Below are 57,671 nucleotides of genomic sequence, written 5' to 3' on the forward strand. Positions count from 1 at the left end.
ACCTCAAGGTATTCAAGGACCAGCGGGTGCTACCGGCGCTACTGGACCTCAAGGCGTTCAAGGTAACACAGGTGCTACCGGCGCTACTGGACCTCAAGGTATTCAAGGACCAGCGGGTGCTACCGGCGCTACTGGACCTCAAGGCGTTCAAGGTAACACAGGTGCTACCGGCGCTACTGGACCTCAAGGTATTCAAGGACCGGCGGGTGCTACTGGTGCTACTGGACCTCAAGGCGTTCAAGGTAACACAGGTGCTACCGGCGCTACTGGACCTCAAGGTACTCAAGGACCGGCGGGTGCTACCGGCGCTACTGGACCTCAGGGTGCTCAAGGGCCGGCGGGTGCTACCGGCGCTACTGGACCTCAAGGTATTCAAGGACCGGCGGGCGCTACTGGTGCCACTGGACCTCAAGGCGTTCAAGGTAACACAGGTGCTACCGGCGCTACTGGACCTCAAGGTATTCAAGGACCGGCGGGTGCTACTGGTGCCACTGGACCTCAAGGTATTCAAGGACCGGCGGGTGCTACTGGTGCCACTGGGCCTCAAGGCGTTCAAGGACCGGCAGGTGCTACTGGTGCCACTGGACCTCAAGGTGCTCAAGGACCGGCGGGCGCTACTGGTGCTACTGGACCTCAAGGCGTTCAAGGTAACACAGGTGCTACTGGTGCCACTGGACCTCAAGGCGTTCAAGGTAACACAGGTGCTACCGGCGCTACTGGACCTCAGGGCGTTCAAGGACCGGCGGGTGCTACTGGTGCCACTGGACCTCAAGGTGTTCAAGGGCCAACGGGTGCTACTGGTATAGGAGTTACCGGACCTACTGGACCTTCTGGTGGGCCTCCTGGACCTACTGGACCTCAGGGACCTCAAGGTAATACAGGTGCTACCGGACCTCAAGGTATTCAAGGACCGGCGGGTGCTACTGGTGCCACTGGGCCTCAAGGCGTTCAAGGACCGGCGGGTGCTACTGGTGCCACTGGGCCTCAAGGCGTTCAAGGACCGGCAGGTGCTACTGGTGCCACTGGTCCTCAAGGTATTCAAGGACCGGCGGGTGCTACTGGTGCCACTGGGCCTCAAGGCGTTCAAGGACCGGCAGGTGCTACTGGTGCCACTGGACCTCAAGGTGCTCAAGGACCGGTGGGTGCTACTGGTGCCACTGGACCTCAAGGCGTTCAAGGGCCAACGGGCGCTACTGGTATAGGAGTTACCGGACCTACTGGGCCTACTGGACCTAGCTTCCCTATAGCAACAATTGTTGTAACAAACAACATTCAACAAACAGTACTACAATTTAATAACTTTATCTTCAGTACTGCAATTAACGTAAATAATATTATCTTTAATGGCACAGACACAGTTACAGTTATCAACGGTGGTATTTATGTAATTAGCGTATCCATCTCTACAACTGCACCAGGATGTGCGCCACTCGGAGTAGGAATTTCAATAAATGGAGCAGTCGCAACTGACAACTTCTCTTCAAATTTAATAGGCGACTCACTTTCATTTACTACAATCGAAACATTAGCTGCCGGAGCAAACATTTCTGTCCAATCTACTCTTAACGAGATTACGATCCCTGCAACAGGAAATACTAACATTCGTCTAACTGTATTTAGAATCGCTTAAATTTCACTATTTATCGTTTATGGCAAATAAAAAAAGAGCGAGAAACTCGCTCTTTTTTTGTTATGTACAATAATTCATTACTATTCTAATTCAATTGAAACATTTTTTTGTGGTACAAATGTAGAAATTGCGTGTTTATAAATAAGCTGTTGCTTACCTTCTGTTTCCAGTAGGACTGTAAAATTATCAAATCCTTTAATTAATCCACGAAGCTGGAAACCATTTAATAAGTACAGCGTAACAAACGTATTCTCTTTACGGAGTTGATTTAAAAACTGATCTTGAATATTGATTGATTGCTTCATGTCGAATCCTCCTCTTTTTCTCTACTTACTATTATTCGACTTTAGTTGTAGCTTTCCTTCTATGTATCGTAAAATTTCTGACGTTTTTTCACCGTCTGTAACATCAAACCATGTGACATCCATCTTATTACGGAACCACGTTAATTGACGTTTTGCATAACGACGTGAATTCGTCTTTAATTGTGATACCGCTTCTTCTAAAGAGACACGATCCTCAAAATAATCATATATCTCTTTATACCCAATCGCTTGAATAGATTGACAATCTCGTATCCCTCGATTATACAACCCTTCTACTTCTTCTAATAAACCTTGGTCCATCATTATATCAACTCGTAAGTTAATGCGATCGTATAGCATTTCACGATCCATTGTCAAGCCAATTAAGGAAACATCGTATAATAACTCGTTTTCTTGTTTTTCAAGTTGATCACTCATTTTTTCACCCGTCGTGTGGAAAATTTCTAACGCCCTAATGACACGGCGTACATTATTTGCATGAATACGCTCAGCGCTTTCTGGGTCTACTTCCTGTAATTTCTTATGTACATATTCCACACCACGTTCTAATGCTAACTTTTCCATTTGTTCTCGGTATATAGCATCACCAGCATCATCCGTAAACTGATAATCGAATAAAACAGATTGTATATACAGACCAGTTCCACCAACGATAATCGGCAATTTACCACGCTCTGTAATCTCGCGAATATGCTTACGAACACGTTCTTGAAATTCGGCAACCGAAAATGATTCTTCTGGATTTTTTATATCAACCATATAATGTGGAATTCCGTCCATCTCTTCTTTCGTCACCTTTGCGGTTCCAATATCCATCGTACGATAAATCTGCATGGAATCTCCACTTATAATTTCACCATTTAACGCTTTGGCAAGATCAATACTTAACTTCGTCTTCCCAACAGCAGTTGGTCCAATGATGACAGCAACTTTTTCACGTTGCACTTCTCCCATATCATTCAACTCTCTTTATGTAATGTACTCCATCTATTGATTATATCCAATCTTACCAATTTTAACGGCATGATTGCAAGTTCTTTCATTACGGTACATGAAATTATAAATAAAAAAGAACATAGTTTGTCCAATTCCGCATATACATGATTAAAAATACCTTCGAGAGGATGAGTTAACTATGAAACAATCCACTATCAATTTTTCATCTTTGACAAAAGACCTCATTTTAGCTACTGCTACAAAAGAACACAATTGTTCACAAGAAGAATTATACTTCGCCTTAAATTGTTTACTACGTTCTTTTCATTCTGCTCTCCAAGAAACAACATTACATCTAGAAAATAAAGATACAGAGTATATACAAAACCAATTTTGCAGCGCATATAAAATTATTACAGGTAAAACTATTTATCCTTTTCAATAATCCATAAAAGGCGATTGCTTACATACTTTCAAGCAACCGCCTTTTATATTAATACACATATACTACTCTATAACTTTCACTTTTACAGATTTGCGCCCCCAGCTATTCGCACTACCATCTGAGCCAACTAAAACATCAATACGATTTCCTTTAATCGCACCACCAGTATCTCCAGCAATCGCTTCTCCATATCCTTCTACCCATACTTTTGATCCAAGTGGAATTACTTTAGGATCAACAGCAATTACTTTCATATTTGGATTCGCTGTTAAGTCATGCCCCATTGCAGTTAATACACGACCACCATACGAACCATTTTCACTCGGATCTGCTGTATATGCTGTCGCTTCTACCGTTATTTCACGTCCACTAGTCGGTGCACTTGTTTCATTAGATTTCGCAACTTGTTTCGTAGTTGACTGCTGTTTTGCCACAGGTTTACTTGATTCTACATTCTTAACAGATTCTTTACTCTTAACTACTTTATTACTTTTAACCGGCGTATTTACTCTTTCCGGCGCTTCTTCTTTCGTTGCAACTTCTTTCTTTTCAATCACTGGTGCCGTTCCTGTTAAAAATGGCACATGAACATATCCTGTTTTTCCATTATAGTCAAATTGCAACCATTCATTTTGAACTTGATTTGTCGTTTCAATTACATCATTTTTATTCAGTTTTCCAAGAATTTCTGAGTCAGTATTCGCTCCAGCGCGAACATTTAACACACCCGCCGTCACATAATATGTACTTTTTGTAAATTCAGCACTTACAAATGCTTCTTGACCATTTAATTTAATTTTTGTCCATCCGTTTTCTGTATTTACAACATCTAATTTATTTCCACTTAACATTTTACCTACAAGCTTAGACTCTACAGTTGGGTTTTCTCTAACATTTAATACGTCTGTTGTTACAATCGTTTCCGCTTTCGCAGAACCTGCAAAAATCCCAAGACCAAAAACTGCCGCCGTTGCTATACCTAATAATTTTTTCATGAATAGCCTCCATTTGCTTTGTTTTCGTATTTTTATTATAGCAACGGATTTTTAAGATTTTTAGAAAACACACAATTACAAACCATTCGTAATATACGATTAATGAGCTGTAACATAAATTTCCATATTAATGAATTACATTTCCAATAGAATTCCCAATAGTTTTCATATATTTTCCACATACAAGCACCAGAATTTTTTTCCAGAAAAAATTACAGTATTACTTTTTTGTTACAAAAAAATCATATTTCATTACATCTTTTACCAAAATTCATCATTCTCCAATTATCAACCTCCTTTTTTGTAATAAAAAGGAGCAGCTAATAAAAGCTACTCCCTTTACACGTATTATTTAACTTTCTTTTTCCAAATTCCCATCATAAGAGCAGAAACAACTGCCCCTATCAATATCGATAAAATATATAACACTGGTTTATTTACTAAAGCGATAACAAACAATCCACCATGCGGTGCTGGTAATGTAATTTGGAATAACATTGATAATGCACCTGCAATACTTGAACCGACAACACAACTGACAATTACCCGAACCGGATCTGCTGCTGCAAACGGAATCGCACCTTCTGTAATAAACGATGCCCCCATAATATAATTTGTTAAACCAGACTTACGTTCCGCTTCTGTAAACTTCGATTTAAAGAAGGTAGTTGCTAACGCAATTGCAAGCGGTGGCACCATACCACCAGCCATAACCGCTGAATGTACCCCAAAGTTCTTCGCTTCTATCGCAGCAATACCAAACGTAAATGCTGCTTTATTAATTGGACCACCCATATCAATTGCCATCATCGCACCTAAAATAAGACCTAGTAATATAGCATTTGTACCGTTCAAACCATTTAACCATCCTGTTAACATTTCATTCAATGCTACTACAGGCGGAATTACTACTTTTTGCATAACAACTCCTGTAATCAATAATCCAAAGACCGGATATAACAATACAGGTTTAATTCCTTCTAATTGTACTGGTAGGCCTGAAAATAATTTTTTCAATCCTAAAACAACATATCCGGCTAAGAAACCAGCAATTAATCCACCTAAAAATCCAGCATTCGCATGTGCCGCTAAAAATCCTCCGACAACACCGGGCATAAAACCAGGACGATCAGCAATAGAACTAGCAATAAACCCTGCTAAAATTGGTACAAGGAATAAAAATGCCCCTGTTCCCCCTCCTCCAATAGACATGAACAATTCAGCTAAAGGACCTTCTGCTTTTATACCACCAAACGAAAACGCTAGCGCAATTAAAATCCCGCCACCAACAACGAATGGAAGCATATTACTTACGCCGTTCATTAAATGCTTATAAATTCCTAATCCATTTTCTTTCTCCGTATTTTCTGCCTTTCCATCCTCTTTTACACCTTTAAAGATTGGTGCATCTTGTTTTACAGCCCGATTAAGAAGTTTTTCAGTTTTTCTAATCCCGTCAGCGACTGGCACTTGAATAACATGTTTACCAGCAAAACGATTCATTTCTACTTGTTTATCTGCCGCAACAATTATAGCTGTTGCGCGTTCAATATCCTCTTTCGTTAAACCGTTTTTTATACCTGTTGATCCATTCGTTTCAACTTTAATTGCAATTCCTAGCTCTGCTGCTTTTGCTTTCAAGCTATCTGCAGCCATATATGTGTGAGCGATTCCAGTCGGGCAAGCTGTAACAGCTAATACGTACGGTTCATTCCCTTCTGGTTTTGCAACTTCAACCTCTTCTTCTTCTTTTTCATTTTCTTTTTCATCAAATAAACGAAGAAGTTCTTCTTCATCCTTCGCTTCTAACAATTGCTTACGAAACCCTTCATCCATTAATAGTGTAGATAGGCGTGATAACGTTTCTAAATGCGTATTATTCGCCCCTTCACTTGCAGCAATCATAAAAAATAAATGCGCAGGTTGTCCGTCAAGCGATTCATAGTTGATACCGCTTACACTTCTACCAAAACAAATCGCTGGTTGCTTAACAGCTTTTGTTTTCGCATGAGGTATAGCAATCCCTTCACCAATGCCGGTTGTACTTTGTGACTCCCTTTTTAAAATAGCTTCTTTAAATTCAGCTTTGCTATTTAAACGATTTGCCCCGTTTAATTTCTCAACTAACTCATCTATGACAGCTTCTTTATTTGAAGCTGTCAAATTCATAATAACTGTATCCCTTTTTAATAGTTCTGTAATTTTCATATGTTGCTTCCCCCTATCGCTTAGTTACAATTACTTGCGACAATAATTCTTCTACTTTTTCCTTTTCACATAAATCGGCTGAAAATGCTGTTGCACTCCCTGTTGCAACGCCATATTGAAATGCCTTTTCAATATCTTTTGTCTGTTCATATCTTCCTACAAATCCCGCAACGAGAGAATCTCCAGCCCCAACCGAATTAATTACAACGCCTTTTGGAATAGTTGCTTCATATATACCTTCTGCCGTAAATAATAAAGCTCCATCTCCGGCCATTGATACGATAACGTGCTCTACACCTTGTTCAACTAATTTTCTTCCATATGGTAAAACATCTTCTACTGTGGAAATCTCTACTCCGAATAACTCACCAAGTTCATGATGATTAGGCTTTATTAAAAATGGTTTATTTTTAACTACATGCTGCAGCGCACTACCACTTGCATCTACTACTACACGAATGCCTTTTTCAGCTCCGAACGCTGCGATTGATTCATAAAAGGTAGTTGGGATAGACGCTGGTACACTTCCAGCTAGTACAACACAATCTCCCTTTTGCATACTTTCAATTTGTTTCATTAATTGTTCAAATTGTTCCTTAGTCACACTAGGTCCTTGCCCATTTAATTCTGTTTCTTCTTGCCCTTTTATTTTCACATTAATTCGAGAATCTCCATCTACTTGGACGAAGTTTGTTGTTACACCTTCCGCCTGTAATACATCTTTAATAAATCGACCGGTAAATCCACCAGTAAATCCTAGCGCTACATTTTCAACACCTAAACGATGAAGAACGCGAGAAACATTAATTCCTTTTCCTCCAGGAAACTTCATATCTTTTTCTGCTCGATTTACTGCGCCTAACTCTAAGGAATTAACTTGTACTATATAATCAATAGATGGGTTTAAAGTTACTGTATAGATCATTGTTTATCAGCCTCAATTACATTGGTTTGTCTTTTATATTTTTCTAAATCAATTTCTAAATGGTTTGTAATAATATTCGCCTCTTCAACATTGGCAATTTTCGCAAACGCAACTTCCGAAAACTTACTTTCATCAATTAAGAAATATCCTTCATTTGCTAATGTTAATGCCATTTGCTTTAAAAGTGCCTCTTCCGGATCTGGTGTTGTAAAACCAAGTTGTTCATGTACACCATTCGCTCCTAAAAAACATTTATCAAAACGATACTTCTGCATGCTTTCCTGTGCCATAGCACCGATTAAAGCTTTCGTCCTACTCTTCATCATTCCGCCTAGTAAATATGCACGAATATGATTTTCAACTAAAGCTTCAATATGCATAAGTCCATTCGTAACAACGGTAACATCCTTATTTATTAAAAATGGAATCATTTCAAATGTTGTACTTCCTGCATCTAAATAAATGCAATCACCTTGTTCCACAACGTTAGCCGCATACTTCGCAATTTGTTGTTTTATTTGAATGTTTTTGGATGATTTTTCAACCATCGTCGGCTCCTGTCCTTTTCCTGTTAAAACAGCTGCACCACCGTGAACTCTTTTTAATAACCGTTGTTTTTCCAATTGCGCTAAATCACGACGAATTGTTGATTCAGAGCTTTCTGTTCTTTCCACTAATTGTTGTAATTTAACAACCTTCTGCTCTTTTACAAGTTGCAATATCATTTGATGACGTTCAGGAGTTAACATTTTATTCACCTCTTCTTTGATTACAGTATAATGAAAACGATCACAAAAATCAACCATAAACATTCACAAATAACCAAAAACAATCACAAACAGTTATAAACAACAAAAAAGAAACCCATTGGATTGTTATATCAAATGGGTTCCTTTACTCGCTTCACTTATAAGGAAGCTTTATATATGCTTAAAACATCGTCTTTATTTAATTTTTTAAAGTTACCAAATTCGCCATAAGCCATCGCTTTATCCGCCATTACATCAATTTCATTTTCTCCAATAGCATAATCAGATAACGTTACTGGTGCTTCAATTGAAGTCCAAAATTGACGTAACGCCTCAATTCCTTCTAACGCAATTTCTCGATCAGTCTTTCCATCTGTTTCTACATCGAATACACGAATAGCGAACTGTTTAAAACGACTTACATTTTCATCTACAACATGCTTCATCCAGTTCGGGAATAAAATCGCAAGGCCACCTCCGTGTGGTATATCATGAACCGCTGAAACCGCGTGCTCAATATTGTGTGTTGCCCAGTCTCCTTTTACTCCCATCGCTAAAATACCGTTTAGCGCCATAGTACCGCAGTATAAAATCGTTTCTCTATGCTCATAATTTTCTAGATCATTTAAAAGCTTAGGAGCTGTCTCAATGACTGTTTTTAAAACAGATTCACAATAACGATCTTGTAATTCTGTATTTGTTCCATGATGGAAATATTGTTCTAATACGTGTGACATAATATCTACCATACCGTAAATTGTTTGATCCCTCGGTACAGACGCAGTATGAGCTGGATCTAAAATTGAAAACTGAGGGAAGGTAACTGGGCTACCCCAGCCATATTTTTCATTCGTTTCCCAGTTTGTAATGACAGAACCAGCATTCATTTCAGATCCTGTTGCCGCAAGAGTAAGCACAGTACCAAATGGTAATGCCTCACTGGCAAATGTTTTTTTCGTTACAATATCCCACACATCTCCATCGTACTTACTACCAGCTGCAATTGCCTTCGTACAGTCGATTACACTACCTCCACCAACTGCTAAAATAAATTCAACACCATTATCTTTACAAATTTGAATCCCTTTCTTTACAGTTGATACACGCGGATTCGGTTCAACACCTGTCAATTCAAATACTTCTGCATTTATTTCCTTTAAAATAGAAATTACATTATCATAAATACCGTTTCTTTTAATGCTGCCTCCCCCGTATACGAGAAGAACTTTTTTACCGAACTGTGGAATTTCAGTTTTCAATTGCTCTAATTGACCTTTACCGAAAATAAGTTTCGTTGGATTACGAAATACAAAATTTTGCATATCCCTTTACCATCCCTTCTATATGAAAAGCAACTATACTTTTGTATACCATATTTTTTTCATTTTACAAAAACATTTGCCTAACAAAAAAATCCCAGCCTATAGGCTGAGATTTTTTATTGATAATAAGGTGAGATCATTAAGTAAACAATAACACCAGATAAACTTACATATAACCAAATCGGCATCGTCCAACGTACAATTTTACGATGACGTGTTAATTGATTTGTAAAACCAAATACAAGTGCAAACAATGCAAGTGGTACGATAATTGCTGCAAGGATAATATGTGTAATTAAAATGATGAAATACACATATTTAATGAATCCTTCGCCACCAAAATGTGTTGCTGGCGCCAAGTAATGATACGATAAATAAGAAACACAAAATAGCAACGTCGTCGTAAATGCTGCTAGGATGAAGCCACGATGCATTTTCACATTCTTCTTAATAATAGAGAATAACGCTGCTAATAAAAATACGAACGTAAAGCTATTAAAAATTGCGTTTAACATTGGTAAAATCGTTACATCAAAATGTACTTCTCCTTCATAGCCAACAGGTCCAAAGAACAAAAATAAAATAATCGCATTTACAATTACAGAAAGCGTTATCACAATAGGAGCATAGCTTTTCTGATTTGTTGATTGATCCACCAAAATGGTCACTCCCTCTTCCTTCAAATATGTATACGTAACCTCACTATTTTAACATACTATTCACAGTGTAAATGTGACAATAGTTTGACACAGCAAGACAAAACAAAGAAAAAATCCTTCTTAATAAAACTTCTTAAGAAGGATTTTATCGCTTTATTATTCAAATAGCAATGCGATTAGTTTTTGTTAAAAAATGTATCGCTATATGCTTGAAAAATTTCAGACACTTGATATCCCATTAAAGAAATTGCTGTTAATGAAAAGAAACCAATCATAAGAAATCGAAACCACATATAAATCTCCTCCTTGTATTTAGCTTAAAGAACATTCGCTATATTACAAGTTGAGTGGCACTCTTCATCGTCACTTTCCTTTTTCTTTACAATTGCTGTAATAAATCGAATCATAAAGAAAAATACAAAAGGAAATTGTTCGTAATTTACCTTGGCATAGTTCAGCAACGGCTCGCGTTGCATATCGAACGGGGATGAGAAGGAATAGAACATACCTTGCTCTTCCATATATACAATTACAATTTTCATACAAAATACGATTCCTAGAAACGAAACAATATCTTGCCATTCTGTCGTATATAGCAGGTTATACAGCTCTAATACGTACTCTTCCATCGTCATCCCCCCTTCCTTTTTTATCATTTTGCTCGCCTTCGCATAAAAAGTCAAGAAAAAAGTTTATATTCACTATGACAATAGTAATTACTCATTTTTATGATTATATATGATTCTTTTATAGCAATGATTGGGTGTAACTCTCTTCGAAAACAAGAAATTAGAATCGCACAGATTCCTCATTCTTACTTGTAGTATTCGATACTGTACTATTTTTATTTCTATTAAAAATAAAATAAGAAAGTATTATAAGAACAGTAACAAGCATCGTCAAAAGTGCTTGTGAACGTAAAGATTCAATTGCAAGCATCGCAACTAAAACAGCTATAATAGCGGCAATTGTAACATACGTTACATACGGGAAAAACCACATTTTCACTTTCAAATTTTGTTGTTCTACTTTCCCCATTTTTTTACGGATCTTTAAATGCGAAACAGCTATAACGAGATAAACGAGTAACGCAATTCCGCCAGATGCATTGACTAAAAATAAAAAGACTTTATCTGGAGATATATAACTAAAAACAACTCCAATATAAGCGAAGAACGTTCCGAATAAAACGGCCCGAACTGGAACACCACTACTATTCAATTTCAAAAATGCCTTTGGAGCATCTCCTCTTTCTGCCATTGAAAAAAGCATTCTTGAGTTCGTATATAAACCAGAATTTAAACAAGAAAGTACAGCTGTTAAAACGATAAAATTCATAATTTGTGCTGCCGCTGGTATCCCTATATGTTCCAGTACCGCTACAAACGGACTTTTTAATATGTTCGCTGAATTCCATGGAAGAAGTGTAACAACTACAGCAATCGATCCAATGAAAAATACGAGAATACGCCAAATTACACTATTTGTTGCTGTTTTTACTGCTTTTACAGGTTCAGCAGATTCTCCAGCAGCTACTGCAACAATCTCAGATCCCATAAATGAAAATATAACGACAGTAATTCCAAGTAGCACCGAACTTATACCGTTTGGCATAAATCCTCCTTGTCCTACTAAATTCGAAGTGCCAGGTGCTTCCGTTCCTGGTACAAATCCTAAAATAACAGCTAGTCCAAGACAAAGGAACAAAATAATACTTATTACTTTAATAAAAGAAAACCAATATTCAAACTCTCCAAATGATTTCACCGAAAAAACATTCGTCAATGTTAATAAAATCGTTAATATTAGGCTTAATAACCAAAGTGGGATTTCTGGAATCCAGTATTGAATAATACCAGCACCTGCTGTGGCTTCTATCGCAATAACAATTACCCAGAAAAACCAATATAGCCACCCAATTGTATAACCGGCCCATGGACCAATTGCTTCTCTTGCATATGTTGCAAATGACCCACTTGTCGGGTTAATAGCTGCCATTTCCCCAAGCATTCTCATAACGAAAACGACTAGAAGTCCTGCTAATGCATATGAAACGATAGAACCTGGCCCTGCTGAATGCACAACTGCCCCACTTCCAACAAACAAACCAGCTCCTATTACGCCGCCAATTGAGATCATTGTAATGTGGCGTATTTTGAGGTCTTTCTTAAGATTTTTATCCAACTCTTATACATCCCCTTCCAAACGTAATTTTGAAATTTATGTAAGAGTATTATGTGAAAACCTTGCCTACACTTTAAAATATATCAAAATATTCTGAATTTAACAATTGTAATGCAAGCTCCTATAAAAATTATTACATTAGGTTTAATAATTTTCCATATACAATTGTTGAGAAAATTATAGCTACCTTACGAAAGAACGAATTTTCAGATATCATTAAATAAACAAGATTATACATCTAGACAACTTTTTGTATAGGAGTGTTGATATGTTAAACAAGTTCAAATTCATTTGTTGTACGTTATTCATTTTTTTACTGCTACCACTAGCCCCCTTTCAAGCACAAGCAGCAAACAATTTAGGATCAAAACTACTCGTTGGATACTGGCATAACTTTGATAACGGTACTGGCATTATTAAATTAAGAGACGTTTCACCAAAATGGGATGTAATTAATGTATCTTTCGGGGAAACTGGTGGTGATCGTTCTACTGTTGAATTTTCTCCTGTGTATGGTACAGATGCAGAATTCAAATCAGATATTTCTTATTTAAAGAGTAAAGGAAAAAAAGTAGTTCTTTCAATTGGTGGACAAAATGGAGTCGTTTTACTTCCTGACAATGCCGCTAAGCAACGCTTTATTAATTCCATACAATCTCTCATTGATAAATACGGTTTTGATGGAATAGATATTGACCTTGAATCAGGTATTTACTTAAACGGAAATGACACTAATTTCAAAAACCCAACTACTCCTCAAATCGTAAATCTTATTTCGGCTATTCGAACAATCTCAGATCATTACGGTCCCGACTTTCTATTAAGCATGGCTCCTGAAACAGCTTATGTTCAAGGCGGTTATAGTGCATACGGAAGCATCTGGGGTGCATATTTACCGATTATTTACGGAGTGAAAGACAAACTGACATACATTCACGTTCAACACTACAACGCTGGCAGCGGGGTTGGAATGGACGGTAATAACTACAATCAAGGTACTGCAGACTACGAGGTCGCTATGGCAGATATGCTCTTACATGGTTTTCCTGTAGGTGGTAATGCAAATAACATGTTCCCAGCTCTTCGTTCGGATCAAGTAATGATTGGACTTCCTGCAGCACCAGCGGCCGCTCCAAGTGGTGGGTATATTTCTCCAACTGAAATGAAAAAAGCTTTAGATTATATCATTAAGGGAATTCCTTTCGGAGGAAAGTATAAACTTTCAAATGAGAGTGGCTATCCTGCATTCCGCGGCCTAATGTCTTGGTCTATTAATTGGGATGCAAAAAACAACTTTGAATTCTCTAGTAACTATAGAACATATTTCGATGCGATTCCCTTGCAAAAATAATGAAAACAACAATAGGTTTTATATGACCTATTGTTGTTTTTTATTTACCACCAATTAACATCGCTCGTTCATCAAAATCAAATTGAGAATGATGATGTGGAATTGAATACATTAGTTACTCTTTTGCTTCAATATAAATACTGAAAGTTCAGGTACACTCCAAAATCTAACAGGCATTCGGGTTGTCCCAATACCACGATTTACATATAAATATAACGGCTTACTCTTCCCCTCTACTTCATACATACCTTCAACATGACTCTCAGCTAGTTTTGTCGTAATGAATGGACCGATAAAAGGAATTTGAACTTGTCCTCCGTGACTATGGCCTGACATTTGAAAATCAACTGGGTAACGTGCTACTTTGTCTACAACATCCGGCTCATGTACTAATAACATATTGAAATCTTGTTGCCTTACATGTTTTAAAGTTGAGTCTATTTGCGGCTTACCTAATAAAAAATCATCCAAACCTGATATTGTAATATATTTGCCGTTTTCCGCTTTAATTTTCTGCACTTCATTGACTAACACAGCGAAACCAGCTTCCTCCATATATTTTTTATAAAATAAACTACCTCCGCCGCCTCTATCATGATTCCCAAACACTGCATATTTCCCTAAGGGTGCATGTATTTTTTGTAAAATCCCTTTCGCTTCTTCTCTTTCGGCTTTATACGATCCAAACTTATCTATTAAATCCCCTGTGAAAACTACTACATCCGGACTTAATGCATTTATCTTCTCCACCAAATTTTCTAATTGTTTCAGTGTGAATTCTGGCCCTAAATGTACATCTGAGAACTGCAATATTTTTTTATTATGAAACTCTTTAGGAATTGTAGAAGATTCTATTTCATTCCACGTAACTGTTACTAGTTTTCGTTCTATTTCTGTCGCATAGAAATACAAACTTATAGAAATCATTACTACACTTACAAAACTGATTATAGATACCTTGACGATTGATTTTTTTTGTTCTTCTTTTACGTGATACGTATTCATGTTCTCACCTCTAGAAGTACTTTAAAACCTTATTGTTACATGAATGTGACAACACGAACAATGTTAGTTATATTTAATTCCAGCCCTGCTCACTTTGACAAATTTATACAGAAGTCATAACATATTTTTATAATACATAGATTCTTAAAAATGTTCCATTTATTCTTTTATCATTTTATTAAGGAGAGATTATTCATGTCTGTATTTACACCAGAAGAAATTACGGAACTTGCTGCTAATTCCGGAAGAAAAAAAGCTCATTTATCATTACTCCCTATGCTAATTCTCGGTTTTTTTGGCGGTGCTTTCATAGCATTAGGGTATTTACTCGATATTCATGTTATTGGAACAATGCCAAAGGCTTGGGGATCATTTACTAGTTTTCTAGGCGCTGCTGTATTCCCTATCGGTCTTATTCTCGTTATTCTTGCAGGCGGTGAACTAGTAACTGGTAACATGATGACAGTTTCCATGGCCTGGCTTCAAAAGAAAATTACTTTATTTTATTTCATACGAAATTTAATTATTGTTACATTGAGCAATTTCATAGGTGCTGTATTCGTTGCTTATTTTTTCGGTCATATCGTCGGATTAACAGAGGGAGCTTTTTTAGCAAAAACAGTTTCTATTGCGCAAGCTAAACTACAAGATCCACCACTACAAGCCTTCATTTCTGCAATCGGATGTAATTGGCTCGTTTGTTTAGCTGTTTGGCTTAGTATGGGAAGTAAAGAATTTATCGGAAAGATTATCGGCATTTGGTTCCCAGTTATGACTTTTGTTGCAATTGGATTTCAACACGTTGTAGCCAATATGTTTGTCATCCCAGCTATAATTTTTGCAGGTCATTTAACTTGGTTTGAATATTTTCCAAACTTCATTTTTGTTTTCTTCGGAAACTTAGTAGGAGGTATGTTATTTGTAGCGTTACCTTATTTCATATCTTATAATAAGAAACTACCTTCTACTAAAGAACAAACGGAATTAAAGAAAAAATCTGTATCCGCTTAAATGGAACGACTATACAGCAATCCTGAAAAATATTACAAATTCCATTTTTTTTATGAATATATGTGCGTACACTTGTTCTCGAATGTTTTATACGTTATAATAACAACTTAAATAGCATTATTTACATATGAGGTGAAAAACATGAACAAAACAGAATTAATCAAAAACGTAGCACAAAATGCTGAGATTTCTCAAAAAGAAGCTACTGTAGTTGTACAAACTGTAGTAGAATCAATCACTAACACTTTAGCTGCTGGTGAAAAAGTACAACTTATCGGATTCGGTACATTCGAAGTTCGCGAAAGAGCTGCTCGTACAGGCCGTAACCCACAAACTGGTGAAGAAATGCAAATCGCAGCTTCTAAAGTACCTGCTTTCAAAGCTGGTAAAGAACTAAAAGAAGCTGTAAAATAATGAAAAATAGCCTTCTCGTTTACGAGAGGGCTATTTTTTTCATTACATAATTAATAAAAATCTGACCATTATGCTCTTTCTTTTGTTCCTTTATGCAAATAAAGCCTTTACTTTCAAAAAAGGGTTTTGCTGTAATACTTGCTTCTGTATAAATCCCCCTATGCCCCAAGTTCACTGCTTCTTGTTCTAACTTTTGTAGTATGTATGAAGCTATCCTTTTCCCTTGATAATCTTTATGTGTAAATAAACGATCTACGTAATGATCCTCATTATAATCCCCAAATCCGACTATCATACCGTTATAATCCGCTACATAACTAATATTCTTTTCTAAAGACTTTAACCAGCTTTCCCTATCTAGTTGATCTGGTGCCCATGCCTGTAGCTGTAACACGTTATAATCTTTTGCATTAATTGTATGAACTGTTTCATAGAACAACTGTAATACTTGTTCTAAATCCTCTTTATGGAATGTTCTAATGATCATATCTTTTAACATATATGAACCTCCTTACTACACTATCATTTAACTTTTCTACCATCTAGTATTCAATATTTCTGCTTTATTATATCTTTTTTCTTTCTATATAAACAAAAAACAATACTTATTTCAAAGTATTGTTTTTTGTTTAAAAGCCTATGAAATTACTCTATAGATTTACATTTTTATTATTTTAACTTCACTCTTTGCAATCGTAATGCATTTAATACGACCGATACAGAACTAAATGCCATCGCTGCTCCTGCAACCCAAGGCGCTAAGAAACCAAGCGCTGCAATCGGGATTCCTAAGCCATTATAAGCTAGTGCCCAGAATAAATTTTGCTTAATATTTCTTATCGTCATCTTACTCATAAAGATTGCATCAGCAATACTATTTAAATCGCCACGAATTAACGTAATATCTGCCGCTTCCATCGCTACATCCGTTCCTGTTCCAATTGCCATACCGATATCCGCCGTAGCAAGTGCTGGAGCATCATTTATTCCATCTCCAACCATTGCTACTTTCTTACCTTGCGCTTGAAGTTTTTTCACTTCTTCTGCTTTTCCTTCTGGTAATACTTCTGCAATTACGTGTTCAATACCAACTTGCCCCGCAATCGCCTGAGCAGTTTGCGTATTATCTCCTGTAATCATAACAACGTCTAGACCCATTTTCTTAAGCCTTGTAATAGCTGCTTTTGAAGTATCTTTTACAGTATCTGCAACAGCCACTATACCAGCATATTCTTTATTAATTGCAATAAGCATTGCTGTTTTACCTTCTCGTTCTAACTCTTCCATCGATTTAGAAACTTCTTCAATATCAATATTGAATTTCTTCATTAATCGGCGTGTACCAATTAATAATTGTTTCCCTTCTACGACTGATTCAATACCGAATCCAGGAATCGCTTCAAACGTTTCTGAACTTGGAATATCAATTTTCTTTTCTTTAATTCCTTCTACAATCGCTTCTGCAAGTGGGTGTTCAGAATTTTTTTCTGCCGCACCTACTAAACGTAATATTTCTTCTTCATTGAATCCATCTGCGACAATTACATCCGTTAACACTGGCTTTCCATTTGTCACAGTACCTGTTTTATCTAGAATAACTGTATCCAATCGATGCGTTGCTTCTAAATGCTCTCCGCCTTTAAATAAAATACCATACTCAGCTGATCTTCCTGATCCAGCCATAATAGATGTAGGTGTCGCAAGACCTAATGCACATGGACAAGCGATAACAAGTACTGCTATCATTTTCTCAAGTGCTCCGCCAAAATCACCTGGTGTAACAAATATCATCCACACTGCAAATGTAATAATAGCAATCACAACTACAACCGGTACGAAAATACCTGAAATTTGATCTGCTACCCTTTGAATAGGAGCTTTTGAACCTTGAGCCTCTTCTACTACTTTAATAATTTGAGCTAATGCAGTATCTCTTCCTACCTTAGTTGCTTTCACTTTTAAAAATCCATTTTTATTCATTGTAGAACCGATTACTACATCCCCAATTGTTTTATCAACTGGAATACTTTCACCTGTTAACATCGATTCATCTATTGCTGACTTTCCTTCTACAATCTCACCATCTACCGGAATTTTTTCACCAGGCTTTACATAAACGATATCACCAGCTACTACTTCTTCGATTAAAATTTTCATTTCTGTTCCATCTCGCACAACTGTAGCTGTCTTTGCTTGTAAACCCATCAACTTTTTAATTGCTTCTGATGAACGTCCCTTTGCTTTTGCTTCAAATAATTTTCCTAAAATAATTAGTGTAATAAGTACCGCACTCGTTTCAAAATATAAGTCTGTCATATGTTCCGAAGAACCGATAGATTGAATGCTTAAATATACACTATAGAAATAGGCGGCCGACGTTCCAAGTGCCACAAGAACATCCATGTTAGCACTTTTATTACGTAACGCTTTATAAGCCCCAACATAAAACTGTCCACCAATGATAAATTGAACTGGCGTTGCAAGAGCTAGCTGCACCCAAGGGTTCATAAGCATATCAGGTAAATAAATAAACGATGTAAATGAGAAGTGACTTACCATTGCCCACAGTAACGGGAATGATAAAATAAACGAAATAATAAACTTCTTCTTTTGTCGCTCAATTTCTTGTAAGCGATGATCAGTTGATCCATCTTGCTCATCTGATTTCACTTCCAATTTATATCCTAATTTCGTAATTGCACTCTTCATTTCATTTACATTAATTTCATCAGGATTAAAATCTACTGTAGCTGATTCCAAAGCGAAATTTACTGTCGCCCCGTTCACACCTTCTAACTTATTTAAACGCTTTTCTACTCTATTGGCACATGCTGCGCATGTCATTCCTGAAACAGTAAATTCAGCTTTATCACTTACAATTCCATATCCTAACGATTCAACTTTTTCCTTAAATTGTTGCGGATTTGTTTTTTGGGGATCATATATTATTTTCGTTTTTTCAAGTGCAAAATTTACATTTGCATCATGAACACCTTCTACTTTTTTTAGGCCTTTTTCAATTCTATTTGCACATGCGGCACATGTCATTCCTGATATTTGAAGATTGGCCTCTTTTTGTTCATTCATGTCTCTCACCTCTATATACCCTTATGAGGTATAATTATTAGCAAAATAAATCGTACTTCCTATAAAGTACGATTTATTTCCATATCTAAAAATAATTATTGAACATCGTATCCTTGATCTTCGATTACAGCAACAATATCTTTTAATGTTACAGCAGACGAGTCGATAGTAACTTCAACAGTTCCTTCTGCTAATTGAACTTTCACTTGTTCAACACCGTTTAGCTCTTTCACACTGCTTTCGATAGCATTTACACAATGTCCACAAGACATACCTTCAACTTGTAATGTTAACTGTTCCATTTAAAATCCTCCTCTTGTTTATTCATTGTTTGTTAATCACAGTTACATCTTACCATACCCCCCTAAGGTAATCAATGGTTTTTTATCATGATTTTTCAATTATTTTCTAAAAGTTTATTTTACACACACTTTTTCACACCAATACAAGGATAAACAAAAAACAAGCTAGTTACACACTAGCTTGTTTTTACGCTTTTGAAAAACGTTCAAATACTGTCATTAATTCTTCGATTGCTTCGTCACCATTACCATTTTTAATTGCACCTGAAACACAATGACTCGTATGGTTTTTTAATACACCCATTCCTACTTTTTTCATCGCTGCATTAATCGCTGAAATTTGCACTAAAATATCCACGCAATACCGATCATTTTCAATCATATTTTGAATACCCCGAACTTGCCCTTCAATTCTCTTCAATCTATTTATAATTTGCTCTTTTTCTTTTTCTGATCTATGTGTTACTGCTTCATGCTCTTTATGCCCCATATTATCACCTTCTTAAAGTTTCTCTTCAGCCAATAAAACAATTACTTTTACGAGTATACCAATTATAGCATTAAATATCTATGCATGATACCCCATATGAGTATATTTCCACTTTATGATTATTCTTAACACATTGTTAGCTTCTCAGTCTTAATTTTCATTATACCCTTTCCTTTTTTCAAAAAACAATAATAAGCGAGGGTTGTCCATCCCCGCTTATTATTCATTCCCAAATATAAAAGCCTCAATCTTCACACATGTAAATTGAGACTTTTTCTTCCTATATATAATTATTGCTGATCACATACTTTTGTATCATTCACTACTGAAGTTCCTTCAACGGTTACCGTATGAAAACAGTCATTTACACGAACTGTCACAACATTATCTTGCCGATCAATGATATGATATTCATTAAAATTTTTATTTAGAGCACTGCGAATTTGTTCTCCTTCATAAATTGGGATACCATGCGATAAAACCCAAATAAGTCCAGCGATAGCGAGAATAGTTTTCATACGATCTACCTCCTTGAGAATATAGTGAACTTTTCATCCGTGCTTTTTCAGCTCTACGAATCATAATTGGAATGAACCAAGCCTTTTCGGAAATAAGTTCATTTCGTCTATTTTATGTTTATGCTAATTGTGAACGAATTGTGACAACTTTTTGTCTCTTTAGACGAAAAATTGAAACAAAACTTTCAAAAAGGACAATTCTACTTACGCAAACAAAAGGCTATGGAGAAATTCCCCATAGCCTTTTGCTTACATTTAATTAGACGATCATTTCATTATGTTTAATAGTAAGTGTTTCAATTTGAATGGTAGCATGTTCAATATGAAACTCTTGTTTTAACATATCAATAATATTTTGAAGTACTTCTTGATCATCCTGTTTTTTATCAATCATTACATGGACGCTTAATGCGTCTAATCCAGATGTAATTGTCCAAATATGAAGATCATGTAAATCACGTACACCTTCTACTCCTTTAATCGCTTGCTTCACTTTCTCTAGTTCAATTGCAACGGGTGTACCCTCCATAAGTATATGAATGGAATGTTTTGTTACTCCCCACGCGCTCTTTAAAATTAATAAAGCAACAACTACTGAAATAATTGGATCTGCTATATACCATGAGAATAACGACATAAGTACCCCAGCTACTAATGCTCCCACTGACCCTAAAGCATCTCCAAGAACATGTAAATACGCGCTACGTAAATTTACATTACTTTTCACATCACCTTGTCTCATCAGTGCCCATGCACTAATTAAATTTGCTAGTAAACCAATTGATGCGATTAACATCATTGGACCACTTGAAACAGTTGGTGGTTCAAAAAACCGACCAATTGCTTCCCATACGATAAGCCCTGCTACAACAAATAACGTAATTCCATTAATTAATGCCGCCAAAATCTCAAAACGATAATATCCATACGTTTTTTTAGAAGTAACCGTTCTAGCTGCTAATCCAATAGCAATTAAACTTAATAATAATGAACTTGTATCGCTTAACATATGTCCTGAATCAGATAATAAGGCCAAACTATTTGTAACTAGTCCCCCGAAAAATTCAAGGAACATGATAGTTGCTGTAATCACTAAGGCTGTAATTAATCCTTTTCTGTTACCTTTCCTACTTTCCTCAAAATGATGATGGCCATGGGAATGCCCGTGAGCATGCCCATGATGTTGGTGACCGTGATGATGTCCCATATAAATGCCTCCTTTTAATTTTGTTTGTCTTTCATAATTCCACTATTAAATTTTTATTTTATTTACAAATGGCTCTTTTCTTATTTGAATCGAACTTGTTGGACAGCCGTCACTTGCCGCCAACATTGCTTGCAAGAAAATTTTTGGAATACCCATTATTCCTTGGTTATTATCTAATACACCAAATGATTTTCCTCTTCCGTCTACCTGATATATATCAGGTGCTATAGAAATACATAGTCCACATGCCTCACAATTCTTTTTATTTACAACCGTAGAATATAACACTATAAACCACCTCCGATATAAATATACAATACGTAGGTAGGGTATATTTATACCAAACTTCCTTCTAAAGTTTCTATTTCTCTAGTTAAATAATAATAGCATATCGGTTTTAAATCGCTATCTAATTCATAAACCAATGGTGTTCCTGTTGGAATGTTCACATTTTCTATATCTTTATCTGAAATTTGATCTAAATGTTTTACTAAAGCACGTATTGTATTGCCGTGTGCTGCTATAATTACTTGTTTACCAGCTTTTACGTTAGGAGCTATCTCTTCATTCCAATAGGAAACAACTCGTTTTTCTGTATCTTCTAGATCTTCTGTAAGAGGAAACTCATAATCTTTTACATCTCTATATTTCGGATGTGCTGCTTCATATCTTTCGTCATCTTTTGTAAGTGCTAGTGGGCGTACATTTGTTGAACGTCTCCATAATGTTACTTGTTCATCGCCATATTTTCTCGCTGTTTCTTCCTTATTTAATCCTTGAAGCGCACCGTAATGTCGCTCATTTAATTTCCATGTTTTATGAACAGGTATCCACATCAAATCCATTTCTTCGAGAGTAATCCATAAAGTACGTATCGCTCTTCTCAAAACAGATGTATATGCGATATCAAACGAGAAACCATTAGCTTTCAGCATTATTCCAGCTTCTCTTGCTTCTTTCATACCTTTCATTGATAAATCAACATCTGTCCAACCTGTAAACCGATTTTCAACATTCCATTCACTTTGTCCATGTCTTATTAATACAAGTTTAACCATACTTATTATCTCCTCTCCTTTGAAAGTTGCATTTTCATAAAGAAGTATCTTTATGAAAATGCATTGTTACATATTTAGTTCTTTTTTGTTTATTTCACTACTATGACTAAACGCTAATTCAATTAATCCATTTACGTGAGAGTCATCTAATGAATAAAAAACAAGTTTCCCCTCTTTACGCTTTTTCGCCAATCCTATCGTTTGTAATAGTCTTAAGTGATGTGAAGCTGTTGCAATACTACTATGAATAATACTTGCGACATCACGTACGCAAAGTTCCTTTTCTGTATACAACGCATAAGCAATTTTTAAACGTGTTTCATCTGCAAGTGCCTTAAACATCTTCGCTACACTACTTATATTCTCTTTCTCTAGCATATCACTTGCATGTTTTACTTTTTGCTCATCATAATAACAAAGTTCACAATACTCTTCACTCATATGTAACACCTCTTATTCAAATATATATTTGATTATGTATGTAGTATACCTTATAAACGAGAAACATTCAAATGTTCATTTGAATGTTTCTCGTTTATATTAAATTACTCGCTTTCTCACTAGCTTTTTAATTGATGGATACGTTGCTTTTAAACAATAATGAAAAAAAAGGTAAGCAATCGCTCACCTTTTCCCTCTTCTATATGTGACTAACAAACCTCAATCCTTTACTTAAAGAAGTCGGTACAACAGATGCATGGTTCTCCCCTTCCGCCTCATAAAACGTAAATCGAAACTGATCGTGTTTTACTTTGAAAAGGCGCTCTGATAATTCGTTTGCCCCTACAACCATATGCTCTCGTTCAAGTGAACCAACTGTAAGAAATACTCCTGTTTTAACCTTTGCCTTGTTTAATTCATTTATAAGATTCCCTTCTTTTTCAAGCACAGATTGGTTATTCCACCAAATAGATGGACTACTAATAAAATAATTTTGAAAGGCATTTATGTTTGTAAATAATATATGTAAAGCAAATAGTCCACCTAAAGAATGCCCAAATAGTGTTTGCTTTCCTTTATCAATTTCAAAATTCTTTTCAATTTGCGGCTTTAATTCTTCTTCAATAAAAGTAAAGAAATGATGTGCTCCTCCTGTTTTAGGCCAAGGTTTACCATCTGGTTTTAAAGCCGCATCTTTTGAAATTACGCTAGGCGTAAAATCATAACATCTTTCTTCACCTGAAAATGCCCCTTCGATTGGATAACCAATACCTACTATAATGGCTGGTGAAACACCTGTTTTTTCCGCTCTAACTGATTGTATTTTAACCGCTTCATGGAATGTTTGAAAAAAGGCATTACCATCTAATACGTAAATGACAGGATATCCTGAATCCAGTGCTGGTTGCCTCGGCTTTGAAATATGAATTTGATATTCCTTACCATCTAATTTTGAATACATGTTCCACTGTTCAGTATTAGATGTTACAATCTGCTGTTTTTCAATCGTAGTGTTCATCTTATATCCCCCCTTCTTAACTCGTTACATATATTTCTACTTTTTCTTCTTGAAATACAACGCTATCATAACCGAAGCAAACAGGAGACCCATTATACGGATCAATCATGACACGTGCATCAATATGAAATACTTCTTTTAACACTTCATTTGTAATGATTTCTTCTGGGCTACCAGTTGTAACGATTTCTCCTTCCTTCATTGCAATAATTTCATCTGAAAACCTTGCTGCATGGTTAATATCATGTAATACCATAACGACCGTACAATTATGGTCTTTATTTAATTTCTCCACAATTTGTAATACATCTAATTGATGAGACATATCAAGATATGTAGTTGGCTCATCTAATAACAACACTTCTGTCTCTTGTGCCAAAGCCATCGCTAGCCATACCTTTTGTCGTTGACCACCTGATAGATTTGCAATTTGTCTCGTTCGAAATGCAGAAGTTTTCGTTATATCTAATGCCCAGTCAATCATCTCTTTATCTTTTGAAGTTAACTTATTTACATTATTTCGATGTGGATAACGTCCATAAGAAATTAATTCTTCTACCTTAAGCTCTCCTGGTGCAATTGGAGTTTGCGGAAGTAGAGCTAACTGCTTCGCAATTTCTTTCGTTGGAATTGTATGTAAATCCTGTCCTTGCAAATATACTTTACCACTCTTTTGCTTTAAAATTCTTCCCATCGTTTTTAACAGTGTCGATTTACCGCACCCGTTTGGTCCTATAATTGTCGTTACTTTTCCTTCTTGTATTTCCACATTTAAATCGCGAAACACTGTAAGCTTTTCATAACTTGTTTCTAAATTTTTCGCACTTAAAATACTCACTTTTATTCCTCCTCTTACGCTTTCGCCTTATAAAGTAAATATAAGAAATAAGGTACACCGACAATAGAAATAACGATTCCAACTGGTAACTCTACAGGTGTGAAAACTGTTTTTGCGATAAAGTCTGAAGCAATTACAAGAAACATTCCAATTACTCCGCACGTAGGAATGATATGCTTATGCTGAATACCGACAAGTCTTTTCGCTATATGCGGTGCCATTAATCCGATGAAACCAATACTTCCTGAAACTGCAACACATGCGCTTACAAGTCCGATACTACTTAGTAGTAAAATTGATTTCTCTCTTTCTACTGAAACACCTAAACTTGTAATACTCGTTTCTTCCAATTGAAATAAATCTAATAAATAAGCTTTCTTTTGTATAAGTGGAATCAGTATGATAAGCCACGGTAACATTGCAATAATATACTTCCAGTTTGCACTATATATACTGCCTGACACCCAAACTGCAGCCATCTCGAAATCGGTTGACTTCATTTTGAGTGATAAATACATAGAAAAGGCTCCAAATCCTGATCCAATCGCAATCCCTGTTAATAAAAGACGCTGCGAATCTAACTTACCATTTTTCCAAGAAAACAGATAAATGATGATAGCTGCACCTAATCCGCCTACTAAACCAAACATTGGCATCATCATAATAGAAACCCAGTCTGTGCTTTTTAATTGCCCTTGGAAGAAAAACATAAAAATGACGATTGCTGTTCCTGCTCCTGCATTAACTCCTAAAATACCTGGGTCTGCCAATCCATTTCTCGTAATTCCTTGAATAACAGCACCTGCAACACCGAGACCTACCCCTACTAATCCCGCAATTATGATGCGCGGGAGACGAAACTCAAAAATAACTAAATCATGGTCTGGTACTGGATCTATTCTAAGGAGTGTTTTACATACATCTGTAATCGTAATATCAAACGTACCATTCGTTAAACTAATATAAATAGCACATAGTATTAAAAATATACTAATCCCCATCGTCATTCCAAAACGTTGACTTGAACTTTTAAGCATGTCTCTCTCCTCCTCTTGTACGGATTAAATAAAGGAAGAAAGGAATTCCAATTAAGGAGGTAACGACTCCAATCGGTGTTTCAAATGGATAGTTTACAAACCTACTTAAAATATCACATAACGCTAGAAAAACGCCGCCAATAACGCCTGCGCATGGCAAAATCCACTTATAATCTACCCCAATTATAAAGCGAGTAATGTGCGGAATAATTAAACCTACAAAACCAACTTTCCCCACTAAAGCAACTGCCGTTCCTGTTAAAAAGATAACTGATAAAATAGCCATCGCTTTAACTAGTTTTGTACGCTGCCCTAGGTTAATAGAAACTTCTTCTCCTAAAGAAAGAATCGTAATAGATTTTGATATTAACAGCGCTAAAACTATTCCAATTATCCCAAACGGTATCGTAATTTTAATGATATTAGGGTCTACTTGGTCTAATTTTGCATTAAACCAAAAACTAACATTTTGAGAAATTTGGAAGTATGAAGCCATTGCAGCAGACACACTGCTTAAAAATGTTCCAATAACTGTCCCAATAATCGCTAACCGAACTGGCGATAAACCATTTTGAAGGAGCGAACCAAAACCAAATACGATACCGGCTCCTAATGCAGAACCAATCATTGAACATACAACCATACCAATCGATGACATTCCCGGAAGAAAAATCATACAAAGTGTAATAACAAAAGCTGCCCCATCCGTCACACCCATAATAGAAGGGGATGCAAGATAGTTTCTTGTCATCCCCTGCATAAGTGCTCCTGATATGGCTAGAAATGCTCCAACTAAAAGAGCTGCAACTACCCTTGGTAAACGTGAAGTAATAATGATATTATGATTTACATCACTTGAATCAAAATGAAATAACGCGTTCCACACCGTTTCAGCATCAATACTTTTCGCCCCATACAAAATAGAAAGTATAACTGTAAATAAGATGAGTATGGGTGCTATACATAATATAGTTACTGGTACTGCATTTGTTTTCTGCATATCATTCAACGCACCTTACTTATTGTATTATTTAGATAAATTTTTCACTGCTTCTTTTAAGAACGCTGTTTTACTCCAAGCAGTACCACCTTGTGCCATTGGATCAACAACGTTTACAAATACTTTCTTTTCTTTCGCAGCATTCATACTTTGCCAAATTGGATTACTTTCAATTTCTTCTAGCACTTTCGGGTTTTTATTTTCAGTTGTTTCATATTGTAAGAAAATATAATCTGGGTTTAGTTCAGCAAGTTTTTCAAATGAAATTTTCTCTTGTGCTTTTACAGTTTTCAATTGTTCTGGAACAGTTAATCCAAGATCTTTATAAATTACAGGGTTGAAGTATACTCCTTCTGGGTATAGGAATAATTCGTTTGCTCTTAGTCTGATTACAAGGACTTTTTTGTCTTTTAACTTATCTCCTAGTTTTGCTTTTGCTTTTTCAGCGTCCGCATTGTAATCTTTAATAATTTTTTCAGCTTTATCTTTTTTACCAGTTAATTCTCCCATTAACTTTAAGTTATCCTCCCAATTTGTTGAAACATGTGATACCGGGAATGTAGGAGCTACTTTCGTAAACTTTTCAGCTGTTTCTGCTGGGAATTTCGTACTAGATGTAATAACGTCTGGTTTTAATTGAAGTAATGTTTCGAAATTTGGTTGCATTTTCTCACCAACAGATTTCGCACCTTCTAAATCTTTCTCCAGATACTTTGGTAATTTACCACCAACCGTAATCGCACCAACTGGTTTAATTCCAAGTACTGCTGCATCTTCCATTGACTCTAAACTAGCTGTTGCAATTTTATCTACTTTTGCTGGCACTGTATATTCTTTACCTAAATATGTAATTTTTCGTTTTTCGTCTTTTTTCGTCTCACTAGCCTTTGTCTGTTGAGTTTTTTCTCCTGAAGTTTTATCCGCACTATTACATGCTGCTAGTCCTACACTTAAAACTGTTACCATACCTAATGTAAATAACTTCTTATTCATCTTTAAATATCTCCTCTCGAATTTCCAAACTATATTCTCAATAAAATTTAACTATATGAAACTTGTCCTACATATATATTTTATTAGATTAATAATTCTATCCAGAACTCATTCTCGTTCACTTCCCCTAAGCTATAATTCTTTTATACCTCACCCATTGATAATCTTTTTCATTGATAATGATTATCGTTACTAATTATATATTTAATATGCAATTATTTCAAGAAAGATTTGAAAAATTTTAACAAACTGAATTAAAAAAGAAGTATCCGCCTCATGTTAGGTAGATACTTCTTTTTTTTAGAAATTTATATGTAATTCAACTGGGCAATGGTCTGACCCCATTACTTCACTATTAATTTTCGCCGCTGTTATTTGGTCTTTCATTCTCTCGGAAACAACAAAATAATCTAAACGCCATCCAATATTTTCACCTTTGTAATCTTGCTCTTACATTTATGAATACATACATACACACTTTATTCAGGTTATACTAATTTCAGAGGTGATGTTCTTTGCACAATGAAGGAGTTACGTTAACAAATGAGCATTGGCAAGCAATTATTCATAATGATTCTTCCTATGATAGCAAATTCTTTTATGCCGTGAAATCAACCGGGGTTTTTTGCCGACCGTCATGCAAATCAAGAATACCGAATAAAAACAATGTACGAATTTTTCATCATGCAGAGCAAGCATTAAGTGAAAACTTTCGCCCGTGCAAACGTTGTAAACCAAATGGGCTCACTTTACCTAATGAAGAGTGGGTAGAACAAATTAAAGAGTATATCGAAAAACACTTTGATGAATTATTAACTCTAGACATACTTGCGGAAATGTGCCATGGTAGCCCCTTTCATTTACAACGCACTTTCAAAAAAATGACAGGAATAAGTCCGATAGAATATATACAGCAGTTCAGAATTGTTAAAGCAGCAAAACACCTTTTACACACAAATCAACCCATTAAAGAAATTAGTACTGCCGTCGGGATAGAAAACCCAGAATATTTCGCAACTTTATTTAAAAAGAAAACTGGATTTACCCCTACTGAATATCGAAAAAAGAATGAAATGAAAGAGGGATACAATAATGAATTCTTACAAAAATAATTATATATATTGGACGCTACTGACACATGCAAATTGGAAGTTTCATATTGCTGCAACTGAAACTGGACTATGTTTCATTGGATCACAAAACGAAACCTTTGAAGAAGTAAATATATGGGCTAGAAAAAAACTGCCTCAACATATATTGATCCATAGTCCAGATTACTTACAAGTATATACAAAAGAAATGATCGAGTATTTAGAAAACAAGAGAGAAACCTTTACATCCCCTATCGCTGCTTACGGAACTGCATTTCAATTATCTGTTTGGAGTACGGTACGTGAAATTCCTTATGGAAAAACATATTCTTATACAGAAATTGCAGATAGAATTCAAAAACCTACAGCGGTACGTGCCGTTGCGTCTGCTATTGCTGCCAACCCAATTCTCATTATGATTCCTTGCCACCGTGTTATCGGAAAGAATGGTAAACTAACTGGTTTTAGAGGAGGATTAGAAATGAAGAAAGAATTGCTTGCATTAGAAAAATTACAGGTGGAATTCATATGACAGCCGAATATAGTAACGCATTAACTTTAACAGTTCCAACAGAATTTAGTTTTCAAGAAAATTTACGCTATCTATCCCGTTCTAACAATGAATGTATGTTCCACATTGAAGATAACAAAATTTATAAAGTTATCCCTGTTCACGATGTAAATCCTTTAGTTGAAATTAGTATGAATGCGGATGATACTATTCAAATACGTTTTTTAGGAGAAGCCTATATCTCTGCAAAACCGATACGCGATGCTGTAGCTAACTATGTAACTGAATGGTTTGATTTAACTACTGATTTAGCTCCCTTTTATACATTAGCTAAACATGATGTACTCCTTCAAAGACCAATTGAACAATATTTTGGCCTTCGTACTTTAGGTATTCCAGACTTATTTGAGGCACTTTCCTGGGGAATTATCGGGCAACAAATTAACCTCACTTATGCTTATACACTAAAAAGAAGATTAGTCGAGACATTTGGAAGTTATGTAGAATGGAACGATAGAAAGCATTGGATATTCCCATCACATGAAACAATTGCCAATTTACACGTAGAGGATCTCAAAAATTTAAAAATGACGACTAGAAAATGTGAATATTTAATCGGTATTGCAAAGCTTATTACAGAAGGAAAACTATCAAAAGAATCTTTACTACAAACACAAGATGTAAAGATTGCTGAAAAACAATTAACTGCTATACATGGTATAGGTCCGTGGACTGCTCACTATGTTTTAATGCGCTGTTTACGATTCCCTTCCGCTTTTCCAATTGACGATGTTGGTTTGCACAATGCAATTAAATATATAACAGGTTCTAAAAGTAAACCGACTAAACAGGAAATAAAAGATTTTGCGGCAAATTGGATCAACTGGGAGTCTTACGCAACTTTTTATTTGTGGCGAGTATTATACTAAAAAACCAAGTAGCGTTTTTGCACTACTTGGTTCTTTTTTAAGCTTGTTCTTCAAATCGTCTTGCAATTTCTATAATAACTTGAACAGCTTTTTCCATAACATCTACCGAAACATACTCAAATTTACCGTGATAGTTTTCACCACCTGTGAAAATATTTGGGGTTGGTAATCCCATATACGATAATTGTGATCCATCTGTTCCACCGCGAATCGGATGAATATTTGGTTCGATATTTAAACTTTTCATTGCCTCATATGCAATATCAACAATTTCTCTCACTGGTTCAATCTTTTCAAGCATGTTATAGTATTGATCATTCATTTCTAAAACGACTGCATCTCGTCCATACTTCTCTTGCATTTGCTTCACAATATTTTCAACGTTATGTTTACGCGCTTCAAAATTTTCACGATCAAAATCTCGAATAATATAATACGCTTTACTTTGCTCAACATCACCATTTAAAGAAAGTAAATGATAGAATCCTTCATACCCCTCTGTATATTCTGGTGCCTCTTCTACTGGTAAATAGCTATTAAACTCCATAGCAAGTTTAGTTGCGTTACGCATTTTATTTTTCGCTGTTCCAGGATGTGTATTCGTTCCGTTAAACGTTAACTTAGCACCTGCAGCATTAAAGCTTTCATACTCTAAACCACCTAATGGACCTCCATCCATCGTATAAGCAAATGAAGCGCCAAACGCTTCTACATCAAAATGCGCTGGGCCGCGGCCAATTTCTTCATCCGGCGTAAACGCAACTCTAATTTTCCCATGTTTAATTTGCGGATTATGTATTAAATAATTCATTGCAACCATAATTTCTGTAAGACCAGCTTTATCATCTGCTCCTAACAGTGTTGTACCGTCCGTTGTAATAATCGTATGTCCTTTATAAGACGGTAATTCTGGGAACTGTTCTGGCGTTAATACAACATTAAGCTCTTCATTTAATGTAATTGCGTTCCCGTCAAAGTTTTCATGAATTTGTGGTTTTACATTTTTTCCAGTAAAGTCTGTTGCTGTATCTAAATGTGCTAAAAAGCCGATTACAGGAACATCCTTATCCGTATTAGCCGGAAGTGTTGCCATTACATATCCGTTATCATCCATCGTTACTTCTGTTAACCCAATTTCTTTTAACTCTTCAACTAATAACTTACCAAACTCAATTTGTCCTGGTGTTGTTGGCACTGTATGACTGTCTTCATTTGATTGCGTATCAATCTTTACATATCTCGTAAATCTTTCAATAAGTTCTTGTTTCAAATTCATTCACTCCCTTTTATACTTCTTTCTCTATTATAATCCTTGAGACGAAATATTTTAACTTTTTTGACTGTGAATACATATATTTCATTTGTATTTTAGCTATTTTAAATACCGGCTGAAAAGTCGTAAAATTTGTACATTAAAACCCTTACATGTAATATACATAATTATACAATATGGGAGGTTTTAAAAATGAGGCTAACTCTCTTTCGCTATTTTCTTTTTTTCTTAGGGTTAATCTTCTTTGGGCTTGGAAATGCTCTTGCAGTCAAAGTAAAATTTCTCGGTTTACATCCTTGGGAAGTTTTAAATATGGCTCTCTACCAAAGGCTTGGATGGACGATTGGTACGTGGAGTGTCATATGTGGGTTATGTCTCGTTCTCATTTCTTTACTAGTAGATCGAAAATATATAAATGTGGGAACATTTTTAAATGCACTACTTATCGGTCCCATTATGGACTTTTTCTTACAATCAAATATTCTTCCAAACGCTAGTGATTATTTATGGATAAACTTACTCATTTTATTTTCTGGTATTGCCATTACAGGTATCGGTGGAGGTATGTATGTTGCGGCTGGAATTGGTGCTGGACCTCGTGATGGATTCATGCTTACTATTTCCGACAAAACAGGTCTATCTATTAGCCGTGCTCGAATCATTGTAGAATGCATTGTACTAGTTATTGGATTTATGCTAGGTGGTCCTGTTTTTATCGTAACTTTTCTGTATACCTTTATTCAAAGTCCAATCTTTCAGCAATCATTTAAGGTATTTCAAACACTTTTACATACTCTACATAACAAAAAGAAAATTAGTGAACATGTTTAAAGTACAATTTAATACAAATAAATTCACCCTATTTACGATTCTCACCGCAAATAGGGTGTTTCTTTTTTATTCCATAATTTAAGAAGATATACTAACCATTCACAATAAAAGTATATACATCGTTATAAATACAACCATTTACCCTAATAACGTACTTCCCGGGTTTACTAAAACGAATTGTGTATTTATTTAGCTGAATTGCTTCTTTATCTCCAGAAAGAATATCAATGCTTCTGCCACTTAATACATATAATTCATTTAGATTCATCGATACATCAATTGCATTGAAATTCTCCTCTTTCACTTGCTGTGATTCCGCAGCGCTTATACTTGGTTCTAAAAACAGTAGTCCACTTAATCCAATCGTCCCCGCTAAAGCAACTCCCGCAAACTTTTTAATCTGTTTCATTACAATGACCTCCTTATAGATTTTGCGTAAAGGTGATGTCCTCCCTTACACCACAAAGCCTATATGTAATGAAATAAAAAGTAAACGAGGACAGTAAGACAAACTTCTACATCTTTTTCTCCTATTGAATATAAATCCAACGTTTGGAGTTTTGTCACATTTAAAATTGTTTGCTTAAACCAACTTTTAATTATATTATTCAGAAACTGAATAATTACTTATTGATTTAACATTCTAAAAATAGTTGATAAAAATGCTTTCTATTGAAATAAAAAAGATTTTGCTATAAAAGTAACTTTTACAACAAAATCCATACAACCAACTTTATTCCGCTTTCCATAATCTCTCTACATTCATTAATTGTTCTTCATTAAATTCCATCTTATATATATCTGGTTTTGACGTATTCATTAAAAATTCAAAATCATATTGTTCATCAAAATAGTTCATCATTAATGTCATGACAAGCCCATGTGTACCAATTACAATTTTTTGTCCTTGAAAATCCATTAAGATTTCTCTTAATACTTTCACTACTCTTCTCTGGCAATCCGTATATGACTCTCCTTCCGTTGGTGCAAAATCCGGATTAGAGAACATCTTCTTTACAAGTGGATACACTTCTTTATCTGATATAACCTGATCCTCACTTAAAAACATACACTCTTTGAGATTTTCATATATTAATACTTCTTTTTCATAGAAATTGGCTGCTTTTTCTATCGTTAACACAGCCCTTTTATACGGACTTGAAATAAAAGTATCAATTGCCTCTGCTTTTAATATGTCCGTTACTCTATGAGCGTCTAAACTTCCCTTTTCAGTTAATCCACGTGTTCTTTCACTCCCTTCTAATTTTGGTGATTCACCATGCCTAACCATATAAATATATGTATTCATACTTCCTCCTTAAAAATATTCATTCGTTTTTTATAAACTTTGCTGATTTGTTCGTCTAATCCATTCTCCTACTAAACTCTCAAATAATTCAGGCTGTTCAATTTGCAAATTATGCCCTGCCATATCTAACACCGCTAATGTCGCTCTTGGGTAATCATCAATAATTTCTATAATATCTTGATAACCTACCGATATATCTTGTCTTCCGGCTAATAAAAGAACGGGTTTCTCATATTTCTTACGGTGAAAATCCATAGTAAGAGAGTAATTCTTTTGCAACCTTTCAATAAATTCATAATTAGCAATATCTAGTCCTGGCTTAATTTCCTCTTGAAATCGCTTATATGTATATTCATTTGCTACTACTGCTAACTCGCTAAATTCTTCTCTTTCGGTAGAAGTTAACGTATTTAAAAACTCCTTATCTTGTACAATTATCTGTTTATCCGGTAAACATCTTTCTTTTTGCATCGCAACAACCACAGGACATATTAATAATAGTCCATTGACTCTCTCAAACATTTTTGAAAGTATCCCTCTAGCTAAATATCCACCGAAAGACTCTCCTACTAGTAAAAAATCTTTCTTTGGAATGATTTCTTCAATAAACATAGTTAACACTTCTAATATATGATCTGAACTATTTATCCAATCTGGAGCGTTCGACTTTCCCATTCCAGGTAAATCAATATATATTCGCTTATAACCTTCATATTTTTGAAATACTGATTCCATACATTTCATCATTAACCTATGATCGGGCGCACAGCCATGTATGATAATGACTGGTTTTCCTTCTCCAACGATTTCATAGTATATTTCTGCATCTTTAATTCGAAATAACATAAAAAGTCCTCCCTATTTATACATTCCTTTTGAATAGAAACACTAGCAAACTTATAAGAATACATGTTCTCAATGTACATCCCTCTTTAATTAATTGTCAAATATGAATTTTCAGTTTACAAAAACCAAAAAGCTTCCTCCTATTCTTATTACATAGAAGGAAGCTAATTTAATTTTACCCTATCATAATTTGAAACCTTATTCTTCTATTTTCATCAACACAATTCTCCAACCATCTGGGTCCTCTATCGTTATCCCCTTATCTTTCCAATATGGATTTTCTGGTTCCACTTCATCGTATCCCAATGTATGCAGCCTTTTACTCACCTTCTTCATTTCACTATCTTCACTCATATAAAATACAAGTAAATTATCTTTTGTCGGAGCTGGACAAGGACTCCCATCAATATGTCTTGTAAATTCTAAATGATACTCTTCATCTGGGAGCCCAAACATGACCCCATCATAACCTTCATGATCGTAAAATTCACCTATACGTTTTAAGCCTAATCCTTTTTCATAGAATGCTATAACCTCTTCAAACTTATTCGTCGGACGTGCAATTCGAAACTTCACCAAATTTTTCATGATTTTCCTCCCATACTAAAAATTTCAAAAATGTGTTACGTATTATTGTACATACGTAATACATTTTTGAAATCACTCATTAGTATAAGAATAAATACATACAAAGGTCTTACTTAAAATAACCTCTATCAGTCAAAAATTAAAATTCAAAAAAGCCTTTATCATTTTATATGCAATTTTGCATCTCTACTTTCAAATCACTAAAAAACCTTTACAATTCAAAAGATGACTAAATATACAATTTCTATTTAAAATCTTTATACAGTATATACTATCAAATGCAATATTTTTCATTTTTTAGAGCAATTACACTTTTCAAAACTTCCTTATAAACATGATTTTTATAAGGAAATCTGATACAATTCTTAAATAATATTATTATGTATAGATATTACGAATATAGTGCATAATTAAAGAAGGTGATTTTATTGAAATTAAATAAAAATTTACAGCTATGTATATTAATTGGAACATTAATGTGTTATTCAATCTATTTTATGTTTTTCTATCTGTTCCCCACTCATTTTTCAAATTCGGATGTACGCTTCGCTTCACTTATTGTTGAAGCCATTACATTTGTATCACTCATTTATTCTATATATTCTAAAAAAGTTAGTTCAAATCCGTTTTGGATATGTATCACGATAGCAATTGGTAGTTTTTTATTAGGAAAAATAGTATATACATATCAAGAGAGCTTCTTCAAAATTCCAATACATCGCTTTACTATTTCTGATGTGTTTTATATGCTTTTTCTACTCTTCTGTCTTATCGCTTTCTGCTATAAAATCCTAAAAGAATGCGATAAATGGGAAAAAGCGTTCTTTATTTGTGATATATGCATAGTACTTACTTCCATATTCACATTGGAGTGGTATTTATTTAATCAACCAAATTTAAATATATTCTCTCTGTCACTAGGAGATGTTTTCCTTTCATTTCTATATCCAATTGCAGATTTATTATTTCTTCTCCTAGGTGTTAGTCTCTTTTTCCGTCCAACAATTTTTAATTCTAAACGGAAAATTTATATCTTTATTTTTGTATTAATAAGTTCTGCAACTTTTAACTATATTTATTTTTACTTACATAACCATTTATCAACTGAAACGATAACATTATTACGTCTTTTATATAGAATACCTATATTACTTATTGCAATAGCTGGATCTATTTCAGAAGATCATAATAGCCATAAAAATTATTTCATTGTTAACCCTATAATAGGAAAGAAAGCTTTAGTTATATTTCCTTATCTTGCCGTTGCAATACTAATCGGGTTTACGTTAAAAGAACAAACAGCATCTTCCATTCTCATTACGGGAAATTGTATTGCTTTTATTTTCGTACTCATTCGTCATTCTATTGTACGTATGCAAAACAATTCCCTAACCAAACGTTTACAAGTATTCAATGCCCAATTGGAAGAAAAAGTTAGATTACGAACTTCAGATTTAGTTCATAAATCAGAGGCTCTATCTCAAAAGCAACAAAAATTTAAATCATTATATGAATATCATCCTGACCCTATTTTTACAATTGATTTAAATGGCGTATTCTTAAATGTAAATAAAGCTGGAAGTATACTACTCGGTGCACCAACGGATGAGTTACTTGGTGAAACTTGTTTTTCGATTATTTTAGATGAAGACAAATATAAACTAGCATCTGCATTAGAAAAAGTGAAACAACAAGAATCAGCATCCTTACAACTTAGTTCTCAATATAAAGATGGATTTACTTATTCTTTATACGTTACCATCGTCCCTATTATGATAGACGGGCAAATTTCAGGAAGCTATATTATGATGAAAGATATTACTGCGCTAAAAAAACAGCAAGAAGAAATAAAATATTTAGCATTCCATGATACTGTAACGAAAATTGGGAACCGTGCCTTTTTTCATAAGAAATTAAAAAGAATTATAAAAAATGCTAAAACGACAGAAAGCGAGTTTGCATTATTATATTTGGACTTAGATCGCTTTAAAGCAGTTAACGATACACTTGGACATTCGGCAGGAGACTACATATTAGAAGAAGTAGCGAAGCGATTCCAATCCTGTCTTCCATCACATACTCATCTATCAAGAATCGGTGGCGATGAATTTACAATCTTAATTGAAAACTATACTGACGAAGATTCCTTATTCCAGTTATGCAACCAGTTATTTAAATGCATGGAAAAATCGTTTGTCATATATGAACATACATTAACTCTATCAATAAGTATCGGCATCGCTATTTATCCACATTCTGGAATCGATACCGCTACACTTCTGAAAAACGCTAATGTTGCAATGTATGATGCGAAAGCAAAAGAACTTAATTCTGTCTCTATTTATGATGACGTAATTGCAAAAAAAATTGAAAGACGATTACGATTAGAAAAAGATTTACCAAATGCAATTCAAAATGAAGAATTGTTCCTTTTATATCAACCTCAAGTTGATAGCAAATCTAACAAAATTATCGGTGCTGAAGCTTTAATTAGGTGGAATCATCCTGAATTAGGTGTTATTTCTCCATACGAGTTTATTCCCATTGCAGAAGAAACGCTACAAATCATTCCAATAGGAAAATGGACACTACAACAAGCTTGTGAACAAATGAAACGTTGGCACACAAGCGGATATTCACATTTGAAAATAGGTGTAAATTTATCTGCTAAAGAATTTGAACAAGAAGATTTTGTAAAGTCTATTTCTGCTACATTAACAAATACTGGTTTACCAGCAAGTTCTCTCGATCTTGAATTAACAGAGCGAATTGCAATGATGGATGAGCGAGAAACATTAATAAAACTACGTACACTAAAAAGTTTAGGGATTCATATTTCAATCGATGACTTTGGTACAGGCTATTCTTCGCTAGCTTACTTACCTTTATATCCAATCGATACGTTAAAAATCCCACGAGAATTTATTACAATGTCTGAAACATGTGACGATGGAATGGAAATTATTAAAACAATCATCACATTAGCAAATACATTAGGAATGTCAGTTATCGCTGAAGGTGTAGAAACGAAAAAACACGTGAGTTTCCTTCAAAAAAATAATTGTCAATTGATTCAAGGCTACTACTACAGCAAGCCTATTCATGCTGATTCATTTTCTACTCTTCTCAAAAAAGGTGTTCGTTATAACCATTAGCGCAAATACATACAAGAAAAAGGAAGAAGAGCCCGTCTCCTCTTTCTTTTTTTGTGCTTTGCAACTTTTCATTTCCTTCACATATCATTTATGTAAGTAGTTACTAATATATTTATGATAACAGACTTGAATTGGAGGGAATTACATGCAGCACGACAATCCAAATCATAAACTTTACAAAAACATTCCCCTATCCCTCTTCTCAATAAAAAATGAGCTAAAACAAAAATGCACCAACGCAAATAACTTTCTTTACCCCTTTTCGAAAGAAGAAGAAATATTAATACATACAATTAAAGAAAGAACAAAATTATTAAATCAAAATAATGTGACAAGAACTCGCGCTTACTATCAATTTTACAAAAGGTATCCTGAAATACATTGGGCATTACTTGGACATATGGTTTCGCGTAACGGCGGTTGGAACATGACAGATTTAAAGGGGGATTTATATACGAAGTTGTTATCTGAGAAAGATCAATTTACTTTCTTTTCTTTTTTAGAACGGGGGAATTGGCTTATCTTTCAAGATGTGTATCCACAATTTTTGTTATATGAACAGAGTGTAAAAAAATCCAAAAATCTTTTTTATCTCCTCCCTCATCTCAATGTGTCAACATTTATGGAAACGATGTGGAACTTTTTTTGGAAAACCGGAAACAAACAAATATTAGCTATTTCCACTATTATTAATGAACAAAACTACTTAGAAAAAAGAGTAATTCAAAATAAACACTTCAAAAAAAATGTACTAAATAGTATTGGGTTCAAACTTTTTGATTTCTTTCAATTTAATCATATCCTCTTCCCTTTCTGCGAAGAAAAGCCTATACAGAAAACAAAATTAATTGGTGATACAATGAAACACTTCACTTCCTTACACGAACGAATTTTGCTCGGAAAAAGATTATATGCACTATTATTTCATGATGAGCATGTTTTAGCTCGTATACTACAATGGGCTGACACTCATCCACACACTGGATCACGAAAAGATTATTGGCCACATTTATTTTCAAGCGTAAATGAATCCTTTTCAAGAGAGTTTTATAAACGAAGAATAAAGAAATGCCAATTAAAAAGTGATGCCTACCGTATATATAGCCCTGCACTTATGTATGCATGGAAAAATATGAAACATGAAGAAGCAGAATATGAAGATTGGTTTAACGACTGGCAAGTCATACATTATTTAACTGATAAGGAGGAAAGGATACATGGACAAATCACAGAAGACTACTGTAAAACACTCGAAAAGATTGAACTGGCCATTCTTGCAAAGAAAAATGTTCTCCTTCGAGAAGAAGAATAACCTTTTCGCATTAGTCGTTACAATCTTACTCTCTTCTATTATCGGCACTTGCTTAGATGCTTTCTTTGTTGCGAAACAAATATATTCCTTTCCGGTTAGACCATTCTCATCCATATTTTCAGTTAACATAGGCTTTACTTTGTTTGTACTACCGATTTTAACAACAATTTTCATACACATTTCAAAAAACCTATCTGTATTTTCTAGGATTCTATTTATTCTTACAATAGGTATTTGTGCTAGCATTTTTGAACAGATTGCTGAAAGATTAGGTTTCTTTACTCATAGTGTAGATTGGAATCATACATACTCTTTATTTGGCTATATGATATTCTTTTTTTTTATTTGGAAAGTATATCATTGCATAAAAAAATAAAGAGATCATTATAGATCTCTTCTTAAGCATAATCTTTAGTTATTGCTAATGGTGCACGGGTTTGAAGGCTTTTAGATCGTAAACGATAGGCAACGACTTTCTTCTTATATTGCTTTATTACGTCAACGTGTTCCTCATAGCTGTATAGAGAAAATCTAATCTCTTTATTCCCTTTTTTCGTATCAATGACGATTGGTATTCCTTCTCCGCGCGGTGGAAAATAATGTTTATCTAAAAATAAAGCTTCATTAAATTCATGAATAACTTGTAGTTTCATTTCCCCCTCTATATTTTTTCCATCTATCGATATAGAGGTATTCTCCTCATCAAGTTTTTGATGTAATTCAAATCTACTAATAATAGATTCTACAACTGAAGTTGGCATACTAGAAACGAGTACTTTAAGGGCACCAAAAATAAATAATGTAACTATAAACCATGTTGTCACTTTCATCATCTCCATTACAATTTAAAATATAAATTTCGTTCCATATGGTCTAAATATACTGATGAGTATCCCTGTTACAATCATAGTCACCGAACCGATTGTCGCTTCTTCAAACCACTTTAATGGTAAAATACGAGTGGAAAGGAGCAGAAACAGCATTAACATCCCTATTAAACTTCCTGGCATTGATAGATGGAATACCCCTTGAATCCACGTACCAACTAAGCTAAATACATATAGCACGCCTACTTGAAGTAAAAGCATCACGTACTTCATTTCTTTCCCTCATTTCAATATTACGCATTACTATTATGAAATTTCATTTAACGTTTCCGCAAATCTCGTCATTCCCAGCTGAATTTGTTCGACATTTACTCTCCCAAAAGTAAAACGAACATATTCACTTTTAGTACCTAAAACACTCCCCGGGACAAACGCTACACCATTTCGTATAGATTCACCTAATAAATGATATTCATCAAACGTTCCTTGCACTTTGCACCATAAATGTATTCCCCCCTCTGGAACAAAGAATTCAACCTGGTCCCCTAATATTTCTTCAAGCTTTCTAATTAACGCATCTCTTCTTTCCTTCAATTGTCCACGGAGCATTGTAATATGTGCATGAAAATCTTCTGATTCTAAAAATTGATTTGCCACCCACTGCGTAAATACACTGTGCCCAAAATCAACTTGCTGCTTCGCATCCGCTAAACGTTCTATTACACGCGTAGGACCAATTACCCAGCCAATACGTAATCCCGATGCAACAATTTTTGATAATGAACTTACATAAAGAACATTCCCGTTTTGATCCATTGATTTTAATGTTGGATTCACTTCTCCATTAAATGAAGTTAAGCTATACGGATCATCTTCTACAATCGGTATACCAAATTCAGAAGACAGTTCTAAAATCTTTTTACGTCTTGCTAATGAAAGCACAGTTCCAGTTGGATTTTGATAATCCGGATTTAAAAATACCATACGAATACGATGCTTTTTATGCAAATCAATTAAGTCTTCTGGATTCATTCCATGCTGATCAACAGGTAAATGGAATATTTTTAAGCCAGCAGATTTAAACATCGGCAGTGAAAAACAATACGAAGGGTCCTCAATTGCAATCGCATCACCAGGTTTTAATAAGCATTGAACGATAAGATTAAGTGCCTGCTGTGCTCCTGATGTAATAAGGATAGAATTCGAATCTGCTTCAATTTGTTTATATTGCTGAACATGTGCCGCAATTGTTTTTCTCAACATTTCATTTCCAAGTGGATGGTCATAACCGAGGTTTTCCATAAATGTTTTCTCCGACAAAATTGTTCGGAATCTATCACTCGGAATTAATTCTGGTGACAATTCACCACTCGCTAAATTAATTAAGTCTTCTTTTTGTGTTTCCGTTCTAATTTGTTGAACGAGTGGTACGTTAGGTAAGAACGATCCATCCTCAACGTACCTACCCCAGTTCGGTATTCGTTTATGTGAAACACCCCATATGTCTGTATTCACCCGTGTTCCGCTTCCTTTTTGCCGTTCTACTACTCCAAGTGATTTTAATTCTTCATATGCAGCTACTATCGTACTCCTATTCACCTGTAATTCTTTTGCTAACATGCGCTCAGAAGGTAACTTACTGTCAGAAGGAAACTCACCTGAAGAAATACCTCTTTCAATATAATCCGCTATTTGTTTATATACAGGCGTCTTATCTGCACGATTTGGTTTCCATTCCATATAGTTGCCTCCTTTCAAAGCTAACTACCCTCAATTTATTACTAACAGTATTTACCGTAAAAATAGTATTAATTAGTCACATTGTCTCATCCTAAAATGGATATATTAAAATAGCCCCGTTTCTGATTACTCGATAGCTTCTGAAATTCCAGCTTCATACTCTCGTTGCAGTTCTGTTACAAACTATCAAATTATTACCGCATACCACGTTACCCCAACAAGTAGTACGAAAAGAAGGATAATATAAATAGTGGATAAGTTTTTCACATTTCTCTTTGTAGACTTGCCGTAATTCTCCTCCACATTCCGTGCAACTAGTACGGTTCCAAACAGTGATCCAATTACAATAATAACGACTAGTGAAATCGCAAAGCTCATAGTACTTTCACCTCTCTAAGGCCAGTCTATTTTTATTAAGAACTTCCTCTTTAAAACGTTAATAACATACTACCTTTCTTCTCTTATCATAATAGATGTTTACAAAAAACGGACCAACCACTTTTATGTTTTTTTGCTCATCCACTTTAAAAATAAAAAAACAACTGAACACGTATGATCAGTTGCTTTTTTGCAGGATTATTTATGCTAATTTTCATTTGAAATTAATTTGATTTAAAAGTTTAGCCTTCTCATAATGAAACATCGATTGAGATAACTCAAAAATTGGTCCATTTACAAGATACACTGTTTTTTAATAAGAAGCGACGTATTTTATCGCTTCTTACTCTCATCATCTTTAATCTCTTATTAATGACTTATTCGCTCTTATAACTTCTTGATACAGCAATGGTGACCACTTTTCATTTATGTAGTCTTGAATGATCCAACCTACTCTTGTAGGACTCTTTTGTTTTATATAGTTTGCAATTTCAGGATTTATGTAAGAGGCGTAGTAATATGGACTATTCCATGCTGTACCACCAGAAGACAAGCTTGCAAAATTAATATATAGATGATGTAAGTCCTCACTATTATTCATCGTTTCATTGATCGTATCTTTAATAGATTTTACTTTCTCATCATAACCCACTTTATATTTATCTTGTACCGTTACATTTACGTTTTGATTTACAGTTGTCGTAAACATTTCATTATCTGGCCAATAAAAATTATTATATCCTCCAGATTCATTACTACCGCCATATCTTTTTAGTAGTACAATTTTCCCACGAGCATCTCCAAGTTTTATATTTCCTTCTGTTTTTAAAAAGATAGGATCAACAAAATAATTTTTTTCAAACGTATTACTAAAGGAACCTTCTGCTCCTTTCATATCCTCATACTCTTTTTTTAAAGACATAATAATTGTTTCACTCGGGTTATCTTTTAAAAATTGTTTCGCTTCGTTTATGAATTCGTGTAGGGTTACATAAAGATATAATGGCCCATGATGAAGAACTATCGTATTATCATCTGTTAAACGTCCTCTTATATCAAAAATTCTAGCTCCATGATCCATTTGGTAACGAAAATCATATTCTTGCGTCATTCCCCATACTTGCTTAATCGGATTTTGCAACTTAAACGTTCCACTATCATGTGTTCCTGGAATTGAAATTCGTGCTAACGGGATATTATCAGGTATAGGTTGCATCCATTTTGACCAATTTTCAAGCTCATTAACAGAGCTAGCCGCAACGACTCTCTTCTCATGTAAAGCAAATACAAATGTGATAAATATCGTACTACATATGAATAATTTCAAAATAAATTTCTTACTGCTCATTATTATTCCTCCTTTTTTTGTTTTATATCAAACTTATTGAATATAATATAATCTAGTGAGTAAAAAATAAATATCATTTCATAAGTATGAAATATTGCATAGAAATAAAGTTAAAAAACATTCATATATCCTGAATTAGAAAAATTTAAAGGAACTTCATCTGAAGCTCCTTTCGTTTACTTTATATTCAATACATATGAACCATCTTTATTCTCATACTTATAGACGTATAAATAATATTTACCTGGCTTTGCATTATAAGTTCCTTTCACTACATTTCCTTCATTTTCACCATATGCTACATAGTTATTTAAATCTGATTCATGATGAAGTACCCATGTCATTCCGATATTTTGTTCATTTAGTAGGGATATGCTAATATTTTCCATAGAGTCAATTTGGAAAGTAAATACATCTACTCTATCACTATTATGTAACGTTCCTTTCACCGGTGTATGAAAGTTAACTTTATTTGCCTGTATACGTTCATTATTTGGTTCATTTTCTGTTACTTGTAACTCATTCCCACCGTTTGGTTTTCTTTTTCCATACCCTAAGTTAACTAGTATAGACTTCAAATCTGGTAAAACACCAATTTTATCTGCATATGGATCTTTAGATTTTGTTCCTGTGCTCTGGTTGCTTAATATCGCTCTTAGTTCACTCGGTCTATATGGTTGTCCTAAATTTTCTTTCGCAATGCTTTGTACTAAAGTCGCTGCTCCGGCAATAATAGGCGACGCACTCGACGTGCCACTAAAGCTAGATGTATACAGGTTTACAGCACTTCGACTTTGCTCTGCTGTAGTTGTATCTACGTTTTCTCCCCAACCATACACATCAATACGGCTGCCATAATTCGAAAACCACATACGCTCATGAGGGAGAGATGAAGAGCCCGCTCCTACCATAATTGCACCTGAATCTTTAAAATCTTTACTATTACGATTTAAAATTTGTTTACCATTTCTATCTTTAAATTGATCTAAATCATTCCAACCATTTGCTCCAGCTTCTATAATGACAACACCTTTATCTGTACCAGCACGGATCGCATCAAAGATATCTGGTTGTACTTCAACAGGTAAATATTTATCACCATATCCATCGAAAGATGCTTGTGCCTCTAACAATAAAACATCCCCAGCTTCTAACTGATTTACAGCACTTAATATTGCATCAGCTGTATTATACTGTCCGTTATCTCTTATTTGAGAAATCACCTTTGCTTTCGCTTTTGGCGCAATCCCAATATTCCCAACTTCATTGTCCTCAGAGGATACAATTCCTAGTACAGACGTCCCATGACCGACATGTTGATCTATATTTATTCCAGACATTAATTCAATATTTTGATGTACTAAATCCTCATGATTTAATAACCATCCATATTCCATATCAACAAAAGTTATACCGTTTCCTTTACCGCCTTGAACTTCCCAGGCGAAGGGCGCATTAATACCGTATGGTGCTGCTTCTAAATAACCTTGTTGTTTAAATCTAGGATTGTTATTAGGATTAAGAGATACACTTGATGGTTGCACTTCTGGTGGCGTTATTTTTTCTTGTTTCTTCATATACACATCTTCTATTAAAGAAGATTTCTTTAACCTATCTACTAGTTCTTCCTCTTGTTCACCATTTTGAGTTTGAAGAATATAGTAGTTTAATAAACTTGTAGATACATTATTGGGCGCTTTCACTTCAAGGTCTTCTATTTCCTCTGGACTTACAGATGTGAATAAACGCATGAATGTTACATCTGGATATTCTACCAAAAGATCTTCTAGTACTTTATCGTTCGTTTGAGATTGTATTTGTTTTTCAATACCATCTTCATATGGTAATTTCAAATCCGCATTGAATTTTACAATGATTTGCTTATCTGTTTCTTGGTCTATTCCTAATTTACTCTGCTGTTCTATAGAATCAGCATTTACAATATTGACAGTGCCTCCTATTCCTAAAAACATTGAAATGATTACAGCTGAAACAAATATTCTTTTAAATATATTCATTACATCACTTCTCCTATTAATAATATTTAATCATTATATTAATCTATAATAATTTTATTTATATAACATATCCCCCTTCTACTAAATAGATTATAGTAATCAGCAATATGAACTTCAACGGATTTTCATATGCAATATTTCATATTCGGACTCTACACTATATAAATAAGAAACTTATAATGATTATTTATTTTATATGTGCTAATATACTTACATTAAAATATTATATATAGACATTTTGAACTACAGTACTTAACAGCTTCACCTTAATTTTTTCTTAGGAGGATTTACAATGAAATTATTAAAAATAAAACATATAATCCCTTTATCTGCGGCTGCAATTACATTCGTATGTAGTCAAAGTACAGCTGAGGCTTCTACCATTCATACAGTAAAAAAGAATGATACACTTTGGGGCATTAGTAAACGATACGACGTTTCAATACAATCCATTAAACAGGCTAACCATAAAGGAAACGATCAAACTTTCATTGGCGAACAGTTACATATTCCAGGTTCCGTCAACTCAAATGAAACCACTGTTCACCAAAACGCCAAACCTGCGAACATTTCTGAGCAAATTATTTATCAAGTACAACCGGGAGATTCATTGGAAACGATAGCAAAGCGTTACAATGTTACCGTTCAATCTATAAAACAAATTAACAATACAGTCGGAAACAAGCTCTATGCAGGACAACATTTGAAAATCAACTCAAGCATTTCAGAAAAAGAAAAAGACTTAATGGCACGCTTAGTTACCGCTGAAGCAGGTGGAGAATCATATAGAGGAAAAGTGGCTGTAGCGAAAGTTATCCTAAATCGTGTAAATGCAAATGGGTTTCCAAATACAATAACAGGCGTTATTTATGAACCTATTAAATACGGATATGCATTTACTCCTGTTACAGATGGAAGAATTAATCAACCTGCAAGCGCAGAAGCAAAAATGGCTGTAGAAGAGGCTATCTCCACAAATGGAATACATTCTGATTGGCTTTATTTCTATAATCCGAAAACATCAACAGACAAATGGATTACGACACGTCAAACAGTAGCAGTAATTGGTAACCACGTCTTCGCTAAATAACATTTAAAATCATTAACAGACCTCTTCACTTAAAAGGTCTGTTTTTTTGTATGTAAGAATTTATTTATCATGTGATATAGTGGTCTTTGAAAACTAATTCTTCTTGTAAATAAAGACACTTGTATTTACTTCATCACTCTAAGAAATTAAAAAAGCATCAAGTTCAAAAACTCCCCTTTATTAATAAAATTTATTTCTTACCTTCATAAAATTGTTATACACTAAAAAAATAAAAAACAAACTATTCGTTAGCAGGTGAAAGAATATGTATGATGTTACAATTATCGGCGCTGGAGTAAGTAGCATTTTTCTGGCTTATTCACTAGTTAAAAGTAACAAAAAAGTTTTAATTCTTGATAAAGGTAAAGCGCTAGGAGCTCGCCATTGTCCTTTAGACGAAGGAAAAGCGTGTAATTGTACTACATGTGATAAATATTTCGGATTTGCTGGTTTAGGAAAATCTGAAGGGAAATTTAATTATACAAACGGATTTGGTGGAGAACTTGAGCAAAAAGTTGGTAAAGAGGGCTTTATACAACTTATGGCTGAAGTAGATGAAATTCTATGTCAGTTCGGAGGAAATTCAGTTTCAAAATATTCTACAGAAAATCCAAATCTCAATAAGAGAGCTGAATCGTGTGGTTTACAAATGCTAACAACAGAAGTACGGCATCTTGGTACTACCCTTTCAAAGGAAATTTTTCAGCAACTCTACGAATTTTTACTTACGAAAATAAATATACAATTTCATATAGATGTACAACATATTATGAAACAGAAAGATCATTTTACTATAGATACAAATGAAGGAACATTTCAATCTAGGCAACTAGTATTTGCAACTGGGCGTTCCGGAGCAGATTGGTTAAAGGAGATGTGCACTTCTCTACATATTTCTCAGGAACAAACTCGTGTAGATTTAGGTATTAGAGTAGAGATGAAAGAACACCAATTACGTTCTATATTAAAAGATACATTTGAGACTAAACTTTCTTATGAGCATGAGGATTTCACAGCGACTACGTACTGTATGAATCCAAAAGGACGCATTATTAGAAAGTACGAAGAAGGTTTAGTTATGCCTGACGGTCAAAATTTTCGAGAGAAAGGAACTGGCACACCTAACTTAAATTTCACTTTATTCATCCCGCGCTATTTTCCAACTCTCAAAGAAGCAAATATATATGCAAGTTCAATTATTAAAAACATTAACCAAGGACGAGATCGGATTGTTATACAGCGCTTAGAGGACTTACTAAATAAACAGCCTACAATAGCGAACGACATGAAATATAACCGTATACAACCTACGCTACAAGGAGATTATGGAAATTTGAATACAGAAATTCCTCCGTTATATATTGAAGGACTTAAAGAATTTTTATTACGATTAGAACAATTCATCCAAGAACCGATCGATACAGATACTTTATTATATGGAATTGACGGAAAGTTTTATGCTCCTACGATAAAACTCAATAATCATTTTGAAACAAGTATACATGGACTATTTTTAGTTGGGGATTGTTCAGGCGTCACTCATTCATTATCTCAAGCTGCTGCAAGTGGATTGTATGTTGGAAAATATTTATCTGACATCTAATTGCATAATTAAGATACCAATCAAATATTTTAAGTTTCACAACGCTTTATTTATGTAGTAATAGCATAAATCACTATCCTCCCTCCGCTAACGATTATCCCACAAGGAATCGAGATTTCATGAGATACATATGTAATATAAACGTGTATATATAACTATTGACATTCAATTCTAACAAATTGAATGTCAATAGTTTTACAAGCCTCTATTCAGTTCCACCTTCATTTGTTCGATATTTTGTAACATCACCATAGTGTTTAATATGTTAGGATGTCTATAAGTATTTTTTACTACAACTATGACTTTTTCTGCTCTGTTCTAAAAAATAGATTTACGCTTTAAAATTCCTCATTGTACGTATGTGAATACTTTATATTATTACCTTTAGAAACCATTAACTAAATGGTTCAGCACACTCTAATAGTTATAAAAACATAATATATAACACAAGTTAAATAAATTACAAAAAGAAGGAGTAAAAATGAAAAATAAAATCAATTTACAAATGCAAAATATAAGCTTTGTTTTAATAATTGCTTTAGCAGTATGGTTAAAAACATATCTTATTACAAGGTTCAGTTTTGATTTAAAAATTGAGTCTTCTACACAAGAGCTGATTTTATTTATTAGCCCACTCGCTGCATCATTAGCTTTTGTCGGATTCGCATTATTTGCAACCGGTGAAAAGCGAAATTATATCGCGCTATGTATTAATTTCTTATTAACAATTGTACTTGTTGGGAATGTAATGTTCTATGATTTTTATAGTGATTTCGTTACGTTACCAGTACTTGGACAAACATCAAACTTTGGCCAATTAGGCGGTAGTATTATAGAAATATTGAACTACAAAATTATACTCGCATTCGCAGACATTATTTTCTTCTTTATTTTATTAAAGAAGAAGGCACTAGTCTTCCAAACGGGGCGCGTAACTCATTCGGCACGCTTGTTATATTTTCTCTTAACGATTGGTGTATTTTTTGCAAATCTACATCTTGCAGAAAAAGAGCGACCTGAATTACTAACGAGATCATTCGACCGAGTCATGCTTGTTAAAAATTTAGGACTATACACGCATCAAGTATATGATTTAACACTACAAGTAAAAGCAGGATCACAAAAGGCACTTGCTGATAGTAGTAAATTACAAGAAACAGAAAACTACGTGAAGGCAAACGAAAGTGAGCCAAATCCTAACATGTTTGGTGTAGCGAAAGGAAAAAACGTAATTGTTGTCACTCTTGAATCCCTGCAAACCTTTTTAATCGGCGCAACAGTTAACGGACAAGAAGTTACACCATTTTTGAATGAATTCATAAATGAAAGCTATTACTTTGATAACTTTTTCCACCAAACTGGGCAAGGAAAAACATCCGATTCTGAATTTCTAATCGATACGTCGTTATATCCATTAAATCGAGGAGCTGTATTTTTCACACACGGTAACAATGATTATACTGCGACGCCAGAAATTTTACGTCAGCAAGGTTATTTCACTTCTGTATTCCATGCGAATAATGCAACATTTTGGAATCGTAACATTATGTATTCTGCTCTCGGTTATGACCGTTACTATAATGAACTTGATTACAAAATTACGCCCGAAACAAATTTAAATTGGGGATTAAAAGATATCGAATACTTCGATCAATCAGTAGATATATTAAAAACTGTTGATCAACCATTTTATGCTCGTTTCCTTACTTTAACGAATCATTATCCATTTACGTATGATGAAGATACAAAATTCATTGAACCATATAACTCTGGTAATGGCGTATTTGATCGTTATATCGTAACAGCACGTTACTTAGACGAATCAATTAAAAAATTTATTGAGCGTTTAAAAGCCGAGGGAATGTATGATGATTCTATTATTGTATTATACGGTGATCATTATGGCATTTCTGAAAAACATAATCGTGCAATGGCACAGTTTTTAGAAAAAGATCAAATAACAGAATTTGATACTTTAAATTTACAACGTACACCTTTATATATTCATGTCCCTGGACAAACAGAAGGTCAAACGATTTCAAAGCCTACGGGACAAATCGATATGAAACCTACTATTCTCAATTTATTAGGGATTGATACTACGAACGATATTCGTTTTGGTCATGATATGTTTTCAGATGAATATACCGGTTTTGTTGTTTTACGTGATGGTAGCTTCATTACAGACAAATATGCATACAAAAACAACACTTTCTATGACCGCATAACAGGTGAAATTGTAGATTTACCAAAAAAAGAAGCTCAAGCACTCATTAACCGTGCACAAAATGAATTACGAATGTCTGACAAAATTATTGAAGGAGATTTACTACGTTTCTCAGAAAGTAATAAAATTAAAACTGGCGAAGTACAAACTAAAATTAAAGAAACTGAAAAATAATGTGAATATGCAAAGGGAGCAACTCATTACAGTTGCTCCCTTTTACTCTCTTATAACATGTGATGCAATTTCACATAAAAAATCTTAAATATTTTACTTTTATTCTGCACTTGTTTCTAAAATTACATCTGTATAAGTATGATCATCACCCATATGTAAAATTACTTCACATTGACGTAATCTCAATTCAAAGAGCATGATAGAATCATGATAAACTTCAGGATTTGATTTCATTTTATGTAACATCTCTTGTTTTTCTTGTATTTCTAATTGCATATTTTCTACAGCTTGTTTCAAGGAGTTAAATGGATTCCTAAAGAAGATATGAATATCTCGCTCTTGTGTGTTTTCGAATAGCTCAAATTGCAAGAAAAATTTCTTCATAATAGAATCCGTTACCTCAGTATAATCTTCATTTTCTACATACTGTTTGTATTTGTTATATAACATAGTTTTATTTTTAGGAAGAACTCCAAATAATTTACCGGCACTTTTCAGTAAAAATTGTGCTGGCGTAAATCGACGTAAAATATTTACTTCATCCATTTGTATTCTAGTCGTCATTCTGTCAGTATCTCTGCGCCAGTCATCCAACACTTTAAAGTCACATTCTAACTGTATTCGATTTTCTCCAAATAAAGAATTAAGTCCTTCACTAAGTTCTTCTAAGTACGATTGACTTTGAAGGAGCTCATTATGAGAAGTTGCAATCCAATTTTGCATAGAAAGAGCAAGATGAGGTAATACCGTTTGTTCTAAATATTTATGCACTCTTTCATTCATTGCTTTATTTAGTTCTGTATCCATGTGACCGAAATCACTGTCTTCACTCATTAAATCAGAACAACTCTGTAATATCTTCGGTATATTTTCAGTAAGTTCGTTCGTAATTTCCATTTTCATTGTACGATATGACTGTGTAATGAAATGAATTTTTTCCCTCTCAAATGCAGTAAGGTTATTCATGCTACCGTTTAGTTTCACTAGCATATCTTCATTCCACTTAATCGCATCCACTAGATTGTTTTCTTTCTCAACGCGTTTAGCTAAAAGATATGTAATTGTTTTTCGGATGAAGAACAATAGCTTTTCAGTACGTTCTGCATCAATATTTTTATGATTAAAGTTAAAATGAATAAACTCAGTTAACTCATTCAATTGTTGATTACTCGTATATAACGAAGAATAAGGAAAAATTCTCGCTTGCGGGAAATATGTGTTTATTCTCGCTGCCGTATCTTGTAATACTCTTTTCACTTCTGCTTCACTGTAAATGTTATCGATTTTATTTAATAAGAAATGAATTTGTAAATTTGGTGTATGTTCTTGAATGCTTAATAGAATATCACGCTCTTTATCAGTAAAAGGTGAATCCGCATTCAATACAAACAATAATTCATCCACGGAATTTAGATATTCAAATACCTCATCCCTAGTGTCGTTATTCCTATTAAAGCCAGGTGTAACTACAAATGTAAGTTTATTTTCACTTAAAAATTTGCATGGTAATTTAAATTCAACACATGCTCTATCTCTATACGTTTGATGGTGTTGAGACATCATATTATGATAATCAGAGATATCTTCCGTTGTTGTAATTGCAGCATCTGTTATGGCGTTAATTTCTGTATGAGCATCATTTTTTAAAACTACTACATTTGAAATTGATTTTTCTAATAGATTTTCTCCTAATATAGAGTTGATAAATGTAGTTTTTCCGTTCCCTGAAGTTCCTGTTACTAAAATACGATTTGTTCTTAAATCTGCAAGTTCGTCAACTAACCATCTAAATCGTTGACCTATTTCTATATTGTTCTTTTGTGCCCACTGTGTAATAGATTCAAAAAGATGTAGACTGTACTCTAAACCATTCACATGATTCATAGAATATAACAGTAGCTTTTCCGCATGTTGTATATCGCCTGAATCTATTTTAGATGGAAAAATCTCATCCCATGCCAATACAGCTGCTGATGGAAATACAGCATAAGACGGATTGACTACTTTTAACCAATTTGTTAAAAGACTTGGAATGATATCGTGTAATTGTTTAAGCATATATTGCCCTTGAATTAATGCAAAGTATGTTTCTTCGTAAAGAGAAGAAATTTTGTCCCATATATCGGACGACTCTATTTCAATATGTAAGAAAAATTCATTTATTGTGTTAAGCCACAATAAGTAATTTTGTTCATTTTTATAACTGTTCCAAAGTGATGAAACCATTTGCGTAAATTGTACTTGATCTACATTATTTAATGTAACTAATGCATCATAAAAATAATCTGGTGAAATATGTTTAGTACATCCTTTATCGATATATCCTTTTAACACCTCAAACCAAGGATAAGATTCTATTCGAATTAACTCATTCACAGCAAGCTCTACTGCACTATCAAAATCTTGTTGTTCCTCATAAAAGGAACGGGCAATTTTTGTGACATTCGGATAATCCGGATTTAAAGAAACCGCTTCTTTAATAACAGCGAAAGCTGCTTCAAAATTATTTTGCTCTATGTAAAGAGAAAGTAATTGTAATCTAATTTCTGTCATCAATATTATATTATCAGTAGCAATGGAAGTATAAACATTTTCAGCAACTGCTAATTGATTCAGTTCGAAATAAGCATCCGCAATATTTTTTTGTGCCCATGGTGCTAATTCATTACTAACCTTCTCCCATTTAAAAATAGCTGCTTCAAAATCTTGATGCTGATAATAAAATTCACCTTGCGCAAAACGAATATAAGATCCATCAGAAATCTCATTTTTTTCTTCGTTTACATAAGCTTCTCCAAGTACGTCAAGAGGTGGTTTTGTTACATTCTCCATTAGGAATGTTTCATAATACATCTTTTTTATTAATTGTTTTTCTATTCTCATCTTTTCCCCCACTATATCTTGAAAATACATTTTTAAGATATGCCAACACTTTATTTATGTATGTTTTTTATCTTAACAAAGAATATCTTTTGGAAAATTTCATTTTCCTTTCATTTTTCAAGTTAGATTGAATTTTTATGAGAAAAGTTTCAGTTTTTTTTCAATTCCCTTTCAGTTATGAAACAGCATTAAATGTTCCTAATAACATAATAACACTATAATATTCCGCATTATATTATCAGGAAAAACCTATATGAATCATATTATAAAAACAATTTATAACGAATACATATGCAAAAAACACCTCCCCAAACAAATAACAAAAATCAATATCATATATTTCACAAATTATTTTCCTTTAAAATATTTCAGTAGTTTCGTAATTAAATTCCATTAACCTCTATAAATAACTAGTCCAAAAAAAATCTATATGCATATCATGTTATAGTAAAGAATTCAGGAAATCCTAAAAGGAGGCATTTTCATGTTTGAAGATAAATCTAAAATAAACTACCCATATGAATTTACCGAAACTACAACAATCCCGCTAAAAAACCCTATCAATAAAAATTTCAAAAACGGCTCTGGTACACATACTTTCCCAATTAAGAAGCATTATAAAGAGCAGGTGCTATATACGGAAAAAATTAATAATAATAAAAATAAATAAGCGTATAGGCTCTTATAACAATTAATCAAATAAGAATCTATATTAGACCTTGTATAGTTATAGGTAATATATAAGTTTTTCTTATACAACTCATGTACTTTTAAAAAGTGCTGATATACAGCGCTTTTTTATACATAGATAATAGAAGAACCAAAAAGGTATGGATATGTTCCACACCTTTTTGGTTCTTTACTATTTATAAATAAATTCCACCTTCACTGCTCCTTAGCCAATGCTCCTAGCAGCAAATTTCTACTCGTTGGAGTCATTGAAGAAAGGAGTAGATTTATGATAAATCCCAAAGTTAAAGAAGTAGCCAAGAATGATATAGTTCATTATTGCCCTATTATATATATTTAAAAATTTACCAAATGTTGCTTCAAAGCTACTTAGTTTTCATAAAATATTTTTTGTTTCCGTTGGAACGGATAGGCTTTAATCTCATCTGTATCTAAATTTTCATGAAATAAATGAACAGCTATAATTTGTCTACAATCGTAAGTATGATAATAATATGTTCCGGATTCCATACACATTACGCTTGTATATATGGTATTATCTAATGCACCTTCTTCTGTTATTACTCCACCTTTAGGAACCTCACAATTTGATAAGATATGAAAAAGGGCTGATACTCCCTCTTCTTCGCTATCTATACCTTGAATGTTTTGTTTGCCATATGCTGCCCGCACAAATCTTGAGGGTGGAGTGAAATCCCCTGGAAGTCCCATTGAGCCCGATCCCTGACCAAAAGCACTTAATGATAAGTTACTCCACTCTGTTGGCGCGAATGGCTGCGATTTAAGACCTATGTATTGTCTTAAATTTTGCAAATGCCAATTAAACTCCGGACTATTCGTCATCACTCCTAGTGGGTTGTCATACATTTTTAATCCTTCATTTGTCGGCTCCAGTACAATACAATCTCCCCATTTATCTGCCAAAATCCAATGTAGTGGTGGCGTAAGTCCTAAATCCGGTAACGGTATATCCAAAAAGGTAAGGCTATCTACAGATTTCTTTAACTCTTTGACAGAATTGAATTGTGTAAGACTCCAAGTCACAAAATCAAATGGAGCTAAATTCGTTTTATTGTCATCTATGCTTTGACTATACGTAGCGAATCCTGGAAAATAGAGTGTTGCACATGTCATACCTGCTTCATTTACTCCGTCCGCCATAATGATCCTTCCTTGATGATTAATTCCCATTCCGACCGTAGCATGTTTCGTATTAATGATTTCACCAGTTATATTATTCCACTGGTAATGTCGAGGAATGATTATTACTTCTTGATTCATATCTAATGTGAAGTCCATCGTTCTTGCAAAAAGATGCTGACCGTTTTTTGTCTCTAATGTCAAACTAGTACACATAAAGAACACCCCATTTTATGGTTTTATCTACACTTTACATAATTCCGATAAGTCTGTAAATTAAAAACCTCTTTCCTTACAAACAAATTAAGAACGTACATATAAATTACAAATAGGTTGAGGTTATCTCTAGTTTATAAATGAATTTTGAACATATAGTTGTAAAAGAATTATATTAAAAAGGAGCGAATTGTTACTATCGCTCCTTTTGATTTCTCTCTATATTTTACTAAAATAACCAGAAATCATTTTTTCTCTATGAACAGGATCTGTGGTTGAGGAAAAATTACCTTTACTACTTTCCTTTGATTTAATCGACTTTTCAATGTTAGTAAAGATATTTTACATTACATAAATTACTTGAATATAATAACAAATATTATTTTTCAAGCTAGATATTCCTTACTGAGTAATACAATATACTTATGTTTCGATTGTTTAATTAACTACTCATTAATATCAAGATAACAATAAATGGAGAAATAATAACAACCAACAAGTACACTTGAACATTACATTGTATTATTCGTATTTAAATGTTTATCTTTAATAGTTTCCTTATAATAATTCAATTTGATTTCATTGATTTTTGATATAATTCAATATCCAATAAGATATACCCTGCCAATTCTTTTATTTCTAATATAGTATTTATCTGATTCAAATAGTCTAATTTTAATTTTGTCAAAGGGGCTTTTCTTTTATATTCGGATAATTCTTTTTTCTCTTTCTCAATCTTATATTTTATAGTTTTTTCCACTTCTAATAACTCTACCTTTTTATTCTTTAATTCTTCAAAAATCCCCTGTCGAATCCTTCTGTATAAATCATTTAATTTTTTTATATGAGATTGATTAAATCTCTCTCTTATATGGAATAAATCAAGAAAATTCTTCACCTTTTTTTTATCTATAAGTGTAATTCCATCTTTAAACTCTATTATTATTTCCTCATTAACTAACCTAAAATTAAAAAAGTTGGCCGCTTCAGTATAATAAGGGTGAGCAATTGGTAAATTCATATTATCTCTTTTTATACGATCATTACATGCTGTACATGCCACAACAAGATTCCTTGGATAGATTGATAATAGTGGGTACTTAGACTTAGGTAAAAAATGATCAATTGATACCCCTGCAAGTTCCATTTCATGCCAATCGCAATAGGGACAAATATTATTCTCTAGTGTTAGAAATTTTTTAAATTCATTTACTGCAATTTCCCCTTCACTTTTTATAGCCTCGTTAAAAAATTTTCCACTCAATAAATTTTCATATAAATATACAAACGCTTGTTTTATATTTTTTGAATATAGCGTTTTATCAAGATGTAAGTTCGAAAGA

The 57,671-nt window shown here is 34.1% G+C and carries 54 protein-coding genes and 3 pseudogenes (1 of these 57 running past the window's edge); 16 read left to right on the forward strand and 41 right to left on the reverse strand.

Translation table 11 applies throughout. From position 1 onward, the window contains the following. A partial coding sequence (locus tag PDQ40_RS09345) for a Gly-Xaa-Xaa repeat protein (protein ID WP_270691403.1) occupies nt 1–1,630 on the forward strand: 1,630 nt, incomplete at its 5' end. Nucleotides 1,631–1,710: 80 nt separating this feature from the next. Here the strand turns inward: PDQ40_RS09345 and hfq are convergent. Further along, entirely contained in the window at nt 1,711–1,935 is a 225-nt protein-coding gene (gene hfq / locus PDQ40_RS09350; RefSeq protein ID WP_000813896.1) for an RNA chaperone Hfq, read from the reverse strand. Nucleotides 1,936–1,956: 21 nt separating this feature from the next. Next, complete coding sequence (miaA, locus tag PDQ40_RS09355) at nt 1,957–2,910, reverse strand: tRNA (adenosine(37)-N6)-dimethylallyltransferase MiaA (protein WP_000504941.1); 954 nt, start codon at nt 2,908–2,910, stop codon at nt 1,957–1,959. 181 nt (nt 2,911–3,091) lie between these two features. Between miaA and PDQ40_RS09360 the strand changes: the two genes are divergently transcribed. Further along, a complete protein-coding gene (locus PDQ40_RS09360; RefSeq protein WP_000814415.1) occupies nt 3,092–3,337 on the forward strand; it encodes a hypothetical protein in 246 nt (81 codons plus the stop codon). Nucleotides 3,338–3,399: 62 nt separating this feature from the next. Here the strand turns inward: PDQ40_RS09360 and entD are convergent, their stop codons facing one another. The 8 genes from entD to gabP form a co-directional block, all read right to left on the reverse strand. Continuing rightward, a complete protein-coding gene (gene entD / locus PDQ40_RS09365; RefSeq protein ID WP_000734633.1) occupies nt 3,400–4,332 on the reverse strand; it encodes a cell wall-binding protein EntD in 933 nt (310 codons plus the stop codon). A gap of 348 nt (nt 4,333–4,680) precedes the next feature. Then, complete coding sequence (locus PDQ40_RS09370) at nt 4,681–6,540, reverse strand: PTS fructose transporter subunit IIABC (RefSeq protein ID WP_000704629.1); 1,860 nt, start codon at nt 6,538–6,540, stop codon at nt 4,681–4,683. Nucleotides 6,541–6,553: 13 nt separating this feature from the next. After that, nucleotides 6,554–7,465 carry a 1-phosphofructokinase gene (pfkB, locus tag PDQ40_RS09375; protein WP_000640766.1) on the reverse strand — a complete coding sequence of 304 codons (912 nt, stop codon included), beginning with the start codon at nt 7,463–7,465 and terminating at the stop codon, nt 6,554–6,556. Then, the gene (locus PDQ40_RS09380; RefSeq protein WP_000957275.1) at nt 7,462–8,214 is read right to left on the reverse strand and encodes a DeoR/GlpR family DNA-binding transcription regulator; all 753 of its coding nucleotides are present in this window, start codon (nt 8,212–8,214) and stop codon (nt 7,462–7,464) included. Before PDQ40_RS09380 ends, pfkB begins: the two co-directional genes overlap by 4 nt. A gap of 158 nt (nt 8,215–8,372) precedes the next feature. Further along, complete coding sequence (locus PDQ40_RS09385) at nt 8,373–9,536, reverse strand: iron-containing alcohol dehydrogenase (RefSeq protein WP_001179105.1); 1,164 nt, start codon at nt 9,534–9,536, stop codon at nt 8,373–8,375. Nucleotides 9,537–9,652: 116 nt separating this feature from the next. Further along, the gene (locus PDQ40_RS09390; RefSeq protein ID WP_000228315.1) at nt 9,653–10,195 is read right to left on the reverse strand and encodes a DUF420 domain-containing protein; all 543 of its coding nucleotides are present in this window, start codon (nt 10,193–10,195) and stop codon (nt 9,653–9,655) included. 317 nt (nt 10,196–10,512) lie between these two features. Next, nucleotides 10,513–10,851: a hypothetical protein gene (locus PDQ40_RS09395; protein WP_002028298.1), complete on the reverse strand. Its 339-nt coding sequence runs from the start codon at nt 10,849–10,851 to the stop codon at nt 10,513–10,515. Between the two features lie 133 nt (nt 10,852–10,984). Beyond that, nucleotides 10,985–12,379 (reverse strand): GABA permease, encoded by a 1,395-nt coding sequence (gene gabP / locus PDQ40_RS09400; RefSeq protein WP_000360117.1) that lies wholly within the window; start codon nt 12,377–12,379, stop codon nt 10,985–10,987. A 268-nt stretch (nt 12,380–12,647) separates the two neighbouring features. On the opposite strand from gabP, the gene PDQ40_RS09405 reads away from it, so the two are divergent. Further along, nucleotides 12,648–13,730: a chitinase gene (locus tag PDQ40_RS09405; protein ID WP_000932456.1), complete on the forward strand. Its 1,083-nt coding sequence runs from the start codon at nt 12,648–12,650 to the stop codon at nt 13,728–13,730. Nucleotides 13,731–13,841: 111 nt separating this feature from the next. On the opposite strand, the gene PDQ40_RS09410 is transcribed toward PDQ40_RS09405, so the two are convergent. Continuing rightward, on the reverse strand, nt 13,842–14,735 hold the full coding sequence (locus PDQ40_RS09410) for a metallophosphoesterase (protein ID WP_001099528.1): 894 nt from the start codon (nt 14,733–14,735) through the stop codon (nt 13,842–13,844). A gap of 195 nt (nt 14,736–14,930) precedes the next feature. On the opposite strand from PDQ40_RS09410, the gene PDQ40_RS09415 reads away from it, so the two are divergent. Beyond that, nucleotides 14,931–15,746, forward strand: a complete 816-nt coding sequence (locus PDQ40_RS09415; RefSeq protein WP_000110526.1) for a formate/nitrite transporter family protein — start codon at nt 14,931–14,933, stop codon at nt 15,744–15,746. A gap of 141 nt (nt 15,747–15,887) precedes the next feature. Continuing rightward, nucleotides 15,888–16,160: an HU family DNA-binding protein gene (locus PDQ40_RS09420; RefSeq protein WP_001043904.1), complete on the forward strand. Its 273-nt coding sequence runs from the start codon at nt 15,888–15,890 to the stop codon at nt 16,158–16,160. Between the two features lie 19 nt (nt 16,161–16,179). Here PDQ40_RS09420 and PDQ40_RS09425 read toward each other — a convergent pair whose 3' ends face one another. The 15 genes and pseudogenes from PDQ40_RS09425 to PDQ40_RS09495 form a co-directional block, all read right to left on the reverse strand. After that, entirely contained in the window at nt 16,180–16,659 is a 480-nt protein-coding gene (locus PDQ40_RS09425; RefSeq protein ID WP_000910298.1) for a GNAT family N-acetyltransferase, read from the reverse strand. A 170-nt stretch (nt 16,660–16,829) separates the two neighbouring features. Continuing rightward, nucleotides 16,830–19,247 (reverse strand): heavy metal translocating P-type ATPase, encoded by a 2,418-nt coding sequence (locus PDQ40_RS09430; RefSeq protein WP_086405155.1) that lies wholly within the window; start codon nt 19,245–19,247, stop codon nt 16,830–16,832. 95 nt (nt 19,248–19,342) lie between these two features. Continuing rightward, complete coding sequence (copZ, locus tag PDQ40_RS09435) at nt 19,343–19,549, reverse strand: copper chaperone CopZ (protein ID WP_000436973.1); 207 nt, start codon at nt 19,547–19,549, stop codon at nt 19,343–19,345. A gap of 187 nt (nt 19,550–19,736) precedes the next feature. After that, complete coding sequence (locus tag PDQ40_RS09440; protein ID WP_000509877.1) at nt 19,737–20,039, reverse strand: metal-sensing transcriptional repressor; 303 nt, start codon at nt 20,037–20,039, stop codon at nt 19,737–19,739. 290 nt (nt 20,040–20,329) lie between these two features. Continuing rightward, nucleotides 20,330–20,557: a hypothetical protein gene (locus PDQ40_RS09445; RefSeq protein WP_000849103.1), complete on the reverse strand. Its 228-nt coding sequence runs from the start codon at nt 20,555–20,557 to the stop codon at nt 20,330–20,332. Between the two features lie 259 nt (nt 20,558–20,816). After that, on the reverse strand, nt 20,817–21,764 hold the full coding sequence (locus tag PDQ40_RS09450; protein WP_000509823.1) for a cation diffusion facilitator family transporter: 948 nt from the start codon (nt 21,762–21,764) through the stop codon (nt 20,817–20,819). A gap of 45 nt (nt 21,765–21,809) precedes the next feature. Beyond that, nucleotides 21,810–22,052, reverse strand: a complete 243-nt coding sequence (locus tag PDQ40_RS09455) for a ferredoxin (protein WP_086405156.1) — start codon at nt 22,050–22,052, stop codon at nt 21,810–21,812. Between the two features lie 47 nt (nt 22,053–22,099). Next, entirely contained in the window at nt 22,100–22,822 is a 723-nt protein-coding gene (gpmA, locus tag PDQ40_RS09460; RefSeq protein WP_000240139.1) for a 2,3-diphosphoglycerate-dependent phosphoglycerate mutase, read from the reverse strand. A gap of 66 nt (nt 22,823–22,888) precedes the next feature. Further along, nucleotides 22,889–23,263 carry an ArsR/SmtB family transcription factor gene (locus PDQ40_RS09465; RefSeq protein ID WP_001288312.1) on the reverse strand — a complete coding sequence of 125 codons (375 nt, stop codon included), beginning with the start codon at nt 23,261–23,263 and terminating at the stop codon, nt 22,889–22,891. A gap of 199 nt (nt 23,264–23,462) precedes the next feature. Beyond that, nucleotides 23,463–24,281: an alpha/beta hydrolase gene (locus PDQ40_RS09470; protein WP_001098336.1), complete on the reverse strand. Its 819-nt coding sequence runs from the start codon at nt 24,279–24,281 to the stop codon at nt 23,463–23,465. Between the two features lie 16 nt (nt 24,282–24,297). After that, a complete protein-coding gene (locus tag PDQ40_RS09475) occupies nt 24,298–25,119 on the reverse strand; it encodes an ABC transporter ATP-binding protein (RefSeq protein ID WP_000025757.1) in 822 nt (273 codons plus the stop codon). Between the two features lie 14 nt (nt 25,120–25,133). Then, on the reverse strand, nt 25,134–26,156 hold the full coding sequence (locus PDQ40_RS09480; protein WP_000920465.1) for a FecCD family ABC transporter permease: 1,023 nt from the start codon (nt 26,154–26,156) through the stop codon (nt 25,134–25,136). Beyond that, nucleotides 26,149–27,156 (reverse strand): FecCD family ABC transporter permease, encoded by a 1,008-nt coding sequence (locus PDQ40_RS09485; RefSeq protein ID WP_001173060.1) that lies wholly within the window; start codon nt 27,154–27,156, stop codon nt 26,149–26,151. The genes PDQ40_RS09480 and PDQ40_RS09485 overlap by 8 nt, the downstream gene beginning before the upstream one ends. A 27-nt stretch (nt 27,157–27,183) precedes the next feature. Further along, a complete protein-coding gene (locus PDQ40_RS09490; protein ID WP_001035495.1) occupies nt 27,184–28,149 on the reverse strand; it encodes an iron-hydroxamate ABC transporter substrate-binding protein in 966 nt (321 codons plus the stop codon). Nucleotides 28,150–28,449: 300 nt separating this feature from the next. Continuing rightward, nucleotides 28,450–28,587: pseudogene (locus PDQ40_RS09495) on the reverse strand (exodeoxyribonuclease III); the annotation flags it as partial. Between the two features lie 77 nt (nt 28,588–28,664). Between PDQ40_RS09495 and adaA the strand changes: the two are divergent. The 3 genes from adaA to alkA are packed head-to-tail and all read left to right on the forward strand — an operon-like array spanning nt 28,665 to nt 30,680. Further along, a complete protein-coding gene (gene adaA, locus PDQ40_RS09500) occupies nt 28,665–29,261 on the forward strand; it encodes a bifunctional transcriptional activator/DNA repair enzyme AdaA (RefSeq protein ID WP_000551320.1) in 597 nt (198 codons plus the stop codon). Continuing rightward, entirely contained in the window at nt 29,242–29,772 is a 531-nt protein-coding gene (locus PDQ40_RS09505) for a methylated-DNA--[protein]-cysteine S-methyltransferase (RefSeq protein ID WP_001089830.1), read from the forward strand. The genes adaA and PDQ40_RS09505 overlap by 20 nt, the downstream gene beginning before the upstream one ends. After that, on the forward strand, nt 29,769–30,680 hold the full coding sequence (gene alkA, locus PDQ40_RS09510; protein WP_000123534.1) for a DNA-3-methyladenine glycosidase II: 912 nt from the start codon (nt 29,769–29,771) through the stop codon (nt 30,678–30,680). The genes PDQ40_RS09505 and alkA overlap by 4 nt, the downstream gene beginning before the upstream one ends. 37 nt (nt 30,681–30,717) lie before the next feature. Here the strand turns inward: alkA and pepT are convergent, their stop codons facing one another. Further along, entirely contained in the window at nt 30,718–31,950 is a 1,233-nt protein-coding gene (gene pepT, locus PDQ40_RS09515; RefSeq protein WP_000806991.1) for a peptidase T, read from the reverse strand. A gap of 195 nt (nt 31,951–32,145) precedes the next feature. Here pepT and PDQ40_RS09520 point away from each other — a divergent pair, with 195 nt between their 5' ends. Beyond that, the gene (locus PDQ40_RS09520) at nt 32,146–32,784 is read left to right on the forward strand and encodes a YczE/YyaS/YitT family protein (RefSeq protein ID WP_214328277.1); all 639 of its coding nucleotides are present in this window, start codon (nt 32,146–32,148) and stop codon (nt 32,782–32,784) included. Between the two features lie 91 nt (nt 32,785–32,875). Here PDQ40_RS09520 and PDQ40_RS09525 read toward each other — a convergent pair whose 3' ends face one another. From PDQ40_RS09525 to PDQ40_RS09540, 4 genes are all read right to left on the reverse strand, one after another. Continuing rightward, nucleotides 32,876–33,193 (reverse strand): hypothetical protein, encoded by a 318-nt coding sequence (locus PDQ40_RS09525; protein ID WP_000809488.1) that lies wholly within the window; start codon nt 33,191–33,193, stop codon nt 32,876–32,878. Between the two features lie 324 nt (nt 33,194–33,517). Further along, nucleotides 33,518–34,093 (reverse strand): histidine phosphatase family protein, encoded by a 576-nt coding sequence (locus PDQ40_RS09530; protein ID WP_076855443.1) that lies wholly within the window; start codon nt 34,091–34,093, stop codon nt 33,518–33,520. 30 nt (nt 34,094–34,123) lie between these two features. Further along, on the reverse strand, nt 34,124–34,939 hold the full coding sequence (locus PDQ40_RS09535) for an alpha/beta fold hydrolase (RefSeq protein WP_076855444.1): 816 nt from the start codon (nt 34,937–34,939) through the stop codon (nt 34,124–34,126). A 198-nt stretch (nt 34,940–35,137) separates the two neighbouring features. After that, nucleotides 35,138–35,527, reverse strand: coding sequence for a VOC family protein (locus tag PDQ40_RS09540; RefSeq protein ID WP_000794011.1), 390 nt, complete (start codon nt 35,525–35,527; stop codon nt 35,138–35,140). A gap of 428 nt (nt 35,528–35,955) precedes the next feature. Between PDQ40_RS09540 and PDQ40_RS09545 the strand changes: the two genes are divergently transcribed. The 3 genes from PDQ40_RS09545 to PDQ40_RS09555 all read left to right on the forward strand — a co-directional run bounded on the left by PDQ40_RS09545 (nt 35,956) and on the right by PDQ40_RS09555 (nt 40,370). Beyond that, a complete protein-coding gene (locus tag PDQ40_RS09545) occupies nt 35,956–38,682 on the forward strand; it encodes a putative bifunctional diguanylate cyclase/phosphodiesterase (protein WP_000773573.1) in 2,727 nt (908 codons plus the stop codon). A 145-nt stretch (nt 38,683–38,827) separates the two neighbouring features. Then, a complete protein-coding gene (locus PDQ40_RS09550; RefSeq protein WP_001163389.1) occupies nt 38,828–39,994 on the forward strand; it encodes a DUF2515 domain-containing protein in 1,167 nt (388 codons plus the stop codon). Next, nucleotides 39,900–40,370, forward strand: a complete 471-nt coding sequence (locus PDQ40_RS09555) for a CBO0543 family protein (protein WP_014297950.1) — start codon at nt 39,900–39,902, stop codon at nt 40,368–40,370. The genes PDQ40_RS09550 and PDQ40_RS09555 overlap by 95 nt, the downstream gene beginning before the upstream one ends. A gap of 22 nt (nt 40,371–40,392) precedes the next feature. Here the strand turns inward: PDQ40_RS09555 and PDQ40_RS09560 are convergent, their stop codons facing one another. From PDQ40_RS09560 to PDQ40_RS09590, 7 genes and pseudogenes are all read right to left on the reverse strand, one after another. Beyond that, complete coding sequence (locus PDQ40_RS09560) at nt 40,393–40,818, reverse strand: YfmQ family protein (protein WP_000214617.1); 426 nt, start codon at nt 40,816–40,818, stop codon at nt 40,393–40,395. Between the two features lie 75 nt (nt 40,819–40,893). Further along, nucleotides 40,894–41,094: pseudogene (locus tag PDQ40_RS09565) on the reverse strand (CidA/LrgA family protein); the annotation flags it as partial. A gap of 33 nt (nt 41,095–41,127) precedes the next feature. Then, nucleotides 41,128–42,561 carry a MocR-like pyridoxine biosynthesis transcription factor PdxR gene (gene pdxR / locus PDQ40_RS09570; protein ID WP_000454975.1) on the reverse strand — a complete coding sequence of 478 codons (1,434 nt, stop codon included), beginning with the start codon at nt 42,559–42,561 and terminating at the stop codon, nt 41,128–41,130. A 186-nt stretch (nt 42,562–42,747) separates the two neighbouring features. Continuing rightward, nucleotides 42,748–42,939, reverse strand: a complete 192-nt coding sequence (locus PDQ40_RS09575) for a hypothetical protein (protein ID WP_000006450.1) — start codon at nt 42,937–42,939, stop codon at nt 42,748–42,750. A 214-nt stretch (nt 42,940–43,153) separates the two neighbouring features. Then, a pseudogene (locus PDQ40_RS09580) lies at nt 43,154–43,249 on the reverse strand (GntR family transcriptional regulator); the annotation flags it as partial. A gap of 48 nt (nt 43,250–43,297) precedes the next feature. Next, nucleotides 43,298–44,287, reverse strand: a complete 990-nt coding sequence (gene plcA, locus PDQ40_RS09585) for a phosphatidylinositol diacylglycerol-lyase (protein WP_000095618.1) — start codon at nt 44,285–44,287, stop codon at nt 43,298–43,300. A gap of 176 nt (nt 44,288–44,463) precedes the next feature. Continuing rightward, nucleotides 44,464–46,305, reverse strand: coding sequence for a S8 family peptidase (locus tag PDQ40_RS09590; RefSeq protein ID WP_048557658.1), 1,842 nt, complete (start codon nt 46,303–46,305; stop codon nt 44,464–44,466). Between the two features lie 292 nt (nt 46,306–46,597). Here PDQ40_RS09590 and PDQ40_RS09595 point away from each other — a divergent pair, with 292 nt between their 5' ends. The 3 genes from PDQ40_RS09595 to PDQ40_RS09605 all read left to right on the forward strand — a co-directional run bounded on the left by PDQ40_RS09595 (nt 46,598) and on the right by PDQ40_RS09605 (nt 51,399). Continuing rightward, nucleotides 46,598–47,395 carry a cell wall hydrolase gene (locus PDQ40_RS09595; protein ID WP_000771015.1) on the forward strand — a complete coding sequence of 266 codons (798 nt, stop codon included), beginning with the start codon at nt 46,598–46,600 and terminating at the stop codon, nt 47,393–47,395. Between the two features lie 265 nt (nt 47,396–47,660). Further along, nucleotides 47,661–48,998, forward strand: coding sequence for an NAD(P)/FAD-dependent oxidoreductase (locus PDQ40_RS09600; RefSeq protein WP_000272377.1), 1,338 nt, complete (start codon nt 47,661–47,663; stop codon nt 48,996–48,998). Between the two features lie 481 nt (nt 48,999–49,479). After that, nucleotides 49,480–51,399, forward strand: coding sequence for an LTA synthase family protein (locus PDQ40_RS09605; RefSeq protein ID WP_000791045.1), 1,920 nt, complete (start codon nt 49,480–49,482; stop codon nt 51,397–51,399). Between the two features lie 99 nt (nt 51,400–51,498). Here the strand turns inward: PDQ40_RS09605 and PDQ40_RS09610 are convergent, their stop codons facing one another. Continuing rightward, nucleotides 51,499–54,312, reverse strand: coding sequence for a dynamin family protein (locus PDQ40_RS09610; RefSeq protein WP_140158743.1), 2,814 nt, complete (start codon nt 54,310–54,312; stop codon nt 51,499–51,501). A gap of 454 nt (nt 54,313–54,766) precedes the next feature. Here PDQ40_RS09610 and PDQ40_RS09615 point away from each other — a divergent pair, with 454 nt between their 5' ends. Then, nucleotides 54,767–54,952, forward strand: coding sequence for a hypothetical protein (locus tag PDQ40_RS09615; protein WP_000461128.1), 186 nt, complete (start codon nt 54,767–54,769; stop codon nt 54,950–54,952). A 389-nt stretch (nt 54,953–55,341) separates the two neighbouring features. Here the strand turns inward: PDQ40_RS09615 and PDQ40_RS09620 are convergent, their stop codons facing one another. Together PDQ40_RS09620 and PDQ40_RS09625 are read right to left on the reverse strand one after the other, a co-directional pair. Continuing rightward, the gene (locus PDQ40_RS09620; protein ID WP_270691404.1) at nt 55,342–56,328 is read right to left on the reverse strand and encodes a choloylglycine hydrolase family protein; all 987 of its coding nucleotides are present in this window, start codon (nt 56,326–56,328) and stop codon (nt 55,342–55,344) included. Between the two features lie 568 nt (nt 56,329–56,896). Next, nucleotides 56,897–57,671, reverse strand: the 3' portion of a protein-coding gene (locus tag PDQ40_RS09625; RefSeq protein ID WP_270691405.1) for a hypothetical protein. 329 nt of this gene lie beyond the right edge of the window; 775 of the gene's 1,104 nt are visible here — the last part of the coding sequence; its start codon lies off the right edge, out of view; it ends in the stop codon at nt 56,897–56,899.

The sequence above is a fragment of the Bacillus cereus group sp. Bc061 genome, assembly GCF_027715825.1.
GTDB classification, from domain to species: Bacteria; Bacillota; Bacilli; order Bacillales; family Bacillaceae_G; genus Bacillus_A; species Bacillus_A paranthracis.

Coding starts and splice junctions, on each gene's coding strand:
- hfq (WP_000813896.1), bottom strand. CDS start 1,935: ATGAAGCAATCAATCAATATTCAAGATCAGTTTTTAAATCAACTCCGT.
- miaA (WP_000504941.1), bottom strand. CDS start 2,910: ATGGGAGAAGTGCAACGTGAAAAAGTTGCTGTCATCATTGGACCAACT.
- PDQ40_RS09360 (WP_000814415.1), top strand. CDS start 3,092: ATGAAACAATCCACTATCAATTTTTCATCTTTGACAAAAGACCTCATT.
- entD (WP_000734633.1), bottom strand. CDS start 4,332: ATGAAAAAATTATTAGGTATAGCAACGGCGGCAGTTTTTGGTCTTGGG.
- PDQ40_RS09370 (WP_000704629.1), bottom strand. CDS start 6,540: ATGAAAATTACAGAACTATTAAAAAGGGATACAGTTATTATGAATTTG.
- pfkB (WP_000640766.1), bottom strand. CDS start 7,465: ATGATCTATACAGTAACTTTAAACCCATCTATTGATTATATAGTACAA.
- PDQ40_RS09380 (WP_000957275.1), bottom strand. CDS start 8,214: ATGTTAACTCCTGAACGTCATCAAATGATATTGCAACTTGTAAAAGAG.
- PDQ40_RS09385 (WP_001179105.1), bottom strand. CDS start 9,536: ATGCAAAATTTTGTATTTCGTAATCCAACGAAACTTATTTTCGGTAAA.
- PDQ40_RS09395 (WP_002028298.1), bottom strand. CDS start 10,851: ATGATAAAAAAGGAAGGGGGGATGACGATGGAAGAGTACGTATTAGAG.
- PDQ40_RS09405 (WP_000932456.1), top strand. CDS start 12,648: ATGTTAAACAAGTTCAAATTCATTTGTTGTACGTTATTCATTTTTTTA.
- PDQ40_RS09410 (WP_001099528.1), bottom strand. CDS start 14,735: ATGAATACGTATCACGTAAAAGAAGAACAAAAAAAATCAATCGTCAAG.
- PDQ40_RS09415 (WP_000110526.1), top strand. CDS start 14,931: ATGTCTGTATTTACACCAGAAGAAATTACGGAACTTGCTGCTAATTCC.
- PDQ40_RS09420 (WP_001043904.1), top strand. CDS start 15,888: ATGAACAAAACAGAATTAATCAAAAACGTAGCACAAAATGCTGAGATT.
- PDQ40_RS09425 (WP_000910298.1), bottom strand. CDS start 16,659: ATGTTAAAAGATATGATCATTAGAACATTCCATAAAGAGGATTTAGAA.
- PDQ40_RS09430 (WP_086405155.1), bottom strand. CDS start 19,247: ATGAATGAACAAAAAGAGGCCAATCTTCAAATATCAGGAATGACATGT.
- copZ (WP_000436973.1), bottom strand. CDS start 19,549: ATGGAACAGTTAACATTACAAGTTGAAGGTATGTCTTGTGGACATTGT.
- PDQ40_RS09440 (WP_000509877.1), bottom strand. CDS start 20,039: ATGGGGCATAAAGAGCATGAAGCAGTAACACATAGATCAGAAAAAGAA.
- PDQ40_RS09445 (WP_000849103.1), bottom strand. CDS start 20,557: ATGAAAACTATTCTCGCTATCGCTGGACTTATTTGGGTTTTATCGCAT.
- PDQ40_RS09450 (WP_000509823.1), bottom strand. CDS start 21,764: ATGGGACATCATCACGGTCACCAACATCATGGGCATGCTCACGGGCAT.
- gpmA (WP_000240139.1), bottom strand. CDS start 22,822: ATGGTTAAACTTGTATTAATAAGACATGGACAAAGTGAATGGAATGTT.
- PDQ40_RS09465 (WP_001288312.1), bottom strand. CDS start 23,263: ATGAGTGAAGAGTATTGTGAACTTTGTTATTATGATGAGCAAAAAGTA.
- PDQ40_RS09470 (WP_001098336.1), bottom strand. CDS start 24,281: ATGAACACTACGATTGAAAAACAGCAGATTGTAACATCTAATACTGAA.
- PDQ40_RS09480 (WP_000920465.1), bottom strand. CDS start 26,156: ATGCTTAAAAGTTCAAGTCAACGTTTTGGAATGACGATGGGGATTAGT.
- PDQ40_RS09485 (WP_001173060.1), bottom strand. CDS start 27,156: ATGCAGAAAACAAATGCAGTACCAGTAACTATATTATGTATAGCACCC.
- PDQ40_RS09490 (WP_001035495.1), bottom strand. CDS start 28,149: ATGAATAAGAAGTTATTTACATTAGGTATGGTAACAGTTTTAAGTGTA.
- PDQ40_RS09505 (WP_001089830.1), top strand. CDS start 29,242: ATGAATTCTTACAAAAATAATTATATATATTGGACGCTACTGACACAT.
- alkA (WP_000123534.1), top strand. CDS start 29,769: ATGACAGCCGAATATAGTAACGCATTAACTTTAACAGTTCCAACAGAA.
- PDQ40_RS09520 (WP_214328277.1), top strand. CDS start 32,146: ATGAGGCTAACTCTCTTTCGCTATTTTCTTTTTTTCTTAGGGTTAATC.
- PDQ40_RS09525 (WP_000809488.1), bottom strand. CDS start 33,193: ATGAAACAGATTAAAAAGTTTGCGGGAGTTGCTTTAGCGGGGACGATT.
- PDQ40_RS09530 (WP_076855443.1), bottom strand. CDS start 34,093: ATGAATACATATATTTATATGGTTAGGCATGGTGAATCACCAAAATTA.
- PDQ40_RS09535 (WP_076855444.1), bottom strand. CDS start 34,939: ATGTTATTTCGAATTAAAGATGCAGAAATATACTATGAAATCGTTGGA.
- PDQ40_RS09540 (WP_000794011.1), bottom strand. CDS start 35,527: ATGAAAAATTTGGTGAAGTTTCGAATTGCACGTCCGACGAATAAGTTT.
- PDQ40_RS09550 (WP_001163389.1), top strand. CDS start 38,828: ATGCAGCACGACAATCCAAATCATAAACTTTACAAAAACATTCCCCTA.
- PDQ40_RS09555 (WP_014297950.1), top strand. CDS start 39,900: ATGGACAAATCACAGAAGACTACTGTAAAACACTCGAAAAGATTGAAC.
- pdxR (WP_000454975.1), bottom strand. CDS start 42,561: ATGGAATGGAAACCAAATCGTGCAGATAAGACGCCTGTATATAAACAA.
- PDQ40_RS09575 (WP_000006450.1), bottom strand. CDS start 42,939: ATGAGCTTTGCGATTTCACTAGTCGTTATTATTGTAATTGGATCACTG.
- plcA (WP_000095618.1), bottom strand. CDS start 44,287: ATGAGCAGTAAGAAATTTATTTTGAAATTATTCATATGTAGTACGATA.
- PDQ40_RS09590 (WP_048557658.1), bottom strand. CDS start 46,305: ATGAATATATTTAAAAGAATATTTGTTTCAGCTGTAATCATTTCAATG.
- PDQ40_RS09595 (WP_000771015.1), top strand. CDS start 46,598: ATGAAATTATTAAAAATAAAACATATAATCCCTTTATCTGCGGCTGCA.
- PDQ40_RS09600 (WP_000272377.1), top strand. CDS start 47,661: ATGTATGATGTTACAATTATCGGCGCTGGAGTAAGTAGCATTTTTCTG.
- PDQ40_RS09605 (WP_000791045.1), top strand. CDS start 49,480: ATGAAAAATAAAATCAATTTACAAATGCAAAATATAAGCTTTGTTTTA.
- PDQ40_RS09610 (WP_140158743.1), bottom strand. CDS start 54,312: ATGTATTTTCAAGATATAGTGGGGGAAAAGATGAGAATAGAAAAACAA.
- PDQ40_RS09615 (WP_000461128.1), top strand. CDS start 54,767: ATGTTTGAAGATAAATCTAAAATAAACTACCCATATGAATTTACCGAA.
- PDQ40_RS09620 (WP_270691404.1), bottom strand. CDS start 56,328: ATGTGTACTAGTTTGACATTAGAGACAAAAAACGGTCAGCATCTTTTT.